Origin of the sequence: Streptomyces sp. NPDC127190, assembly GCF_042672505.1 — a bacterium.
In the GTDB taxonomy this organism is placed as follows: Bacteria; Actinomycetota; Actinomycetes; order Streptomycetales; family Streptomycetaceae; genus Streptomyces.
Genome location: NZ_JBHXVE010000034.1, coordinates 1 through 57671, shown reverse-complemented (window position 1 = coordinate 57671; position 57671 = coordinate 1). Strand labels below are relative to the sequence as shown.

Sequence of the window (57671 nt, the reverse complement as noted above, 5' to 3'; positions counted from 1 at the left end):
ATAGCCGACAGCCCATGCACGACGAGCGAACTCGCCACCCGGGCCGCAGCACCGCTGTCGACGGTCAGCCGACACGCCTCCATCCTCCGCGACGCCGGGCTCATCACCAGCCACCGCGACCGCAACACGGTGCTGCATACCATCACGCCTCTTGGCATCTCCCATTGCCAAGGGCACACCCTGGCCTGACCGGGGCGTGAAGGAGATACGGAGCTACCTGACACATAGTCGCTCCGTCATGCCATCCGACTTACCGTTGGGGACGTGTGTGGGGGTGGTCACAGTGAAGATTGGACTCTTCAAGCGCGCGAGGCCCAGAAGCAGCTACTGGGATCGGGGCGAGCGGCCACTCCGTCCCTGGAAGCGCCTGCTGATCGGCCTCGTGGCAGCAGGCGGAGTCGCGCTCTGTGCGCAGGCTATGGTGAAGCCGTACCAGCAGGAGTGGGCCTACCAGAAGGCGTCTGACTGTGAAGCCAGGCGTGATTCCGGTCAACAAGACCTCTGTATCGGTTGGGAGCGGGTGACCGTCGTCGGCCGTCGCACCGACGAGCGGTGCTCCGGAGGCGGCGTGGATGCCAACGGTCAACCGGAAACGCAATCCTGTCGGACTGACTACTACGTTGGTGTCCAACGCCCGTCTGGCGTTGAGTGGCTGGACACTACGGAAGGCATCTACGACTCCGCGCACTCGGGCGATAGCGCCACTCTTCGAACTTTCCAGGGAAGAGCGGTCGAGTTGAGTCTCAAGGGACACTCCTCGAACCCTTCACCGTTCCTTGAGAAGCTAATTCCACTCCTCATGGGCGCATGGGTCCTCCTCGGTGTTCTGGTGTGGACGGCCGCCAGCGGCATCCCATGGGCGCTCTTCGGATACGCCGTCAGTTCGGTACTGACTTCGCTCCCGGCGGCGGTGGCAATTTCCGCCGTACTGTTCGGTGGCCCCGTGGCCGCTGTCGTCGTCACGGTGCTGGTCGTTGCCGGTTTGCTGCTTACGCTGATGGTGGTCAAGCGCCGTCGGGCCGCCTGGTAACCGAGAACGGGCCCGAGGACAACGGGTCGATGCTGCGGGCGTTCGTGGAAGTCGACCGGGCCACCATGGGCCCCGAACCCCTCGCTGCCAAGCTGACCTCGTAGGAGCGCCTCCACTCGCAAAGGTCGCCGTCGGCACCGGCACCTCGGCTACCACCGTCAAAAACATGCTCAACAAGCATCACGAGGCATCGGTAGCCCTCGCCGAGGCGCTGGCACTGCTTCGGTGATCGGGGTCTCGGCGGGCCAGGTAGTCCTGCAGCTCCCGATGCCGGAACTGATAAGCCATCCCAGACACGCGGACGAGCCCGGCCCCGTAGGCCCAGTCGAGGAAGCGGCCGAGCCTCCAGGGCAGACGCCCGCGCGTGCAGATCAGCGTCGCACCGCCCGTGCCCATGCGCTACCGCACCCTGGGCGCTACGGGAGAATGGAGCCCCGCGCAACTGACCGACCAGGCCCCCGTCAACCAGCAGGGCGGGCGCCGGGCCCCGGCCGCGCTGCTCGCCCCTCTTCTCCATCTCCTTGACCTTCGCCTTCAGCAGGGCGCGGGCCTCCTCCGCGATGTCGTCGCGCAGCTGCAGCTTGAGCTCGCGGCGGGCGGTGACGACGACACCGGACAGGCGGCGGTCGATGGTGGAGGGAGCGGTGAGCTTCCCTGGCTCGCGTCCGGGCTTCGGGGGCCGGGCGGGCTGGTGCCAGCACCACTCCACGAACGCCACCAGGGTGCCGGTGCGGACGGCGGCCGGGGGCAGATCCTCCTCGGCGCAGAACCGGAGCCATGCATTCCAGTCGGCGGCGTAGCCGGTGCGGGTGCGCTCGGGGCGGTTGTTCTCGACGTGGGCGGTCGCCTCGTGGTCGAGCCGGGTGAGCCGGTCCTCGGTCGCCGGGTCGAACCGTGCGGGCGCCCGGGTGGCCGGCGGGCGCGGGGGGCCGCTCGTCGTGACTGAGAGGTCCGCAGTTGTCATCTCTCTCCCCGAGTACCCGTCACGCCCGTTTTTCCGTAGCAGAGTTTGTGTCGTATGGATCCCCGATACGGCTTATCGGGGATCCGTGAGTGGCCGGGGGCGTCACCGTGCCCTCGTACGGTTCGCGGCGGATGCGACAGGGGAGGCAGCAGGAGTCCGCCGGGCGGTCCGGCGGAGGAGGGGAGGCCACGGCGTGGCAGACATGACCACCTACGGGTACCAGGCGGAGCGCAACGCGGACCGGGCGGCCGGCCGGCAGGGAGACGAAGACAGGACCGACGCGATCGGGGAGGGCCTGGCGGCCGTCGCCTATGCCCTGCTGGAGGTCGCCGCGGCGATCCGCGAGAACACCGAGGCCCAGCAGTAGCCGCTCGGGCACCGCGTGCACGGCCAGGCGACGTGGCCGTGCACGCGGGTCAGCCTGCTGAGTCGGTCTGGCTGCCGGGCGCAAGCGTCCGCCGGCCGGGCCGGGAGGTCACGGGGTGGGCCCCGAGCACACCGCGGGCGCGCAGCTCGTCCAGGTCGGGCAGGCGGACGCCAATGGAAGCCGACCTCGTGGTCGCGAAGGCGCGGAGCACCCGGCCCGCCATCGCGGCCGACGTCGCCTTCCAGCCCCACTACACGCGCTTCACCGACCTCGCGACCACATGAGCCCGCCGCGGCCCACGTGCGGCGCAGCGGCCCGATCGCGTTGGCCAGGCTCGTCGGCCTGCTCCTGGAAGGCATCACCCATACCGCCCACGGTTACGACGGACGAGTGCCGTCGGTCGGCCTGCGGCGCGCCGTCGAGCAGGGTTGGAAGGTCCGCACCCCTCCATTCACTCTGCCCCGGGCAGAACTCGAAGCACTGTGCGACGGGACGGCTTGAGGCGAGCGGAGAGGCGATCTGGTTGGTGTACTCGGCTGGTGACAGGATGTGTTGGCGGGAGGGGATGGGGGAGTTTGTGCGCACGGACAGGCGACGGATTCAGACGGCGGTGCTCGGCGGGGCGGACTCGGATGAGCCGTTGATGTTGCCGATGGAAGCCATCGAGCTGGATGCATTCCGCCGTGTCCACGAGGACGACACCTTCTGGTGCGGGACTTTGCTCGGCGGCTGCGGCGGGCAGTTGACCACGAAGCTGTACACGGACCGGGCCTGTCATTTCGCCCATCACCCGGATCCGGACGGCCTGCCGCACGTGTGCGGTCGTCGCTCCCGCGGCGTGGACAGCGCGGACCACCTCTATGTGCGGTCGGCGGCCGCGGCCTGGCTCGCCGGCCGCGGGGAGCAGGCGACCTTCGAGTACACCCGCACCGAAGGGGCGCCGATCGGGTCCGTCGTGGATGTGCGCTGGCGGCATGGCGCTCTGCGGGTGCATCTGGACCACGCAGTGACGCCGGTGTGGGACGACGGTGCCGAGCCAGTCCTCGGGACGATGGTGCCGGTCGACCGCGACACACTGATCCGCCGCTGGTACGTGCACCGGATCCGCCTGAACAGCGTGGGCACCGCGCGCCACGTGCAGATCGGGACCGAGGCGTTCGCCCGGCCGATCGAATGGTTCGCTCTGGACGAGTGTGAGATGACGGAGCGCGGGTTGTCGACGCCGGCGGTTGCGAAGATCGTTCAGGCTCGCACCGCGCCGCGTCCATCGCTGTGGTCGCCCGGCAAGGCGAGGAAGGTGCCGGAGCCAGAGGCACGCGCCCAGGCCCTGCTGCGCCGACTGGTGTACGCACGTCGGATCGAGTCCGTTCCCGTGGTCAAGCAGGTGTGCACGGACATCGAGAATCTGACCAGTGTGGGCGAGAAGCTCCAGGAGCAGCTCGAGGCTGCCGTTCGCCACGCGAGGATCTGGCTGGTCGAGCAAGACGAGGGGCGCCGCAAGCTGTTCGCCAACCTGACCAGGGCGGTGGAGGAGCAGAAGCCTGGGCGGGTGCGCAGGCTTCTGCTGCGCGTCAATGCGAGGGCAGCTGAGGATCGTACGGACACCGAATCGGCCGTCTACGAGCGGGCGATCAGGTACTTCGAGAGCCTGGACGACCTCACGCGGGATGCGGTCGAAGCGGAAGCTGACACGGAGAAGGAAGCACGCAAGGCCGCGGGTCGCGTCCGCACCGCTCTCCAACGCCTTCGCGGCTACGACGCCTACACGTTTGATCTGCGCCCTCAGGTCGAGGAGCTTTTGGAGTCCGCGGCCTCGGCTGGAGACCTGCTGACCCGTGGCGAAGCGCGGCGTGTAGAGGTCTGGAAGAAGCGGGCGGCACGAGGACTGCAGGCGCAGTTTCACGTCGCGCGGCGGTACTGGATCCAGCGGAGCTGTCCGCGCTGCAACGCGGAGCAAGGCAAGGACTGCGTGCTGGTCGAGGGACCCAACAGCGGGAAGCCACGTAAGAACGGCCACAACGAGCGGCTACAGCTGATCCTGGACGAGCGGAAAGCCGCACAGAAGAAGGCCCGGCAAGAAGTCGAGGCTCCTGCCGGGCCGACGCAGCCGGCACCGGACACGCCCGAGCATGAAGCCAGCCCCACACGTCCGCTCGAGGAGCGGCCGCAGCAGTCCGGCCGGAAGGGCCGGGCGCGTGAGGCGAGGATGAACGCCGTGGCCCCCCGGCTGCACCACCAGGTGCCACGCGGCGACTGGTACCGGATGGGGTGCCCGCGATGCCACGCCGGCCCCGGCACGCTGTGCGAGAACGACGATCGCGTCGGCCCCAGCGCGAAGCGACAGCTTCCCCACGACGAACGCCTACACCGCGTCCTGCAGAGCGAGGACCGTATTGACGCCGACGAGGAGCAGAAGGGCGCCCCCGACGAACGCCAGCACCAGGCTCCGCCGCCTGCCCGGGCTGAACCCCGGCCTCCTCGGCAGCGCAGGAGGGAGCGGGAACCGCAGGAGACCGCGGGTTCGGCAGCGCGGACCTGGCACGCGACCGATGTCACCTGCCCGACGTGCCGGGCCCGCCCGAACTCCCCCTGCACGCCCCACGGCACGCACCAGGAGCGGGCGGAGTGGGCGAGGGAGTTCACCCGCAAACTGTGGGGCTGAGCCACCCGCCGCCACGGGGAACGCGGTGCTGGGCCGTTTCCAGTGGAAACGGCCCGTGCGACCGTCCGGCGCATGTACGTCTCCGGCCGCCGCCATCAAGGCCACCAGACACCAAACCAACAGGAAATCCATGAAGGAGGAGGCCATGGCTGAGCAGACGTCGGCCGAGGTGATGGAGGCGCTGCGGCGCGTGGCCGTGGAGGAGCAGGAGGCTGTGGGCCGGTACGCGGAGGAGATGGCTCGGCTGGCCGAAGAGGAGGAGTAGGACCGCCTCGGAGCCGGTCCAGCAGGCCCGTGCCTGGGGACCGGTCTGGTGCTTGCGCGGCATTGGGCGCTGGGAGGTGGGTCGTGTGGCCGTCTCGACCGAGGGGGCTTGGCCGAAAAGGGTGGCCCATCTCGACCGGCACGCTCGTGGGCATGGGAGAAGATCCATACAGAGGCGGGGGTCTGCGGTCCGGGGAGGGAAGCCGTGGCGAAGCAGCAGAAGAAGAGGCGGGGCGTGCGCATCCCGTGGGTGCGGGACAGCCGGGGGGAGCGGTTCGACCCGTCCGCTATCGATGTCCAGCCTCATCCGCCCTACGTGGTCCCGCTCTACTGCGACGGGTGCGGGAGCCGGGTCTCGGCCCGGCATGGAAACGCCGACGACCCCGACTCCCGCTCCTCCCACTACTTCAAGCTTGAAGACCACAAGGCGGACTGCACGTACGACCTCGTCCAGCGCGGCAAGCACCTGGTGGAGACGTCGAAGAGCACGGTGGTGCGCAAGCTTGGGCAGTGGCGTCTGCTCTGCCCACCCCTTCAGCACACCGGCGCCGGCACGCGCGCCCCGGGTCCACCTGGTCGCGCCCGGCCTGCCGCCCCGGGAGGCGGCGGGAAACCGGTCACCAGCGAGAAGTCCGGGCCGGCGATCGCGTCCGCGCGGCGGATCGTGCAGCTGCTGAACGACTTCGAGAACGACCCCGATGTCGTGGCCGAGTTCGCGGCCACCGCCCCTAACGGCCGGGGCAACATCCCCTGGGAAGCGTTCTGCTACTCGCGTACCACCGCCGACCAGCTCGCCCAGGCCTTGCTGAAGAAGAACGACGCCGCCCACGGGATCCCGCACGCCGTGTGGGGTCCGGCCAGCATGGTCGACGCGGTGGCTGGCAAGGCGGGGGAGAGCTACGTCGTGCAGTACGTCGCCCGCAACCCGGTCGACATCGACGGCCGACGCGTCAAACTCATCGTCGCGCTGCGCAGCACCAACCCCGAGTGGATCGGTGTCGGCACCCGGTCGGGGCAATGCCTGGGGTACGGGCACTGGCGCCTGTTCGGCCTTGAGCGGGCACGCGAGCGCGGCCGGATCGAGCTGCAGCTGTGGGTCAACGAGCCGTGGCAGGTCCAGCGGTGGGACCTCGACTTCAGCGTCGCGGGCATCACCCCCGCAGCCACTCCCGCACGCCGCGCGCTCCGCCCGGGCAGAGCAGGTCCGCCACCTCGCCGGCGTGCACCTGCGGCCGCGCCGACCACGCGTCGGGCCGATTCGCCTGCGCCGGCAGCCGACCCAGTACCCGGACCGCCTGAAATGGACGTGCAGGACGCGCACGCGGATTCACCCACGGCCGGCCCTCTGTCGATCGTGCCGCCTGCGGCTGATCCACCGGAGCAAGAAGTCGTGTCGGCCGCCAGTCCGCTGACGCCCACGGTGCCGGAACCGCAGGCACCCCTCGTGCCTCCGCCACCGGGCTACCCGCCCACCGTCCCCGGCGATGAGGCCCCACGGTCCGAGCAGCCCCCGCCGTTTCCGCCGCTGCCCCCGTTCCCGCCACCCGAGCCGGGTGAAGACGGGCGCCGCTCGGCGCTCGGCCGGTGGCTGCGCATGCTACGGCGTTCCGACCCCTCTTCCCGGTAGGGACGTCGCCGACACCGCTGGCGTTGGACTGGCTACGGCTATGGCCTCGGACGTGAAGGCGGCAGCCCGGACGCCCTGGCCGAAATACCTGCACGAGATCGTCTTCTCCAGCGGCACGGACACCGCTGGCGGAGGCCTCCCGGACGGGCAGGGGCCGGGTCCGCGGATCCGGCGTGGGTGGAGGGCAAGGACTGTCTGCGGTACGAGGAAGGACTTGCAGCGCATTCACCGAGGCTGACGCCGCTGCCGCTGCCCGGGCGGCAACCAGCCCCGAGGAACTTCATCGCCGCGCTCGATGCAGGCGCCGCCGGGCAAGAGTCGCGGAGTCACGACCGGCCAGCCCGGGTGGGCGAGGCCCGCGATGTCGCCGGCCTCGTGGGGAAGGCCGGCGACCAGGACCTGCACGGTTCCTACTGCTGCAGCGGCTGCCGATCTTCTGCCGTAGCACCTCGGCCCTGCTCACTCAGCAGGGCGGCAGATAGGGGTGTGTGGGCCTGGCAGAGAGCAGGAGCCGTTGGCCGACACACCCCTGCTGTATCCCATGTTCCACATCTATGGTCTGGTGCCACACAAGGCTGCCCGCCTGGTCGCCAGTTGAGGTGTAGACGAAGGTGAGGCTGCTTTATGCGATTAAGGGTCGTCGCGAGTGTGTTCGCCGCGAGTGTGGCGTTGGCCGCTACCAGCGCCCCTACAGCTCTGGCGGTTCCGCCGCCGAACCCGGCTCCGCCTGAGGTCACGGTGACGACGCAGGACTCGGACTCTGCCCATGTCACGACGTGCGACTTCTACGCCTCCAAGCCTCTCCACAGCGGCTCCCGGATGACCGGCACCGGGGGCATCAAGATCTGCTCGGGCGGTCCCGTGGCCTGTACCAGCGAGGTGGACCTGGAGTTCTACAACGACTTCTCGAACCTGTGGATGACGGCTGGGACCGCACGGCAGTCCAAGTGCGCGCCGCCGCTCCGGTCGTCGACCGCAGCAGCAACCTGTGTGAACCGCCCGGGCGACCCGAAGGTGGCCTGGCGCACCAGCACGGTAGGGACCTTGGTGAGTTCGGGCGGGTCCCACGGCTCGGGCACAGCGCACAGTGACGTCTTGTACGTGCCCTGCGCGTAGGGAAGCCTTGGAAGGCTGTGTCGGTCAGTTGGCACTCGGCCGCGGGTTTTCCACTCGCCGGAGAGAGGAATCGCTGTGACCTCGGATCCCGACACGCTATGGCGTCGCTGCTCTCATCTGGGTCGTGTCCTGCTGCCGCTCGTGGACCAAGAGCAAGGGCGGCAGGCTGACCGGCACGGGAACCTGCGGACCTGGGGCATCGACGCTGCGGTGGGCGAGCGGCTGATAGAGATCTTCGCAGCCCTGGCCGCCCATGCCGTCGCCATCGACGCCTCGGTGCCGGCCGCGCAGTTCGACGCCCTGCCTTTGAGGACGGTAGCTGACGCGGCGACCGGCAAACGGGACTTCGAACTGCTCGCTGGGCTCCCGGACAGGTTCGCCGATGTCCGCGACGAACAGGCCGTCCAGCTCTTCCGCCTGTCTGCCTATGAAGGCGGACAGGCCAGTCGTCGGCTCTTCCAGCTGAGCAGAGAAGTACGCCACGCGCTGATCGTTCTCGTCGAACGTCCGCTGTTCCCGTGTCCCACGTGTCGGGACGTCTTCCGCCGTGCAACCGAAGCCAATCTGCCTGAGTGATCACCTGGCAGGCCCGGCGGGTGCAGGTACCAAGCTCCTCGCCTCATTGGTGGCCGTCGGCCTTGCCCTCCCGTGGTGAGGCCGGGAGGGACGCGGTCGCGCCAGGCCTGGTTGAGCCAGGGCGGCGGCCCGATGATCGGGGATCACCGCTAGCGCGAGCTCGGCCGGCGTGCCTCCCCGACCCGGACCCTGGCAAGCAGCCAAGCCCGATTGAAGCCGCCCGGGCCCAGCGGCGCCGCCAGGCCGTAGCCACCGAAGCCGCTGCGCTTCGCCGAGCCCGGGCCAAACGCGCTCAGAGAGCCGGCTGCGAGACAGCAGTCGGGAAGCCGCCAGTAGCGCAGCGCACGGCGTGTACGTGCAGATCAGTCGCATTGTCAGTGGTGTCCTCTACGATCCGACTCAGTTCTGGTCCAGGCGAGTTGTGAGGGGGTGGGCGAGTGCAGCAGGAAGTTCTCCGGGCGTTCCAGTTCGCCTTGGATCCCACCCCCGTACAGGTGGAGGCGCTTACCCGGCATGCGGGTGCGGCGCGGTGGGCGTTCAACCATGCGCTCGGGGTGAAGGTGGCCGCGCACCAGCAGTGGCGGCGCGAGGTCCACGCGCTTGTGGACCAAGGGGTCCCGGAGGTGGAGGCCCGCAAGAAGGTGCGGGTTCCGGTGCCGTCGAAGCCGCAGATTCAGAAGCACCTGAACCAGATCAAGGGTGACTCCCGCACCGGCGGGCTGCCGGAGGGCGTGTACGGGCCGGAGCGGCCGTGCCCGTGGTGGCACGAGGTGAACACCTACGCGTTCCAGTCCGCGTTCATCGATGCCGACCGGGCGTGGAAGAACTGGATGGACTCCCTGCGCGGGGCTCGGGCCGGCCGCCGGGTGGGCTACCCGAAGTTCAAGAAGAAGGGCCGCACGAAGGAAGCGTTCCGGCTCCACCACGACGTGAAGCGGCCGGCGATCCGGCTGGAGAGCTACCGACGACTGCTGCTCCCGCGGATTGGCGCGGTGCGGCTGCACGAGTCCGCCAAGCACATGGGTCGCTTGATCCGCCGCGGTGATGCTGTGGTGCAGTCGGTGACCGTCTCCCGGGCCGGGCATCGTTGGTACGCCTCCGTGCTGTGCAAGGTCACCACCGAGCTGCCCGATCAGCCCACCCGCCGTCAGCGGCAGCACGGCCGCGTCGGCGTCGACCTCGGCGTCAAGCACCTGGCCGTCCTCTCCCAGCCTCTCGAACCCGACGCTCCCGCTACAGCCTTCGTCACCAATCCACGGCACGTCCGCAAGGCCGAACACCGGCTCGCCAAGGCGCAGCGGGCCTTCGCCCACACCCAGAAGGGCTCAGCGCGGCGTGACAAGGCCCGGCGCCGGGTGGCACGGCTGCACCACGAGGTCGCTGTGCGGCGCAGCACCGTCCTGCACGCGCTGACCAAGCAGCTCGCCACCCGCTTCGCCGAAGTTGCCATCGAAGACCTCAACGTCGCCGGGATGACCCGCACCGCCCGCGGCACCCTCGACAAGCCCGGCCGACGCGTCCGTCAGAAAGCCGGCCTGAACCGGGCCATCCTCGACGCCGCGCCCGGCGAGCTGCGCCGCCAGCTCACCTACAAGACCTGCTGGTACGGCTCCACCCTCGCGGTCCTGGACCGCTGGTTCCCGTCCAGCAAGACCTGCTCCGCCTGCGGGTGGCAAAACCCACGCCTCACGCTCGCGGACAGGACGTTCCACTGCACCAACTGCACCCTCACGATCGACCGGGACCTCAACGCCGCACGCAACATCGCGGCCCACGCTGTCCCCGTCGACAGGCCTGTCGCCCCTGGTAGAGGGGAGACACAAAACGCCCGCGGAGCCCCCATAAGACCCCCTGGCCCTCGGGCCGGGCGGCAGGAGGCGATGAAACGGGAAGACACCAGCCCACCCAGGCTGGTGCCACCTCAGCGGAGCAACCCGCTGACGCTCTCCACCCTCAACCACATCGGACACGAAACGGCAAAGCAGCCATAACACTGCAGGCCACGAAGTGTCCCAGCCACGTGTGGGGAGCGACCGCCGCCCTACCCGTACGTCGCGGTCACCGACCCGTCCCAGCCACACGTGTGGGGAGCGACCGGACCGCTGCCACGACCAGCTCGGCCTCGCCAGTCCCAGCCACGCGTGTGGGGAGTGACCGATCCAGCGGTGTTCGTCGGCTGACAGCCGGTGGTAGTTCACGCCCGGTGCCCGCCGTCGCGGTTGAGCGATGCGTCGTACCGGCTCGGCGAGCGCGGCGGCACGTTCGGCGTCGCGCTGGACAGCCAGGCGCCGGTCCTCGCAGTGCAGTTCGCGGTGCAGCCGCTGATCGGTCCGGGCGAGGTCCCGGCGGAAGACGGCGGTCTCCGTGAGCAGCTGCTGGGCGCAGGCGTCGTGGTTCTCCCACGACGCGTACCGCGGACGGCAGAGGAAGCGGTCCAGGATCACGAGCTGGCTCCACGCCTCCGCCGTCGCCACCGCCACGACCTCGATCCGGTGCCCTGCCCGCCGGTACGCGTGTGACGACATCCGGACCTCCTGCGGATCGGCGAGGGCGGACTCGACGCGCCACCGCCGAGGCGCGGGCTGAGAATCCAGATGAGATCGTCGTCTTCGCACCACACGCGGCCTGCATCATGATCTTCGACGCGGACGAGGACCGCGAGTACATACGCGACTTGATCACGCCGATCCCCGCAGCCGAAGTCGAGCTCGCCAACGAACTGCTCCAGCGGAGGAACGCTCTAATGCGCGACCACTCCAAGGAGTAGCTCGTAGCCATGATCCGCAGCATGTGGGGTATTCCGATCGCGGATCTCGTGCGCTCCACCAAGCAGGAGCTCGCCAACGATCTTGTGGACGGCGAGGACAGCCGCGAGCGCTACGAGGCGTACGGGCAGGTGGCGTTGACCAACGGCAGACCGGCGCGCGGCTCACGACCTCTTTGCGGAGGCGTCGGTTGCTTCGGCCACGACAGCGCGACACCATGGCCGGAAACCCGCGCGCGCTTCCGTGCCCAAGGGCCCTGCATCGGCGCACAGTAGCCTGAGAGGCTTCTACGCCCTCGCCCATTCCAGTCCGAGGTCGGCGAGCGCGGCAAGCTGATCGGCCGTGAGCTTGTCGCGCCGGGTCTTGGTGTTGGAGACCCATACGCCCAGCTTCACGGCCACCGGCTCCGTCTCGCCGTCGACCGTGATCTCTTCGCTGTGTCCGCGGGGCACCGGACGGTCGGCGCCCTCTCGCTCGACCCACTGTGTGAGGGCTGTCAGGCCGCGCTGGAATGCCTGCTGCGCTTTGCTCGGGCCCTTCGCTGTACGACCGGCCGCCGGGTCGGGAGCGGCCTTCTCCAGCGGCTTGATGCCCAACACGGTCAGCCGTTCCTGCTGTTCGGGCAGGAGCCTTGCCCAGACGGCCGGCTGCTTCTGCTGTTGGAGCCATTTGCCGATGTCGTCGCCGTCCATGAGCACGCCGGGTGCGATGTCGGGGAGGTGGCCGTCGGCGTCGACCAGGTCCGCGAGGACGCGGTAGTGCCGCTGCCAGTCCAGCGGCCACGGGCAGTCCCAGTCCGGATCGATCGCGGCCAGCTGCGCCGCGCGCTGCTGCGCCCGTTTCGGGTCTTTGCCGAGGCCGTTCTTCGCGCCCTTGCGGCGGAGGTTGGCCATGTGCTGCCCGATGGGCACCATCTCGTCGTCCTCGCCCCACACGGCGTCCTGCCGGGGTGCGAGGTGTCCGGTGGCCCGCCGGTAGGAGCGCAGTGCGGCGAGTTTGTTCTCCCAGGCTTCCTCGCCGGGCTCCCAGACCATCCCGGCTTCGGGTGCGTCGAGCAGTTCTTTGCGGTGGGGGTCGAGTTCGCCGGCGCGCAGGGTTTTGCGCTGCTGGTGGACCCACCGGCCCAGCGGAAACGCCTTCGTCGCCCCGACTTCGACCTCGGTGTCGTAGGGGACGGCGTACAGGCCGGTGATCTGGTTCTCCCGGCGCCAGCGCAGCAGCGCCTCGTAGCCCTCCAGCCACACCAGCGACTCGGGCCGGTACACCCGTGTCCGCAGGAACGCCGCGATCGTGGTCGCGTCGCGTGGGCTGGAGAAGTGCAGCAGCGCGGACTCGGCAGCGCCGTCGGTGTCGCCCTGGTCGTCGCCGTCTCCTTCGCTGCCGGCTCCGATGATCCGCCCGTCTTCGTCGCGCCGGAGGTGGACTTTGCGCTGGCCGTGGGTGAGGGCGCGGGTGGCGAGCTGTTCGACGAGGCGTTCCGAGTGCGAGCGCAGGCCTTGGAGGACGGCTACGAGGGGCCGGTACGAGGCGCTGGCGACCATGTCCTGCGGGTCCTCGCCGGGCTGGAGGAAGACGGGCACGATGATCCGCGCGACCTTGATGCTGCCGTCGCGGTTGGGCCGGAGCGCGCGGCCGATGTTCTGGACGATCTCGACCTGGGAGCCGCGGGTGTCGGCGAAGCAGATCGCCTCGACTCCGCGCTCGCCGGTGATGTCCACGCCTTCCCCGAGGACGCGCACCGAGGCGAGGAAGGCGCGGTGTACGCGCCGGTTGTTCGCGTCGATGCCGCCTGCGAACTGGCGCAGGACCTCGCGCCGCTCGGAGACGAGGTGGTCGCCGCACAGCCATGCCGACCACACGCGGTCCGAGGGTACGTGGCGGCCGGCCTCCAGCTCGTAGAACTCCGCGCCGATCGACGACGCGGGGAGCCGGTCCGCGGCGGCCAGGTCCTCGTCCGTAGCGTCGTTGACGTACAGCTCGGCAGCGGTCTTCGGGAGCTTCTCCGCGAACACGGCGGCCTCCTCCACCCGCTGGTGGAAGGTCATGATCGTACGCAGGTTGTACGCCGCCGCGTGCTCCAAAAGTGCGGTCTGCAGCAGCGCCATGCGTCGGCCCCGCAGCGCCTCGTCCGACTCCCCGTAGACGGGGAAGGGGTCGCGGATTTCCAGCACGTCGATCTCGAACCCGGCGAGGATGCCCCGTTCGATCGCCTCGGAGAGCCCGAGCTCGGCCAGCCATGGCCCGTAGGTGGCAGAGTCCCGGCCCATCGACGCGATCTCCAGCTCCCGGCCGCCCGCGCCCCTGCGCGGCTGCGGAGCTGCCAGAATGCGCGGAGTGGCGGTCAGGTACAGCCGGAAGTCCGCGGGGATCCGCTGGTTGTCGTGGATCGCGGCCCAGGGCCTGCCAAGATCACCTGCGGTCGAGTGGGCTTCGTCAATGATGGCGAGGTCGAAGCCTGCCATCTGCTGGCCGTAGAGGCGCTCTCCGCCCGCCAGCGCGGCTTCCAGCGGCCCGCGGACCTTCAGCTGGCCCTCCGGTGCGTCGATGTCCTCGCGGTCCACGAGGGAGGCGTACGTGGCGAACACGACGACCGGCCCCTTCCCGGCCCACAGCGCCAGCTGGATGGGGTTGGTGGTGGTGCGCACCCCCAGCTCGTTCAGAACCGGGTCGTTCTCCAGCGAGCACACCGCCACCATCGGCGTCCGGTGACCCACCAGCCGCCATGCCTGGGCGGTCTGCACGAGCAGGTCCAGAGTCGGCACCGTCACGAGGACCCGGCCGTCCGCGAACGACTCCAACGCACACGCGGCGGCCATGATCGTTTTGCCCGACCCGGTCGCGGACACGATCGTGGCCCGGGCACCCTGCGGGGGCACAGATGACCTTGCAGGAAACCCCACCCACTTACGGAAAGCCGCCTTCTGGTCAACCTGGTGTTCCTTGAGCTGAATACCCGGCATTTAGCAATCCTCCCGTAACCCGTTTACTGACCGCTTCGGGAAATCACCGGGACGGCGTGAAAGGCGGGACTGACACCGTACCGTCCTGGCGCATGACGACCCGCTCCGCGAGCTGCGCCAGGACCTGGCCCGGCATGAGCCCAACCTGATCGGCCACCGCCCGGATCAGCCGGCTGGGCACGGCAGACAGCCACAGCTCCGCCCGCAGCTCATCCGCCTCCTCCCGCCGCCGCGCCTCGAAGCCGGCCCGCGCTGCGAGAGCACCCTCACGCCACTCTTCGCGCTCCTGAGCCCACGCGTAGCCCTCGGCGTCCCGCTCCGGCTCATGCGCGCCCCAACCGGCACGGGCCATCAAGTCCCTGACTGTGATTTGTCGGGTTGGTGTCGGTGGTGGTGAGAGTCGGTCGCGTTGGTCCAGGGGTGGGTGTTACGGGGCTGGCCAGTGGGTGTTCGTGGGTGGGTGGGCCGCTCTGCCGCTCCTCCTGGTCCTCGCTGCTGCCGCCGCTCCCGTCGCCGCCCACGACGATTGGCTCGATATGCTTCATCGGTACCCGTAGGTGTCCTTCGGGTTCGTAGAACTGCTTGGCGGCCTCGTAGTTCAGCGCCCATTTGTCGGCCTGTGTCCGGCGCGGCTTGGGCTTCTCGTCCTCGGCTGCGGGCTCGATTCCGAGGACGTGGTCGCACATCCACTGCTGGACGCCTGTGAGGTTGTCCCAGCTGAGCCGGACCGAGCGCACCCATCGGCCGAGGTTCCTCGTCATGCTCGCTGCGGGTCTGTACGCCTCTGACATGGCTCGGGGCCTGCTGCTGGGCGAGCTGCTCCACCACCCGGGCGTCGTGTGCCCTGAGCGCCTCGAGCAGTTTCGCCAGCCCGCCCTACGCCCGGGAGGCGAGCATGTTGTCCACCGTCTCGCCCGGCCCGAGCAGGACCGGCACCACGAGGGATGCGACCTTGCCCTCGCCGGGCTGCATGCGCAGCGCGCGGCCGACAGCCTGGACGAGGGCGGGTATGGAACCGCGCACGTCGGCCAAGTAGACGGAGTAGGGCGCAACTACAGTGTGCTGCACGCTGGCGCCGAACTGATCGGTGGCGGGTAGTAAGGCGATGGCGGTCCCCCTCAACGTGCCTGAGGGGGACCGCCCTACTTGTGCATAAGGCCAGGTCAGCCGCGCATATCAGGGACGATTTTACCCGTGCTCACGCTGCTGATGAAGGCAGTCCAGGAGCTGCGCGGGAAGACCAGCGCCGGCCCCTGCTTGTCCTTGGAGTCACGGACTCCAATCTCGCTGACGAGGTAGGCGGCCTCGACGCAGTTGCCGGTGCCGTCGCTGCTGTACGAGGACTTGAACCATGCCTCTTCCGGGGCGATGTCGGTGGATGCCTTGGGCAGTCGGTGTGTGTTGATGGCTCCGCTACTTTCCGGTGAGTGCTTCCAGGAATTCGATGGTCTCCTCCAGGCCGAGGGCGGCCCCGACCATCGCGTTGAATCGGCGGGTGAACCGGTCGACTTCACGGGGCTTGTCCGACGTGGACACAGCCCCCCATGCATTGTCAGTCTGGACCCGAGACGGAAGTTCGCCGAGGTCCAGGATGGCGAAGTCGTTGGTGGCTCGGTAGCCGCGTTTGAAGGGCAGCACCTGGACCTGGACGTGGTCCTTCCGTGCCAGCTTGGCGATTTCGCTGTACTGCTCGCGCATCGTGTCCTCGTCCCCGACAGGGATGCGAAGGGCGGCCTCGCCGAGGATGACGCGAAGACGGACGTCCTCACGATCGAGAACCCTGCGCTTGCGCTCCATCCGAAGATCCACGTTGCGCTGTATGAACTCGCTGGTGGTGTCTTCGACGGGACGCTGGACCTCGAACAGGGCCCGCGCGTAGTTCTCCGTCTGCAAGAGGCCGTACACGACGGTCGGGTGGTAGGCCAGGATCTCCGTGGCCTCCGCTTCCAAGCCGACGTAGTGCGGCATCCCAGCCGGCATGAACGCGCGGTACTGGGTGAGCCAGTCGTCGCTCGGTGCCTCGCGGTTCAGCTCGACCAGTTGCTCGATCAGTTCTTCATCTTCGACGGCGTACCGCTTCAACAGCGTGCGGAGGTCCCCCACGTTGCGCCGGAAGTTCAGCTCGCCGTTCTCGATCCGAGCGAGGGATGCCTCGGACAGTGCTCGAAGACCCCGAACAGCAGCCTTGCGGGTCATGCCCCGTGCCCTGCCGTCCTCGATCGGCGGGCAGTTTTCGCGCAGCTGTCTGAGTTGGATGCCGAGCTCCAAGCGCCGCCCGGTTGCCCCTCGCCTTGCCGCCACCTGTGCACCACCCCCATGCGTCTGCGCTGGTTGAGTAGAACCCTGCGCAGAGTGTGGCATCCGCTGCGCGCTCACCGCAGCCCCCTGTGCAGGTTCCGGCATAGTCCATTTACGGCTCCGCTGAATTTTCAGCGGCGATCCAGTTGCTTCTCAATGCGTACTACCGCCACCGTAGTTGAGCCAACGCAAGCCGTGACAGGCAAGCGGATGAATCTCGCACCCCGTGCGCCCTCCGCTCCTGCCACGTCCCCCGCACCGGACGGCTCGGAGGTCGCGGAATGACACCTGTGTTCCAGGCGCAGCACGACGGCATCCGGGCGGCCCTCGAAGTGTCCATCGAGCGCCATCCGGGCCAAGACTCCCTCACCGGAGACCTCTCGGAGGCAGACGCCGCTTGGCCGAAGCGCCTTCGCCGCATCGTCCGCGCGAGCCTGACCTACTGGCGTCGGCCGGACCTGATCGAGACCGCGGAGCTGCTGCTTTCAGAGTTGGCGACCAATGCCCTCCGACATGGCCACGGTCATGACATCACGGTCCGTGTCTTCTTCCACGATGGCTGCTGCGTGATCGAGGTGAACGACGGCTCATCCGCCCGTCCAGCACTGCGCCGCGCCAGCCCGACCGACGAAGGAGGCCGCGGCCTCATTCTTGTCGACGCCTTGGCCGAGTCCTGGGGTGTCAGTGACGACGGCGCAACCACCTGGTGCACCCTCCCCCTGAACAAAGGATCCGAAGAGATGCAACCCGTCGCGGTGACCGCTCCGGTCCTGCGCGAGATCCCGCTGGATCTCCCTGCTGATCCCAGCGCCACGGGCTTAGCCCGCATTCAGGCCCGGACCCTGCTCACCGTGCTGAGCTGGCCCGGCAACCAGCACCTCGCGATCGACGTCCTGCACGTCCTCCTCGACAACGCGGTGCGGCACGCTCTCCCCGTCGCCAAGACCGTGCAGACCTTCGGGGTACGCCTCAGCGTCACTGAGGCACACGAACTGCTCGTCGACGTCACGGACCCCGTCCCCGCGTTCCCCAACTTCGACAAGGCCGTTGCCGGCGAAGTAGGCCGCGGCCTGTGGGAAGCCGTGCGCCAGGGTGCCGAACTCTCCTGGTTCGTGGTCGGTTCCGACTACGGCGCCAAGACCGTGCGCGCTGTCCTGCGCCCCGGGCGGGTGGACCGGTGACCGCCCCGGCTGCCGCGCCGACGACCGGCGCCGAAGTGATGCAGCAGTTGGTCGAGTCCGCGGGTGCGGCCCATCAGCCGGCCGCCGACATGGCCGACCTCGCCGAGGTGATCCGCACCCTCATCGGGGTCGAGGCCCGCCGCGACACCCGCGTACGGCTGGGCGGCAACCTCTTCGACGTCGTCATCACCAGCTCTGGCCTCCAGGCGCGCGGAGCCGTCGCCCTCATGGACGAGATCCAGGGCGGATGCGGCCCCGTGATCGAGGACCCCGAGAGCGGCTGGTTCTACTGGCTCGTCCCGCCCGGGTCCGCAGCCCAATGGCCGCACCACTCTCACGCCGTATGTCTCGGAACTCCCCACACGATCACGCTGCCCTCCCTGAACCGGACCGTGCCCCCAGGCCCCTACTGGTTCCGGCCGTCGGCAAGTGACCGGCTCGTACCGACGCAACCGCTTCGTGAGGCCCTGGCCCAGCTTCGGCCGGAGCCGACACCGCATGCCGCGCTCGCGGCCCAGCTTGGAATCACTCCCTGAGACGCCGTGCTCGCCGGCGCCTGCCCCCTGGGCGTCGGCGAGCACGGGCCACGGCCTGCTGCCGGGCTGGATACGAGTCCGGCAGCAGGTGACCCCTCGGAAAGAGCCACCACATGGCAAAGCTGCTCCTTGGCGCCCTTGCCCTCGTAGGCGTCGCTCTTATTGCACTCCGGCTGCGGCCGGCGCCCACGCCCTGCCCGATAGAGCGTTTGCAGGCGGAGGACAACCGGCGCTTCGTCGAGCTGTGCAGGAGGACGCCATGAGACTCCGGCCTGTCCCGCTCGAGGAGAATGACGAGCCACGCTGGCGGTGGTCAGGCCCGGAGCCCCGATTCCTCCCGACGGCCGACGCCAGACTCAGCGCCTTGCGTCGCAGCGTCTACGAGGACGCCCTCGCCGCCATCCGTGCCGGGCGGCCCGTGAAGGTATCGACGTACGTCTTCGCCACCCCCGGCGTGGACGTGGACGCCACCCACAGGCTCCTGGCCGAGCACGCCCGAGACCGGGGATGGGTCGTGCACCGTGAACGCTTCACCGACGAGCCGACGGCGGGTACGGCCCCTTCCCGGCCGCAGTTCCACCTCGCCTGTCGTCATGCCGGTTCCGGGTTCGTCGACGGCGTCCTGGCGGTCGGCCGTGAAGCTATGCCGAGCACCGACGAGGCATACGAGGCATACCTGCGCTGGCTGCACCGCCACTACAGCTTCATCGCTTTCCAGCAGCAGACCCTCGGGGGAGCACCGTGGACAGACCGATAGCGCCGTACGTGACGCCGTGGACGGGCGAGAGCACACCGCCTTCCACCGTGGCGGTCACCGCGTCCGGAGTGAAGTACGCCGACCCCGTGCAGGACGCCCTCGCCCGGGACCTGGACGGCACGCTCTGGGCGTTGTGCAGCGGCACGGCGACCGGCAGGCCGGAGTACGCGGCGGAACTTCACCCGGAGCGCCAGCGGACCGCGATGGACAGTCGCCTCTGCGCGGGTTGCAGCAAGCCGGCCGCACGCGACGACCGCGGAATGCTGTGGCTGCTCCCTTTCCTCGGCGACGCCGCGGCCGCGACGTGGGAAGGAGTGCGGTGTGCAATCCCACCCATGTGCGAGACCTGTGCCGAGACAACGCCGCGCCTGTGCCCGGTACTGCGCGCCGGACACGTGAAGCTCCGCGTCCGGGAGGCCCAGCCGGTCGGTGTACGCGGGACGCTCTACCCCCGCCCGGGCGAGCCAGGCGAACCCGACCCGAACGCCCTGGTCCTCTACGGCTCCTCCGACCTGCCATTCGCCATCGTCCGCCAGGCCGTGCGTGAACTCCGCCGCATCACTGTGGTCGCCTTCGCCGCGGCCCTCCCGTGATCGCCTGCCGCGCCGTCTGAACGACACGACGAGACCCCAAGAGACAGGAAGCCCGCGTGTTCATCGACATCCCGAGCGAACTCGAATCCGCTCTGATCGACCTTTGTCTCCCGCCGTGGGAACTGGAGGGTGCGTTCCTGGCGAAGTCCACCATGGAGGAGTACCGGGCCGAGCTGACGGCCACCCCTCGGTTCGAGGAGACCGCCGCGACACTACGCCGTGCGCTGACCGGGGAGGCCGGCGGATACGCCGTGCTGCGCCTGGGGAACCTCGCCAAGGCGCTGGGCACCGGCGAGCGGCTCCGGCGGCTGGTGACGGGCTTCGCCGCCGAGGTGGCGGTCCCCTTCTCACCCTTCCCGCGGTGGCCCATGTGGAAGGACATCGGGGTCAAGGTCGACAAGGACCCCGGCAAGTCCAGCGGCATCGGGTACAACGCCTTCCACATGGACCTGGTGAACGCGACCCGGCCCCCGGAGTACACCACGCTCCTGTGCGTCCGCCCCGATCCGCTCGGCGGCGGCCCCAGCATCCTCTCCGACGCCCACGCGGCGGTGGCGCGGCTGTCGGAGAACAGCCGTGCCCGGCTGTGCGAGACGGGCTACCACTACGGGACCTTCTTCGACCTGCACGGCGTCGGCGAGGAGTACACGCCGTTTCCGATCCTGGACGGCCCCGACCCGGGAGAGGGGTTCGTCCGGTTCACTGCCAAGATGCTGGAGCGGTCCCAGCTCGGCCAGGCGCACGCCGACGCCGCCAGGGAGCTCGCCGAGGAGCTCGTCCGGGGGCAGGTCTCCTTCATGCTCCAGCCCGGGGACTACCTCATCGTGAACCAGCGCCGCTTCCTGCACGGCAGGGAGGCGCTCCATAGCGGTCAGGAGACCGTTCCGGTCTCCGAGCGGCGGCTGCTCCTTCAGCTGTTCCTGCTGGCGAGGGCCGGCGACGGCTCGGCCGCGTAGTCGGCCGACGGCACCGGTGACCCGCCGACTCTCGCCCCCGGGTTCAGACTCCGAGGATGTGGCCCGGCCACGGAGCGGGACCCGGTCAGGCGTCCCCGGAAACGGTCGTGCACCGGGCCCTTCGGGCCCGGTCACGGATCTAGATGCGCGCGTTGCGCAGCGACTGCCACACGGCGCCGGCCAGCGCCCGTGTCGCCCGCGGGACCGACAGATGTTCGTGCTCGCGGTACAACGACCAGTTGTACTTGACCAAGGAGAGTTTGTTGGAGGACAGCGATCCCGCCTGGTGGGCCCTGTACACCGCCAGCGGCTCATCCAGGCCCCGGGCGTCAGCGCCGTCCCGCATGATCGACAGCCAGAGGGCGTAGTCCTGGCGCTTGCGCATCTCCGGCATCAGCCGCGTGCCCAGGACCTTGCGGTCGTACATGGCGGTGAGGGCGCCGATGTGGTCTCGGACCAGCATCGCGCGGTAGTCCACGTGCTCCCGCGCACCGATCACCCGCCCGTTCGGGATCCAGTCGGTGCTCTCGCCGGCGTAGTCGGCGTCCATCTTGTAGTACGAGGTGAACGTCAGCGGCGCATCGCCTTCCGCAGCGAAGGCGAGCTGCTTCTCGGTCTTCTCCGGAAGCCACATGTCGTCGCTGTCGAGAAAGGCGATGTAGTCCCCGCGGGCCCGCTGAATCGCCAGGTTGCGGGCCCGGCCGGCACCGCCCTGTTCGGGTGCCGACTTCGGCAGGACGCGCTCGTCCTGCTTGGCGAACTCGCGGAGCAGGTCCATGGAGCCATCGGAGGACTGGTCGTCGGTGACGAGCAGCTCCAGGTCGCTGTGGGTCTGCGTGAGCACCGATCGGACGGCTGCGCCGAGGGTGGCTGCCGAGTTGTACACGGGCATCACGACCGACACCAGGGGCACAGCGCTTCTCCTTGCCACATCGGGAACGACGGTCCATTCAAGCACCGCACAGAGTAGGAGCTGTCATGCACGTAGTTGTCGCTGGTCAGGGCTATGTGGGGCTTCCCCTGGCCGTACGCGCCGCCGAGGTGGGCCACCGTGTCGTCGGCTACGACGTGGACACGCACCGCGTCCAGCAGCTCGCCGCCGGCCAGTCCTACGTGAGGGACGTGGACTCCTCGCGGCTGCGCGCTGTGCTGGACTCCGGGGCCTACTCGGCGACCGCCGAGGCTACCGCGCTGGACGGCTTCGACATCGCGGTGATCACCGTGCCGACCCCTCTGCGGGACGGCGTGCCTGACCTGACCTACATCGAGTCCTGCGCCCGGACGCTGGGCGGGCACCTCCGCCCCGGTGCGACGGTGGTCCTGGAGTCCACGTCCTATCCCGGCACCACAGAGGAACTGCTGCTGCCGATCCTGGAGAAGGCATCGGGGCTCAAGGGCGGGATGGACTTCCTGGCCGGCTTCAGCCCGGAGCGGATCGGGAACAAGCGATGGTCGTTCGACACGCCGAAGCTGGTGTCCGGAATCGACGCCAGGTCACTCGACGTGATCAAGGGCTTCTACGACGGGATCTTTCAAACCACGGTCCCGGTGTCCGGGACGAAGGTCGCCGAGCTGGCCAAGCTGCTCGAAAACACCTTCCGCTTCGTCAACATCTCCATGATCAACGAGATGGCGATGCTGGCCGCTTCCCTCGGCGTGGACATCTGGGAGGCGATCGACGCCGCCGCGACCAAGCCCTTCGGATTCACGCGGTTCACCCCGGGGCCGGGAGTCGGCGGGCACTGCCTGCCCGTGGACCCGATGTTCCTCTCGTGGAAGGCCCAGCAGGAGCTTGGCATCCCCTTCCGGTTCGCAGAGCTCGCCGCCGACGTTAACCGGCACATGCCCGACTACGTCGTCCGGCGTCTCGTGGAAGCACTCAACCAGCGCGGCATGCCGGTCCGCGGATCTCGGATTCTGCTGCTCGGCCTGACCTACAAGTACAACGCCACCGACCTTCGCAATTCCCCCTCAGCGCGGGTCGCCGAACTTCTCATCGGCCTCGGCGCCCAGGTCCGCGGCGCCGAACCCAACACCCCGGACGGCGACGACACCAAGCTGAACGTGCCCCGGGTCGGGGCTACCCCGGACGAGGTAGCCGCCGCTGATGCCGTGGTTCTCCTCATGGACCACCCACAGTTCGACCTCCCGATGATCGAGAAGAACGCGCCCTACGTTCTCGACTGCCGCAACCGCCTTTCCGGGCCGAACGTCGAGACGCTTTAGCTTCTCGGAACCCGTCGGCCCCGCCGCCAACCCTCCGTCCCCGGGAGTTGTCTTGCGCGACGAATGGGAACACGCCCACACGGACTACACCGCGCCCGCGCAGCGCCGTATCCCTGCCTCGCTCGCCGAAAGTGAAAGTGACTGGCGCCACTACCTGGAGTGCGCAACCCCCAACGGCTGGCTGATACGGCACAACGCCATGACCGAAGCGCTCGTCAGCGGAAAGCCGATGTACCTGCTGCACACCACCAAGGACATCGACGCCATCCGTGCCAGCCGGGAGCTGCACGTCTCCACCGGGTGCCTGGTCGGGGCCCTGTACTGCTCACCCCTCGCCAGTCAGCGCGAGGGGCTGCGCCCCCACAACCTCGGCGCCTACCTGATGCGGACGAAGCCCTCCACCACACCGGTGGTCTTCGAGGTCGCCCCGGACGCCCCGATCCCGCCCAAGGGCGTGGACTACCTGCATCTCGGCGCCATCCACCTGCGCACCTACCTGCGCTACCAGAGCTTCCTCACCCCGGCCGAGAACGACCAGCTCGACCGCACCGTCCTGAGCGGGCTGCGCGCCGCCGCCCCGTTCCTCGACCTCGCCCTGCGCAACGCCGCCGGCCGTGCCACTCCGGCACCCAAGTTCATCGACCAGCTGTCCGACGCCGTCACCCACGTGCCGTTCCTCGGCTACCTCTACTTCGAGGTCCTGTCCGAATACCTGATGCTCCACTCCGCTACTGCGGAGACTAAGACCTGCGCCCAGGCCGGAGAGCTGAACAACTGGCTGTACAAACGACTCGCCTTCGCCGCCGTGGACGGCATGGCTCGGTTGTTCGACCTCGCTCGTTTCAATCCGCGCCATCACCGGCTCGTCCAGATCATCGGGGGCATGGAACCGACTCTCGGGCCGGGAGTCGCCGAGTACGTCCGGCGACGACTGTCCCATCTGGTCGCACTGACCGCCCTGCACCCGTCCCAGGACGTGGCATCGGTCACCTTCCAGGGCGCCGATCTGGGCACGCTCCAGAACGTCGCCCCTGGGCTGATCGGCCAGATGATCTTCCGTGAGATCCGGTACATGCCCCGCTACCGGCAGCTGTACCACTGCTTCGAGAAGGCCAAGGCTCTTGAGGCATGGGACTACTGGAACACCGAGGGAATCCCGACCCCCTTCAACGGGATCCTCCCCAAGGGGGAGATCGGTATCAGCCCCGTCTACCCCCGCGCGACAGTCCGGGCGTGGACAGCAGAGCAGGACAGCAAGGGCTACTTACATCCGGCCGAGGAGGTCAAGGCCGTCTTCACGCCGCACCTGGCGTCGTGGTGGGCGCCTCCCCGCCAACGCGGGACGCAGAACGCCACCGGTACTTCACGACTGGAGCCGGGTCCGGAAGCCCGCTCTCCGATTCCCACCTGACGGTCATCGGTGAATGGAGCTTTCCGCATGGCCACCAAGCCCCTGAGCATCCTGACCGGCATCAACCGCACCTCCGAGCCTTCGTCCGGGAGCATGATCCTCGTCAACGATCTCTACGGCGCGATGCCTGACATCCACACAACCTTCCTGGGCAGGGCACCGGTCGACCAGGCTTGGAAGGCCGCGTTTGATCAGATGGTCGTCCTCTCCACTACGAAGCGCCCGCACGGCCCCGAATTCGACCCGTACGTTGATGAGCTGACGCGTGAGGTCGGGGCGCTCATTGAGAAGATCCAGCCGGATGCCATTCACGCCCAGTACCTCGGGTTCGCTCTCAGCCTGGCCTTCGCCCGCACCGCCGGCCACATCCCGATCGTCGCCATCGCTCACGGCCCCGAGGTGATGGCTGCCGAGCGCAGCGCGTTGGAACGCCAGGCCATGCATGAAGTCGCTGTCGCAAGCGCCGCGATCGTCGCCCCGACCTCCGCCCTCGCCGACCGGATCGACCGCCTCACCGGACACCGATTCACCGATCGGCTCACCGTCATCCCGTGGGGAATCCCGCTGAGCGATGTCCGGCTACGCGATCAACCGCCTACCGGAGCCGGCCCGCTGTCTCTGGTGCACGCCGGCCGTCTGGACGACAACAAATCCACGGTCACCGCCGTCGAAGCCCTCGCCCTCACCGATCAGCCGCACCACTTGACCGTGATCGGCAAAGGTGCCCTGCGGGGGCATCTGGAACAGCGGACCGCCGAACTCGGACTCCTGGACCGGGTTCAGTTCGATCCCTTCCTTCCCCGCGCCGACCTGTGGCGCCGCCTGCCGACCTTCGACGCCTTCGTCTTCACGACTAAGGGTCTGGAAGCCTTCGGGCTCGTCCTCATCGAGGCCCAAGCCCACGGACTTCCGGTTGCCTACTCCGATCTTCCCGGTGTGCGGGACATCCTCGGGAGCGCCGGCGTTCCCTACACTCCTGGCGACCCGCGCTCGCTGGCGGTGGCCCTGGACAAGATGGGCCGGGACTGCCACCGACGCAGGGCCCTGACCAAGGCGGCTCTTGATAACGCGCGCCGATACGACATCACCACCACCGGAAGCCAGCTGCGCCAGCTGACGCTCCGCCTCACCACCAGCCACACGCTCAACTGACGGCGGGCTGAAGCAGCGGCGGAGGTGGGGCGGCCCGGGTTAGGTGGACGCAGCCCGTGCTGAACAACAGCACGGCGAGCGCGGCGAGGAGGGGCACGTATTCGTCCAGCGTGAGGCCGTGCCGGGCAGCATCCGGCCCGCCTCGCGGACGATCACCGGCACGGGTGATGTCCGGCGACGCACCGTGGCGCCCGAGCCGTCCTCGAGGTTGGGCGGGCAAGGAGAAACCTGATCCCGGGTGCGGAACTGGCAATAGTTCTGGTTTCGACGCTACTCGCCTACTCGACCCGAGTCGGGACGGCGCTGGGGAATCCGCACGCCCTGATCCCGAGGCCGAGGCCGCGACGGGCCTTCGGTCGGCGGTTCAGGGCTGGCGGGCTAACAGCCTGGTCCTGCCCCTCACTCCCGTCCGCGGTAATCAAGCCGAGGTCGCGGCGGAGCCGGGACAGGGCCTGGACGACGCTCTCCGTCGCCGCGGCGGCGGCCGGGCGAGCAGCTCGCAAGGCGAGCGCTGTGGTCTCCATCGCCTCGAGCGCGTCCTCGACAGCCGCCGCGTTCCAACTCCCTGGTAGAGCGGCGTCATGCAGCTCGCACGCGGCGTGGGCCGGGGCCTCGGCCAGGGGCAGAAAGTTCATGCCGAGTCGCTCCTCCCGCGGATTACCTGGTCTGGGCACTCATAGCGGGCTGCCGCGAATCAAACTGCGTGGCCGCGGGACTCAGGCTGCGGTCACGCAGCGGCCGGGCACTCCGGTCCCCGTCGCCTCATTAGCGTCCCTCGAGCGAAGCTGAGCTCCGGGTCCGCCTCACTCTAAGCTCCATGCGGTGGAGACGTTGCTGATCATCACGGCTGCCGCTCTGTGGGGCTGCACCACGGGCGTGCTCATACCCCGCCCCGCGTACCGGCTCTCCGTGTCCTTCGAGGAGCCCTGGGAGTCAACGTGCCCGGCAGGCCATCCGCTCACCGGCACCGGCAACGGATGGCTGGGACGTTCTCGCTGCGCCGCCGGGCATTCCTACGGGCCGAGCACACTCTCTGTCGCCTCCGTCACGGCCGTGGTCTGCGCCCTGCTCGCGGCCGTCACCGGGGCCCGACCCGAGCTGGTGGTCTGGCTGCTGCACACACCGGCCGCCGTGCTGCTCGCCACCGTCGACTTCACGGCGCACCGGCTCCCTGACGTGCTCACCCTGCCGCTCGCCGCGACCGTGCTCGTCCTGCTCGGCGTCGCCGCCGTGCTGCCCGGCGCCGACGGCAGCTGGACGTCCGCGCTGCTCGGCTCCCTCATCCTGGGCGCCGGCTACTTCGGACTCTTCCTGATCAGCAAGGGCTTCGGGTTCGGCGACGTCAAGCTCGCCCTCTTCCTCGGGGCCGTCCTGGGCTGGTACGGCTGGCCGATCATCCTGGTCGGAACCTTCGCCGGGTACCTGTTCGGCGCGCTGTACGGCGTAGGCCTGATGCTCATGGGCCGAGCCGGCCGCACGAGCAGGATCCCGTTCGGTCCGTTCCTGCTCGCCGGGACACTCGCTGGCGTACTCCTGGGCTCCCACAGCCCCTGACGCGGGGCCCCTGAAGGGACGCTGGATCGGGTGCTGTGTGGCGATGGGGCGCGTGGCGGGCGTCGTGCTGGCTAAGCGTTGTCCCCTAATTGATCACGGTCGTGCTTCCTGACCTGCCTGCTCAGATCAGCCGGTGATGGTGAGGTTGTGGAGGTGGGCGATGCCGAGCATGGCGTGGTGAACGCCGTTGCTTTTCAAACGGCAGTCGCGGAGGATCTTCAGCTCTTCATCCGGGCGAAGGCGTGCTCGATGCGGGCTCTGACCTTGCGGTGAGAGGCGTTGCTTTTCCCTTTCCAGCTCGGTAGTTCGGCCCGACCGGGGTCACGATAGTGAGGGATGATCAGGCCAGTGCCCCGGTAGCCGCCGTCAGCGATCACAGTGTTCCGGCCGATGGCGTCCTTCGCTCCGGATAGCTCCCATGCCTTGCAGTCGTTGCGGTTCCCCGGGACCGGCCGGCCGACGGCGACAACCAGGCGGGGGTCGGCATCGATGACGACCTGGTGGTTGGGGGAGTACCTGTAGTTCTTCGACTGCTCGGCGATCGTGTGGTCCCGGGTAGGGGCCAGGATGCCGTCGACGATTAGCACCGTGTCCTTCCGGAACCTCGTGAGAGGCCGCAGGGCGAGCAATGGCCCGAGGTAGGCGATATTTTGCCCGCTCCGGTCGGCAGCTCAATTACAACATCTGATGCGTCCGACTTCTTCTCGTGCCAGTCCCGAAGGACGTCCTGCTGGTGTCCCCATACGTATTCGGGACCGCGGTTCGTCAGGGCAAGAATCCGGTACAGGTCAACCGGGTCGTCCGGAATTGCTGCATCGGCGGACTTGAGCTTGAACGCCATTCACACTTCCTTCCCCTGCTGAGTCGACAGGAGGCTCAGCACCCATCCCCGGATCTCGGCCGCTCCAGTACGGCAGCAAGCCGCGTTTATGACGCCCCTTCAGTCAAGAGCCAGAGCCGGTTGGCTGAGCTTAGACCGGCTGGGCATACTGGTGGTGTGCGCTTCGCGTACAGCAAGCGCCCGCGGTGCTTCCTTGACCCTCACAACGAGGCTCTGAAGGACTTTGCCGCTATTGCCGACGCCCTCGGCATCCAGCGGCTCAACTCCACACGGAAGCGATGAAACGTATTCCGACGGAATATCGCGCACGACGCGTCCCTCCTCCCCGGGACAGGCGCCGTTCCGCTGTCCGCAGGCCGGCCCACGAACGCCGAGCAGCCCCTGCCGCGCACAGCCGCAACCGCCCCTCAAGGATCACTTTTCGCAGACGATCCGCCCCGAGCCGCCCCCAAAGGGCCCCAGCTCGGCGCAGCTCATGGGAGTGTGAGAACCGCTCAGTGATGAGGCTTTGACAGGGGAGTGGGACGTGGCTGCGGGGAACGGTGCGATGCCCCAGCTGACCCGAGCACATCGGGTCCTCATGGGCGTAGTCGTGGCAGGCGCGGTGATCATCGCTGGCATCGGCTTCGCCGGCTCATACTCGGCAGTCCGTGAACTGGCGGTGAAGAAGGGCTTCGGCACCTTCTCCTACGTCTTCCCGATCGGCATCGACGCCGGCATCTGTGTCCTGCTGGCCCTGGATCTGCTGCTGACCTGGATCCGAATCCCGTTCCCGCTGCTGCGGCAGACAGCCTGGCTCCTGACGGCCGCCACCATCGCCTTCAACGGGGCGACGGCCTGGCCCGACCCGCTCGGCGTAGGCATGCACGCCGTGATCCCGGTGTTGTTCGTCGTCGCGGTCGAGGCCGCCCGGCACGCGATCGGCCGGATCGCCGACATCACCGCGGACAAGCACATGGAAGGAGTCCGCCTCACCCGCTGGCTCCTCTCGCCGATCTCCACCTTCCTGCTCTGGCGCCGCATGAAGCTGTGGGAGCTCCGCTCCTACGACCAGGTCATCAAGCTCGAGCAGGAGCGCCTCGTCTACCAGGCCAGCCTCCGCTCCCGCTTCGGCCGCGCCTGGCGCCGCAAGGCTCCGGTGGAATCGCTGATGCCCCTCCGCCTGGCCCGCTACGGCGTGCCCCTGGCCAAGACGGCGCCGGCCGGGCTGGCCGCCGCCGGCATCAACGAGCCGCCGATTCAGTTCATCATCGAGCGGGCGCCGGAACCGGCGCAGCCGCAGAGCCCCGAACTCGAGGCCGCCATCGACCAGCAGAAGGAAACGGCGCAGGCAGAGGGGGCGGACACCCGGCCGTCGGCGCAGGTGCCAGCCGCGCGCCCAAAACAGCCGGATGACCTCCGAGACGACCGGAACGCCCAACTCGCCGACGCCTATGAGGACTGGGTGACCGCCTTCGGCTTCGAGCCCACCAGCGCGCAGTTCGCTCTGTGGCTCCGAGACCAATACGGCATTGCCACCCCGGCGAGCGGGCCCCTGCCCACTGAGCAACTCGAACCCCTGCTGGGGTCCCTCAAGCAGCGCCACACGCCCTCAGCGGAGAACGGAACCGCATCCCAAGCCCCGCAGGACACCGATGACGGATTGGCGGACTACTTCTACAACGCCTGGCTGTCGTACGCCCAGGAGCACCGGGACTACCCCGATGCCGCCGCCCTCGCCACATACCTCCACGAGCGGGACCGGATCACCGGCGGCAACGGCCAGCCCATCACGGGTGCAGACCTGGAAGGCTTCGTCGCGGCCTTCCGGCAGCGCGAGTTCGCCGAGACGGAGCCGTCAGCCGGCGAGGTAGCCACCCTGCCCGCCGCACGAGTGCCTTCTGGCGATCCACTCCCGGACGAGGAGTCCGAAGAGTCGCCGGCCGGCGTAGGCGCGCACCCCGCCAGGGAGCATCGCCGGCCCCGAGTGAGCGCGACTATTGATGACCCGCCGGGCGAGGACGATACGCCTGGGGAGCCGGCCGCGCTCACCACAGTCGACCGCTACTACCTCGCCTGGATGGAGTACCAGACCGAGCACGGTGAGGAGCCCAAGGCCGAGCAGCTCTCCGCCTACCTTGCAGAGAGGAAGGGCATGACTGGCCGTGGTGGAAAGCCGGTCAGCCCGTCCACTCTGCGCCGCTACCTCCTGCCGTTCAGGGTCTACCACCTGTGGGCGGAACAGCGGGTGCGCAACGAATCCCCGTCGCTCGATGCCATTGCGCAGCAGTGCGCAGCCCGCGGCATCACTGCGCAACACAACAAGCCCCTCACCACCGACTACATTGCCGAGCAAGCCGTCGACTTCGAGCGGCGCTGGCAGGCACTGACCCGCCACCACGCCCAGCCACAGCAGTGAGAAGCTGCGCCCGGCTTGACGCTGTACAACCAGTGAGCCTTTTCAGAGTGGCCACCGATCGGGTGACGCCGGTGAGGTCGAGGTGAGGGCCGCAACGCACAAAGCTCCCGTGCCGTTGGGGGAGGTGTTCGAAGTCTCAACCCATCGGCACAGGAGCCCTGTTGGTTCCCTATCCTGCCGCACTTGACCTCCCGCATGCCCTCGTCGAGTGGGTCACGATGCTCATCGTCACCCGTGAGGGTGACCGACGGTGCAAACTCCCGCCGTACCAGCGGGCGCTCATCGCTCTGGTGTACCTGCGCCGCCACGACACCCTCACCCGGCTCGCCTCCGGCTTCGGGATCTCCGTCGGCACCGCCCACGCGTACGTCACCGCCGTGACCGCCCTGCTCGCCGAACGGGCCCCGGGCCTGCTCAAGACTCTCCGCGAGCACGATCCGGAGTTCGTCCTGCTGGACGGGACCCTCGCCGAGTGCGACCGCGTCGGCGACAGCCGGGCCGACTACTCGGCCAAGCACCGCCGCCACGGCGTGAACGTCCAGGTCGTCACCGATCCCGCCGGTGAGGTCCTGTGGATCTCGCCCGCGCTACCGGGGCGCACCCACGACCTGACCGCAGCCCGCACCCACCGCATCATCCGGATCTGCGAACGCCAGGGCGTCCCCATCCTCGCCGACCGCGCCTACCAAGGCGCCGGCCCCTGGGTCACCACCGGACTCAAACGGCCACCGGGAGGTGAACTCACCCTCACCCAGCGCGCCGTCAATCGGGCCCTGGCCGCGGCGAGAGCACCAGTCGAACGCGGCATGGCACGGCTGAAGTCCTGGCAGATCTTCCGCAGGTCCCGGATCAGCCCCAACCGCATGACCGTCATCACCAAAGCTGTCCTCACCCTGGAGAGACAACGCTGAAAACGCTCAGTGATCCAGTCAGTACCGACGGCTGCGCAAGCGAGAGAATCCGCAGGTCACCCTTGCATTGTGCAGGCGGGACCTCCATGGCACAGCCAGTGCGCGCCGCGCGCACTGCGGATCCGGAAGCCGAGACAGGAGGTTTCATGCGCGCCCTACGTATCACCCCGGACACGACCGTCAGGGAACTCGGCTTGCCCGAACCTGGTGCGCAATCCGCGATCCGGGATCACATCGGAACGAGCGGTGCAGTCGGTCAAGGCGTGTACCACTGGCAGGCCCTGCTGCACATCCACGGTGACGGACGCGTGATCGGACTCGCGCAGAACATCACCGCATGGGCCCTGGCGAGCGCCTGGCGAAGCATCGCCCTGTACCCGATCCACGGGCCGGTCGTCGTCACCGGACGCGCCGAGGACGGGGCAGTGGCTGCCACGCCGCTCGGGATGTCGGCCCCAGCCAGTAGTGCCCACCGCGTCGTCCCGGTCATCCACGCCTACGGCGCCTTGCGCACCGCCGTGCCCGAGCCGTTGAGGAGCTCGTTGATGAGCTGAGTGGTCTCCATCTCCAGTGAGCAGTCCAGCGACCGGTTGACCTGCTGCACGCGGGTAATCGCGGTGTGCAGCCCCGAGCGGTTCCCGCGCGCAGCCTCAAGACGCATCCAGTCCCGGTACAGAAGTTCTGCAGTCTCATCTACATCGAGACCGCTCGAGACGGCCTGCCGCGCGGCGCTCAGATCGTGGTGGGGGCCGGCGGGGATGCGGTAGGTGGCCACGGTGTGCGCGACGTCGATAATCCGCGTGATCATTTCCTGTGCGTGGGGCTCGGCCCACGGCAGCGGTCGGCCGCCGAAGGGCTTGCCCCGCACCAGGCTCAGTGCCTTCTCCAAGTCGGGCAGGCCGGACGGGCCCATCGGCAGTGCGCGTTCTACGAGCTGGAGGAATCGCGTCCAGTCACAGCGCACGCCGGGACCGAGCCGGTACGGATCATCGCCCGCCTTGCGGCGCGGCACGTACAGGTTGCCGTTCGAGTCGCTGCCCAGGGAGCTGCGCAGGCCCTGCATCCGTGCGTTGAGGGTACTCGTCGACCACGGGCTGACCGGATCCATGTCGGCACACAGAACATCGGCACTCCGCCCAGGGCGGAAATACAGCAAGGCGGCCAGTTGCGCCATGCGTGGGCCGTGTCCGCTGCTGTCCACGCCCGTCACCTCGACCGGCCCCAGGACCCGGATCTCCGGGGCGTGCAGGTCGTGCGCCTTGCATGCTTCCGTCGCGGGTACCGTTGGCTCCTCGAGGGCGGTGGCCGGGACGTCGGCCTCCGCGGCCTGCGCCGTGTCGGCAAAGTCCTCGCCAGCCCGGGACTCCGGGGCCGAAGGCACCGCTTGCTCGGTGTCCGGGTCGGCTTCGCCGTCGGCCTCCACCGACGACGTGGTGGGGGAGAGAAGACGGAGCCCGGACGGATCGGTGCTGGCGGCGAGCAGAGCCGGGAACACATCGCCGCTCACATCCGCTGCCGCGGCCAGCGCCGGCATCGCTCGGTGGGGAGCGACGGACTCGTCAGGCGGCGCCTGCTCCGGCTGCTGCACGCCCTCCAGCTCCTCTGGTACGTCCTGCCAGGGCCCCTCAGCTGGGTGGGGCGGCTGCCCGGACACCTTCAACGCGGTGGTGATCTGCTGGTAGGCGGCGTGCTCCAGACGCTGCACTGTGATGTCGGTGCCCACGTAGTCGAGGGTCTGCGGCTCGCTGAGAGAGGCGTTGAGGATTTCCGCCTCCGGGAAGCGTGCGGCCGCCGTGCTGGCCGGGGCGATCAGCGTGACGGGCACCGCTCCCGCGCGGTCGATGACGTCGGCGAACTGCCAGGCCGTGTCCTTGTCCAGTGAGGACGCGCACAGCAGCACGTACGGCTGATGCTGGGTCTCGGGCATCTGGTGCGCTTCCAGCAGGCGTTCGCTCAGATCACGCAGCGCATGCGTGGCCTGCCGCATGTGGGCGATCCGCGCGGTGGGCAGCAGCTGTGGCAGGTCCTCGCCGAACCCCACGGTGACGACCTCGACACCGGCCGCCCAAGGACTCATTCCGAGTTCCAGCGCCAGCGAGGTGCACACCTCGGTGATGTGGACCGGGTTGCCGTCCAGCAGCAGCGCGGGGAGAGCGCCGAGGTTGACCAGCAGCAGGTCGCCGGCCTTGGTGCTGCCGATCGTGACCAGCCCCGGATACGGTGCCGGCACCTCGCGGGCGGCTTCGTCGTCCAGGAGGGCGGCGTCGGCGGGCAGAAGCCACCAGCCGCTTTGTCCGGCAGTGAAGGGTGCCACCGGCTCCTGGGCGAGGTCCTCGGGCAGCACCTGAACCGCTCGGGTCCCGATCCGGGCGGCCCGCAGGGACGGCAGCACCGGCTCGTCCTGCTGCTGAGCTGCGTGGTGGGCCAGCGTCCGCAGGGCCACGTCCAAGCGGGCAGCGCCTGCGGGTTCAGCGGCCGCTGCCAGCTGGGCCTCTGCTGTGGAGGTTTCCGACGCGATGGCGATCTTCTCGCCGGGCTTGCGGCGGCGGCGCTGCAGCGTCATGCGCAGGGTGAGGGCGCCGGTGACGGCGGCGGCCAGCAGTGCGCCAGCGCCGAGCACGATGCGCAGGTTCAGCGGACTGCTGCTGACCGGAACCGTCGCGGGGGCGGCCGTAGAGCCGGACGCTTCCGATGACGGCGCTGACGCTGACGGAGGGGCGGCAGAGGGCGAGGCGCTCGTGCTGGACTGGGGTGCCGTGGACGCTGAAGCGGGCGGAGACGACTGCTCCTGCCCCGGCTGCTCGGCAGGGCGACTTGCCGGTGCGCTGGGCGCTGACGACTCGGGTGCCGGCACTGCGGTCTGGCTGGGCGCGGGTGGTAGTGAGCCGTCGCCGTCGCCGGGCTGCACCTTGCTATCGGGATTCTGGGTGGCCGGGGGAGGGGCCTCGTGGCCGCCCGACTCCGTGCCATGCCCGCGGTCTTGGGCCGGTTGATGGGGCCGGGCCTCGGGCACCGTGATCTGCTGTCCCGCGTAGATGACGTTGGGGTCGGTGATCTCGGGCAGGCCGTGCGGCTGCGGCTTGCCCTTGCTGGCCTCGAACAATCGCGGCCAGGCGTCGCCGTCGCCGAGCTCCTTTTCTGCGATCTTCGACAAGTAGTCGCCCGGGTGGACCGTGACGACGTGCCCAGCCTTCTCGCCGGCCGCGGGCGTGGCGTCACCCAACTGTGTACGGACGCCTCCTACGGGTGCGGCGGTCTCAGGCATCTGTAGCTGCCAGCCGGGCTGCAGAAAGCTGTTCGCGCGGAAAACCGTGCCGTCGACCATGGTCCGGCCCTCGTTGAGGTCGGAGATCTCCCGCCACCGCTCGCCGTCCCCCAACTCTTTCTCCGCGATGCCCCACAGGCTCTCTGCGGGCCGCGTCTCGCGCACCGTGTATGTCGCGCGGGAGGTTGGCGCGCTCGCCGCGGGCGTGGGAGCCCGCTCGGCCTCGGCGGTCTGTCGGCTGTGAGATTGCCCGGGGATGTGGGTGGCGGTGCTGGCGGCCGGGGAGGCCTGGGCGGTGGAGGCCAGCGCCGAGCTGGTGGGCAGCAGCACCAGAATGCTGCCGATCAGCAGGGCCGCGGCTCGTTGTGAGGCACCCAGCCCGCGCGGGGCGTGCCAGGTACGGCCCCTCATCTGCGCGATGAGCTCGCGGACGGCGCAGAAAGTGAATTGGGCCCACCCGATCCATCCCACGCCGACGAGCAACAGCAGGAACACGCTGCCGGTGTCCTGCCGGTCCAGCAGGTGCATGACGTCGTCGTGGGTGGCTGCCCAGATGACCGGGGTGGCCCAGGCCAGCAGCAGCGGCAGCCCGACGACCGTCACCGCCAGGACGAGCAGACTCAGCACGGCCTTGGTGACCCGTGCCAGGGTGCGGCCGGCGGTTGCGGCGGGGGAAGGGGTGGTGCGCATCAGTTTCCTTCGTCGGGTGCCGTGACGCCATGCAGGAGGGTGGCCTTGCCGTGGCCGGTCACCGACAGAGAGCCGATCCCGACCACCGACAAGAACTTCGTGTCGTAGCTGCCGGTGACCGTGACGGTCAGCGTCTTTCCGTCGCCGGACACGCTGACCGTGCCGGTGGCCCCGGCGGAGCGCAAGTAGGACTGGGCTGCGGCGGCTGCGGCCTGCGGATCCACATCGATCGCCTTCCCGTTGATCGCGTCGGCGGGATCGATGGCCTGCCCGCCTGCCCGGGCGGCTTCGCCGGCGATGTAGTCCGCACGTTCCGTGGCACGCATCTTGCTGCCGCCATCGACGGCGACCCCGATGATCCCGATCAGCGCGATGACGCACACAGCGACGAACACGGTGACGCCTCCCCGGTCGTCCATGCCCGGTCGCCGGAACATCTCACGGAAGATCATCCATCCCCCCGCTGCCTGTACTGGTCCACCACCGAGGTCGCCGTCGACGTCAGCGTCTTGGCCCCGGGCACGCCGGGAAGCAGAAGGTCGGACAGATTCACCGTGCAGGTCACGGTCACGGTGACTGTGCCGACCTGCCCCACCGGCACGCTCAGACCGCCGGTGTTGATGTGGACGGACGTCGACGCGCACTTGATGCCCTGGTCGCTGAGGGACTCGGCAGCCGCTGACTGGGCGGCACTCTGGGCGGCTGCCGCTGTGCGGTGGATGGACGCCTCCCGCGCGGCGTCCTCAGCCGCAGAGTCGATCTTCGAGCCGGAAGTGACGATCCGGCCGCCGGCGATCGCCAGACACAGAAACATGATCAACGCTGGGAGGACGATCGCGGCCTCGATCGCGGCACTGCCCTCATCGCTGCGCAGCCTGCGCGCCAGGCGGGCCCTGCAACGCATGTGAATCACTCCCCTGGGACGGTCCAGCGCTCCACGGGGCCGGACGCCGACTGCGTGACGTGCAGGCCCGACAGACCCGGGATCATCGACAGGGCTGTGCCGGACACCTGCACTCGCACACGCTGACCGTTGCTGCTGGCGGAGACGCTGTAGCTCCGCAGGCTGTCACCCGCGGTGCGGCCCAGGACGCTGCGGGCTTGGGCCGCCCCGTCGGCCGGGCTCGACTGGTAGGCCCGGGCGGCGCTTACGCCCTCGCGGGCTGCGGTCAGGGCGATCTGCCGGGCGTAGTACCACAGGGAGGCCTGGATGACGGCGACCGTGGCGAGCAGCACGAACGGGAAGATGATCGCCATCTGGATGCTGGTGTCGCCGCGGTCGTCGCGCCATCTTCGCCCCTGCCACCAGTCCTTCAGCCGCTCGGGACGACTCATCACAGACCGGCGAGCTTGCCGTTGTACTTGCCGATCACGACAGCGATGGTCCCGGCGATCAGGACGGCACCGGTGACGGCGGCCACCCAGATGATGACGGTTGTGGTGGAGATGTCGCCACGGTCGGGTCGGCGGGCAGCCTCCTGAAGGCCGTCCTGCACGCGCGTGGTCAGACGCAGGACGGCACGGTTGGCGCCTGCCCAGGCACGTGCTGCCCGGCGGCCACGACCCGGCCTGCGGGACGCGGTGTTCGGGTGGGTGATTGCCTGGAGCACAGCACGGCGGGCGCGGGTTGCAGTGTGCTTCATGGTGCTTACCTCTCTCAAGCGTTGAACGAGTCGGGATGCTTAAACGGTGAGCATGCGGATCACGGCGGGGAAGGCCATCAGCAGCATCACCAAGACGGCCAGGAGGGCTCCCGGCGCGGTCATCTTTTCGCTGGCCGCGTTCGCCTCGGAGGCCTGGTCGGCCAGCAGTTCGGCGTTGAGTGCCGCAGTGCGGGCCCGCAGCGCCTTGTAGACGGCGGCACCGTCAGTGGCCGAGCCGCGCATGATGTCGGCGACGTCGTCCAGGACGGGCAGGTCGTACTGGGCGGACAGGTCCGCGAGCGCCTCGTAGGGCGGGATCTTCTCCAGCCGGGCCCGGCGCAATGCGCCCTGCAGATACAGGAAGGGCCAGCCCTCGCCGACGGAGGCGGCCTTCTCCAGCGCTTCGGCGGGGCCCGCGTCGGCGGCCCGCTTCAGCGCGACCAGGTCGAGGTAGGCGGACAGGGCGTGCGCGAACTCCTCCCGCGCTCGCTTGGCCTGGTCTCGCACGGCCAGATCGGGCGTGATGAACAGCAGGGCTGCGACGAGGAGTCCGACGCCGGCGGGCACGTAGAACGGCAGGCCCACGCCGGCGATGACCCACGGAATAGTCGCGATGACCGGGCAGAGCAGACCCAGCGCAGCGAGCGCGGTCTTCTTGAGCATGAACTGGCCCGGCCCCTGGCCGAGCAGGGCCAGGTTCGTGGTGGGCACCCTCACGCCGGGAAGCCGCTCAAGGCGGGCCAACAGCCACCGGCCCCACACCTCCTCGCGGTCCAGCTCCGGCTCCGGAATCGTCAACATGCCGGGCGCACTCCGCTGGAGAGCAGGCCCCAGCGCCGGCTGGGGCGGCAGCAGTTCCCGGATCAGCAGCGCGACACCGGCACCGACCGTGCCACCAGACACGACAACGGGAAGCAGGTTCACGGCGCGGCCCCCTCCGGCTCGCGGGCGGCGACCGGCACGTCCGGCTCCGACACGGCCGTAGGCAGCCGGACGGTGCTGGTCGGGTCGGTGACCAGGAAACGGGGAATCCGGCGGAAGGAGCCCAACTGGCGCATCAAGGCGAGCACTCCGACAAACCCCGCCGTCAGGAACGCGAGGACGAGCTGGCCCAGCAGCGTGGAGTACGGCTCCGTGTACGACGGCACCAAGAACCCCGCCACCACCACGCCCACGGTGATGATGGTCATCCACCGCACGGTAGTGCGGGGCTTGGCCCGGTCCGCCTCGATGGCGCGCTTCTTGGCGACCTCCTCGCGGACAGTGCCCGACAGATCCTCCAGCGCCTGCGCCAGGCCCGGACCACGGTCGTTGACCGACAGGATGAGCGCCGCGACCACCTTGTCCGCGGTGACATCGTCCAGTTCATCGGCGAACGAGCGCAGCGCCAACTCCGGCCGCCACCCCAGGCGCAGCCGGTCGGACAGATTGATGATCTGCGGCGCGAGTTCGTCCGGCGCGCCCTGACGGCTGGTCATCATGGCCTGCTCAAGACCCATGCCCAGCCGCAGCAGACCTGCCAGCCGCTGCGTCCACTCACTCAAGGCCTCCAGCTGCCCGATGCGCTCCTGCGCCATCTGCGCCGGGGTGATCAGCCAGGGGACACCGATGACGGCCGAGCCCAGCAGCGCACCGCCGACGAAGTTCCCCGACACCAGCCACACCGCTACGAACACCACGACAGCCGCGACCAAGAGGGTCCGCCGCCGCAGGCGGGCGTCCTCGCTCTGGTTCTTCCCACCGCGCATGGCCGCCTTGAAACGCACGTGCAGCGGGGCCCGGCGCGGGGCTGTGGTGCCCACGACACCGGCGACGACACCGATCAGCCCGCCCACCACGGCCATCCCGCACAGCAGCCCGAACAGCAGCGTCATCGGCTTACCCCCACCCTCAGAGGCAGCGGCGCCGGCCAGGCCCCATACGGCTGCTGCAGCAGCGACGAGTCGAAACCGACGCGGCGCAGGTCGTCGATGCAGCCCGGGTCCATTCTCGGCACCGCCCGCAGATCACCGAACTCGCGGCCGGGGGAGAAGATCTCGTTGGTGGCGGGCCGGCCGTTCTCGCCGATCCCGGTCAGTTCCAGGACGTGGGAGACGTACCGGTGGCGGCGGCCGCCGATCTGCGTCTCGTCCGTCATATCGACGTAGACGATGAAGTCCAGGCCGTTGGCAGTCTGCCGGTAGGCGAGCTGTTCGGACAGATTCTCCTGGGCGAGCGCGTACAGCTCGGCGATCCGGTCGAAGATGATGTCCGGCCGCCGCGCGTGAATGGTGCACAGGTTGCCACCGGAGCCGTTGGTCAGCGCCTGCATCATCGCGACGACCTCGGGGCCGCGGACCTCGCCGACCACGATCCGCTCCAGCGACATCCGCAGCGCCGGATGCATCAGATCCAGCAGCGTGACCTCGCCGGCGCTGCGCCCGGTGACGTCCTTCTCCCCGTTGGACTCACGGCCGACAAGGGACACAACCTGCTTGTGGTAGCCGTTGGCGTGGCAGAACAGCTCGTCCTCGGTCTGGATGGTCGCGAACCGGCACTCCGGGTCGAACTCCTTGAGCATGGCCCGCAGCAGCGTGGTCTTCCCGGCCTTCTGCTTCCCCGCGATCATGATGTTCTTCTCGGCGCGCACGCACGCCCCGAGGAACTCGCGCAGGATCGGGTCGATGGTGCCCAGACGGACCAGGTCGTCGAGGTCGGCGTGGGAGACCCGGTGCCGGCGGATGACCGCATACGTCATCGGCCCGAGTCCGGTGATGGCTTGCAGACGGGAGCCGTCCTGCAGTGACAGGGCAAGGGTGGGGTTCGCGGTGGAGATGGTGCGCTCGCTTTGGCCGGAGCCCCGGGCCAGCTCCCGCAGCAACTCGAGCAGTTCCTCCTCGGAGTCCGCGATCGGGCCGACCCGGCGGCGTTCGCCGTCACCGTAGTCGAGCCATACCTCGTTGGGGCCCTGGATGATGATGTCCTCGACCCGTTCGTCGTCCAGGTACGGCTGGAGCCGGCCAGCTCTGAACAGCAGGTCGTACACGGCGCGCCGCAGCGCTTCGTCTTCCTGCGGCGTCATCGCCTGGGCGTCCGACCACAGAGCGACCGCCTCGGCGATCCAGTTCAGGCAGCGCTGCTCCTCGCTGGCCCCGTCCATGTCGGGCTTGGCCTTGAGCAGTTCCTCGCGCTGCTTGGCGACCTGGGACGCGATCTCCCGGGCCACTCGGTAGTCGACGGTGATCTGCGGAACGGCCGTGCCGAGTACCTGCGGACTCGAGGCGGCACCGGCAGGCCGCGACGCGACGCTGGCCTGCTGCGCCCACTCCTGGGGCGGCGGAGCCACTGTGGGGTCAGGGTGTAGGGGCCTAGCGTGCATGGGTCACCTCCCCGCCTGCTGCACGCAGGCGTGGATCGAGACGGGCCCGGCGCATGGCGGCCCGCTGAGCAAGCAGCGCACTGCCCGTTCGGGCGGCCTTCATCAGCGGCGACTTGGTGAAGTGGCGGGGCTGTTCGGCACCGTCGGACAGCACCCGGGCATCCTTCGGCGCGTACGGCAGGGTGGCGATCACCGGCACCTGCAGAACGCGCTGTACTTCACCTGCGGGATACGGGCCTTCGTTGACCATCAGCACGCTCACGTCGCCGACCCGCTCTTGAAGGGCACGTACCCGGCCCTCTGCGGCCTGCAGACAGCGCAGGGTGTTGCGGACCACCACGCACACGGCGTCGGCTTGCTCTGCCAGCACTCCGGAGGGCCCGTAGGCGCCGCGACGACCGAGGTCGATGAGGACGTCGTGGCCGCTCTCCGCTTCGATGCCACGGAACATCTGCGCGAGGATCTTCCAAACCTGGCCCAGGCTTGCTGCCTGTGCGGGGTCGGTGATGCCGGGCAGCAGCAGCCGGTTGCGCGGGGATTCGGTTTTGCCGTCGTCGCTGCTGAGGTCGATCAGCTGCCGCCAGAACGCGTCGCTGAACTCGCCCTTGCGGGCAGCGACCGAGAGGTTGCGCAGCCCGTACCGGTCGCCGAGCGTGCCTTGTAGCAGGCCGTGCAGCACGGCTCCGCCGTCCGGATCGCACTCGGCCAAGATCATCCGCCGTCCCGCCTCCAGCGGCCACGACAGCAGCAGAGCCAGCGCGCTCGTGGTCACGCCGGGCGCGCCGCTGCAGCCTGCGAGCGCGATCACAGCCATCAGTTACCGTCCGGGGCAGCAAGGACCAGGTGCAGGGCGCCGGCCGCCTCCCACGCGGCGGCAGTTGGGCCGTCGGTAGCAGAGGTGGCGACGTCAACGACCACGATGCCCGTACCGGGGGCGGCGCCGGACGCCTTCACCACCCGGCCGTTGATGGTCTGCGGAGCAGCGTCGGACGTCTTGCCGGTATCTGCCGTGCCCTCGGCAGGGACGTGCACCAGCTGGACCTTCTGGCCCGGGACCAGCGCGGTGGCGGGAATCTGCTTGGGCTCCAGGCCGACAGGCACCAGCTGCTCGCCGGCTTTGACGAGGTTGTCCTTCGTCACCTGTGAGGGGGTGAGGAGGGAGCCGGGCTTGAGTTCCACGGCTGCCCGCTTGCCCACCACTGACTTCAGGTCGTCGGCGCGCACCGCCTTGACGGCCGGGTCCAGGGCGATGGACGCCTTGCCGAGGTCGTCCTCGGTGAGGACCTGGCCGACCTGGACGTCCCGGACCACGGTCACGACATCCGTGCGGTTGCCGACCTGGAGCAGCAGGACGGCAACACCAGCGCCGCCGGCGGCAATCAGCGCCAACGACAGGGCGATGATCCCCGGGCGTCGCCTGCGGGCCGACACTCGGGGCGGCGCCACCGGTGTCGCCACGTGTCCCTGCTGGGGGAGGCCGTTCGGGGTTGTGCTTACTCGTTCTTCGGTCTTGCTCAACGTTTTTGTCCTTCCGGCGGCGTTACCTGACGACCTGGACTTCGCCGACCGCCACCTGCACGTTGGTCTGCCGGACCTCGGTGAGCTGGCCGGCCTGTCCGCCGCCCTGCCAGTTGATCGTCCACGTCGAGGTCGCGGTCACAGGGAACTTGCCGTTCTGGGCACCGGCCGAGGTCTTGGCGTAGACGTGTCCGCAGGTAGGCGACTGGGCCATGCCGTCGGACGACGTGTAGGGGGTGCCTGGCCCATTGCACGTAACGGAAGCACCGTCGCCCATCGTCCACACGATCTTCGATACCTTCGCCGTCGCAGTGACGGTGATGCCGCCTGCTGTGGCTGAGGCGGTGTTCGGGCCGTACGTCGTGGGGCTCTCCTTGACCCACATCCACATCGGGACACCCACGGTGTACTTCCCGGCCGCGCGCGGGCTGGCGATGTCCGGGCCCAGCAACGTCATGGAGTCGACCGCACGCTGAGCCAGCTTCCGAGGATCGACCTGGGGCACAGGAGGCTGACCTGCTGGGACGACGACGAAGCCGTCCGGGTTGTTTTGACCGCCGTCTGTGCACCCGTAGAAGTACAGGTCGTTCTTCTTCGGGTCGGCGCCCTTCCAGCCTGGCCATTCGGCCGGCGGCTTCGGATCGACCTTGGTGTACTTGCAGTCCGTCTTGCTGCCGCCACTGTCGCTGCCGTCTTGCGAGCCGCCTGCCTGCCCGCTGCTGCCCCCGGTTTCGTCCCCCACGTTCACGTTGACGCAGAACTTGATGACCTGGCACTTTCCGGCACCAACGTGGGGGTCATCGTGGGCGTGCGCGACACCCGCCGAGGCCAGGGCGAGGGCACCGGTGAGTGCGGCCAGGCGCCGAGCTAGCAGGGCTGATCTTGAGCGGTCAACTTCGTGACCATCCACTTCGTCCCCCACTTTTCAAGCGTTGCGGTGCTGACGTATTTGATGAGCCGCGTCGTGGGCAGCGGGACCTTCTTCTTCGAGGCCTTGTCGATCAGCGTCCAGTGCGTCGTGTCGATGCAGTCCGTCACCGTGGCCGTCGGAATCTTGGTGCTGGTCACCTTGACGACCTTCGGATGGATCAGCGGCTTGCCGACGGTTACCTGTCCAGCCTTCCGCATGACCTCAAGGTCGTGCTCGATATCGAACAGGGCCCTCAAGGTGGTGTTCTTCTTCAGGTCGGTGCCCGCCGAGGATGCCTTGCTGTAGGCCTTGGTCTGTGCATCCCAGGAGCTGGTGTACGCCGCGAGAACAGCGGCGTCGACGGCGTCGACAGTGGAACTGGGTGCTGGCGAGACAGCCGTAGAGGTAGAGCTGGGCTTGGACGACGTGTCCGCATCGTTGCCGCTACACCCAGCCAGCACCAGCAAACTTCCGGTGAGGAGCAGCGCGGTTGCGTGCTTCCGGGTGCGAACAGGGTCGTACTCGCGCCCCGCTGAGCGCTGCTGTGTAGCTTTCACGTTGCCTCCCCGTACGACGCGGTGCGGTCGACCGCAACCCTCGGCCTCCGACGTGCGGTGGGCCAGAACCGCGGCCTGGTCCAACTGCGGTGATGCGTTTGCGTGATCGCAAGATTACGCATATGACAGCCAACTTCCCAGCTCGATACGTCAGTTCACTCGTACAACTCGGGACGTACCCGGTCACTTTCGGAACGAAAGTCGATCTGTAGTTCTGTGTCTTCGCTCGTCGCGCCAGCACACCTCGGGACGTGATCGCCGGACCGAGCGGACCACTGCTGTGGGTGAGAACGAGATCTCCACGCGCCGGTTCTTCCCGCGGCGGGCCCGGTGGCGTCCCAGGCCAGACCACTGGATGCCTTCCGCCGGGGCGCGTCATGCAAGTGAGTTGCGGGGTCAAAGCTCAGCCCACGAACGAGGCTCGTCGCCGGCCAGCGGCACCTACACCTCAGAGGTGGGGCTGTACTTGTCCAGGAGCGATCGGGCCACAGCAGTACATGTAGCTGGTTGGTCGTCGCCATGCGGTGTTGGGCGAGCGTGGCCAGGAGCTGATGCTTGAGGGGCTCGACGGGGCTGGGCGTGAAGCCCCCCGCGGCATGCTCGGCGGTCGGGGCGGTGATCAGTTCCATTCGTTCTCCTTCGACAGGCGGACCGCGGCGGCGTCGGCAGGGGCGTGCGCGGCGAGGAAAGCGGCAACCCGGCCGAGCTGCTGGGCGGCGCGGTCCGTGAGCGTCTCCAGCGGGAGCGCCTGGGCGTTGGCCTGGGCGGCTCTCTCCAGTGCACGGGCCTGCTGAGGGCGGGCCTGGGCGGCGAAGACGTCGTCGAGATGGGGCCCGCGCAGCCGGACAGGCCCGACGCGGCGGCCATGCACGTTCATGGAGACGTAGTGCTCGAAGCGCTCCATGGTGGCGACCCGGTCCGGGCTGGGGTCATCGCCCCACTCGGCGGTGATCGGTGCGATCGCGGACTTCGACCCCGCGGTGGTGGCCAGCGTGGACGCGTTCTGCACCAGGGACAGACGCACCGGTTGGGGAAGGCGGGACACCAGCTGGGTCATGCCATGGACGTGGCACTTGTACTTACGCAAGTCCTCGAACATCGAGGCGATCGTCTCCGGGGCCGCACCAGTCAGGGTGATCAGCTCGTCGAAGTACGGGCGGAACGGCACCCGCTTCTCCTCCGGAGTATCACGCCGTGAACGCGCGGCCCGCAGCAGATCGCGGGCGAGCAGCGCGGTCAGCAGGCGGTCGGTGGGCCCGTTGCCACCTGGGCACACCCACACGATCATCCGGGAGTCCATCGCCGCGCGGATGTTGTAGACGCCAGCCGGCTGGCCGAGGAAGGCACGGGTGACCGGGTTGGCGGCCAGGCGGGCGATCGGGTTGAGGACGACGGCGAACGCGTCGGGCGGAAGAGTGGGGAACACCGACTGCCACCACGCGCGGGTCTCCTCGTCCAGTCGGTCCGCCACCGCAGCGAGCGCTGCCCTGCGGAGGCCGGCGTCGGTGAGCAGAGCCCGCACGTGGAAGATCGTGGCCTGGTCCTCAGGCCGGCCGGCCTGGCAGGCCGCCTCGTTGATGGCGACCAGCACGGTGAGCGCGGCGGTGAGGATGGTCAGTGCCCGCGGAGCGGTCGCATCGTCCCACGCCAGTGCCGCGGCGTAGGCGTCGGCGATCGCCTCGACGACCTCGTGCGCCGCCTGCCCGTGATGCATTCCGAGCGGATTCCACGAACTCACCCGCGGATTCGCACCCAGCCCGTTGAGGTCGACCAGCGCGACCCTCGGCATCAAGTCGTCATGAGCCAAGAACGGCAGGGCCCGCGGCCAGGAGTCGCGGTGCGGGTCGACGAAGACCAGCCCGCCGCCGGCGTGGGCCCAGCCGATCGCCTGCGCCAGGGCGCGCTCCGTCTTGCCGCCGCCCGCCTTGCCGACTCCCACCTCGAACAGAGTCTCCTCGGCGTAGGTCGCGACCAGCCGCTCGCGGCCGTCCGGGCCCCGGTAGATGCCCTGCAGCAGCAACTGAGGATCTCCGAAGGCGAAGGTCGGCAGGTCACCGGCGAGCACCGGCAGACGACAGTGCACGGTGGGGGGTTTGAGCAGGCCCGTCAGCTCCTCCAGCCTGACCCAGTTCGCTCGCGGCGGCTGGCAGTGCCCCAGCTCCCAGCGCCGCTCGAAGCCTTTCCGGGTGGGCCAGTGGTCGGCTCCGATCCGCCACGGCCCCAGCCGCCAGCCACGCATCGCCCACCTCGAGCGGCCACCGAACACGTCCAAGGCGGCCTGCAGTTGGGCGAGCCGGGCCTGGGCGCGGCCCTCGGTGTTCGAGGCACACATCACCAGCAGCTGCACGCGCACCAGGTGCTCGTCCTCAGCGAGCTTGCCCAGCGCCTCGGCCGGCTCGACCCGCCGCGGCACCGGCGGCATCACCAGCCGCCGCCCGGCACCGGTAGCGGGCTTGTCCGAGAGCAGCTGCTGCAGCTGCCAGCCCAGGGAATCCTCGATACCAGAGGCGTCCTGCCGCAACCAGCGCGCAGCCCGCTGGGCCTCCCGGCGTTCCGACCGGCGCGCGGCACCCATCAGCTGCAGGCGGCGCGCCCGAAGCGCCCACTTGGGGGCTCGCTGGATGTCGAGCCGGATCTCGGCGAGGTCACCGAGCTCGGCGCGAAGGTCGGCAACGGCATCGACCAGAGGCTGCAGCGGATCAGGCTTGAGCGGCACCTCACGCAGCGGAGCGATTAGCTTGCCCCGAAGAATGAACTCCGCCCGCACGGTGTGCGCCCGCGGCTTGTCGACGATCGGCCGCGCCCGGTTGACGGTCACGTCCGGACCGAACGGCGTGATCGACAGCAACCTCTCACCACCTGCCGGGCCCTCGATCCGGTAGCGCAGCGGCGCACTGCCGTCTGCGCGCAGCCGGATCTGCACCGCCTTCGACCGGCGGGGCGCCCACCAGGGCATGGCCGTGGACGCACGTGCGAGCTGGACACCGCGCCGGAAGATCTCCTCCAGACTCGGGTCGAAATGCCGGGTGGAGATGAGCTCCAATGCCATCCGCTGCGCCGAAGCCTTGGCCGCGAGCCTGCGTACCACCCACTCGCCCACCCCACAGCACACGGTGATGGTCAGCGCGAGCACGTACCAGTGGTCATAGAGCCAGTCGGCGGCGTCAACCAGGCCGGTGACCAGGCTGAGTACCTGACCAGCTGCCGAATCATCGGCACGGTCCGTCAGGTGCGGGGCTGAGGAGTCCACGTCGCTGCTCCCCTCTTCGAAGTCGTTCGGTTGAAGTGCCAGTCGCTGATGCGGAGGTCGGTGAAGGTGCCGCCCCGGTCCGTGCCGGCCCACACCAGATGGACCACCGCCTTGTCCGGGCTGCCGTCCCGGCGGGCGATCGCAGCCTGGATGCGGAAACGCGCAGTGGCGAACGCCGGAGCCACCGCCGGGTGTGAGGCGGGGAACACCGTGGGCCACTTCGCGCGGCCGACGCCTGTGGCGTCCGCGCGCAGCAGCGAGCGGCCGCCAGCGAGCAACTCCCGTTCGTCGTCTACGGGAAGGTCGGCGGGCCAGGACTTTTCAAGGGAGCGCTGGATGGCCCGGTCGCCAGCCGGTCCCTCGCCGTGGGGCGGAAGCGCAGGCTCGGGGGCCGACGGCGTCGACAACGCGGATGTAGTTGATGCCGGGGAAGGCGGCCTGGGGTCGGTCGGCTGCCTGGCGGGGGGCATGGCAGCCGTTGACGGATCCGTGGCTGCGGGGGCGGCCGATGCCGTTGCCGGGGCCGGCGGCTGGCCGTGCGGCACGCCCAGCAGGGCGACGCCACCGATGGCGGCGAGGATGACGGTGCTCAGCGCCAGCAGCCGCGGAGAGCGCGGGGGCGTGGTCACAGCAGACGCGCTCCCCCCGCATAGCCGGACATGGCGTTCACTGAGTCCAGCCGGACGACGGTGCCGGGGCGGGCGGCATTGATCATTTGACCGCCACCGGTGTAAATGCCGACGTGATAGATCGTGGAATCGCGTCCGGGGGCATAGGCATAGAAGACGAGGTCGCCCGGTTTGAGGGCGCCCGTGCCGAGGCTGGCCGGGATCCGCCGGCCACGACCGGCCTGAGCGGCCGCGGTGCGCGGCAGGCTGATGCCAACCCTGGCATACGCGTAGGTTGTGAGCCCCGAGCAGTCGAAGCCCTTGACGCTCGCACCGCTCTTGCCGCTGGGGGAGCAGCAGATCCCGTACGACGGGCCGCTCGCGTTGCCACCGCCCCATGAGTACGGCACACCCTGCTGAGAGCGCGCGGCCTCGATGACGGTGCGAACCTTCCCGGACACGCTCTTCAGATCGGGGCCCTTGGCGGCCGCCGTGTACTGGTCGATCCACCCCAGCACGTTCGCCACGTACTCCTCGGAGTGGTTGTACTGCAGGATCGCGGCCTTCAGCTGCGATCGATTCCTCAGGTCACGGCCGCCTCCGCAGAGGTAGACCGCGGCGCCGAGGGCGGCGTCGTCAGCGTTGTGCGGGTCGGCGATCTTGTCGCCGTTGCCGTCTTTGCCGACTCCCTCCCAGGTGGAGGGCAGGAACTGGAAGGGGCCGACGGCACGCTCCCCGTTCGCGGTGCCGTCCCACTTGCCGCCGTCCGTGTCGGGGACGACCGTGGTGTTGCCGCCCTGGCCGGAGCCGTCGAGGAGCACCCCGTAGATCTTCGGACGGATGTCGCCGTTGTCGGCGATGTTCCTGCCGATGGCGTGGTTGGACTCGACCTTGGCGACCCCGGCGAGGATCGGCCAGCGCATGCCCTGGCACTTCGGCGCGTACTTTCCGACCTGCTGCACCGCCTGTTTGTAAGCGGTCAGCATCCGAGCGGGGATGTCGGCGGCGCTGCCGCCTTCGGCGATTCCGCCGTCGTCTGGCTCCTGTGCGCCTGCCTTCAGCGCGACGTACGCGCTGATCGCGTTGCCGACCGGTGCGGCACAGCACACGGCAGCGAACATCAGCAGACCCACCATGCACCCCCACCGCCTCACGCGACGTCCCGGCGGCTTCACTCGTCCTCACCGTCCTCGTCGCGCCGCTGGGCCCGCTCCCGGCGCAGGCGTTCGGCCTCCGGCGCGGTCCTGCGCATCAGCTCCTGCATCCGGGCCCGTGCCTCCTCACGCGCTCGGTCGCGGGCGCTCCTGCCTCCGGGGAGAACGGGGCCGCCCAGATCGGCACGAGACCGCGGCGCAGGGCCTTCCCGGCGCGAAAGCGGTGCCGGTGCTGGCGTTGCCGACGGACCGCCCGCCGGCGGGGCCGGCCGCGCCGGGGCAGAGGCCGGACGCCCCGAAGGACGACCGGACGGCGCAGGCGTTGCCGGGCGGGGAGCAGCAGCCGGAGTGGCTGCGGTCGGCAGGCGGCGGCCGGCGAACGGGCCGGGGCCGCCGCGGTCGTCGGTGTGCTCCCGCATGACGCGGGAGACATGCCGCCCTGCGTCGGCCCAGGCACGGCCGTCCTCGCGCACGGTGTTGCCCCACACGCGCACCTGCTGGCGGGCATCCTGGGAGTAGCGCGAGGCCCCCGACCGAGCACGGCGCACATTGGCCGGCAGGCCGACCGTCGCCCCGTACGCCGCCCGGCCGCCGCGGTGCAGGATGCGGTAACCGCGGAAGCGCACCAGCCGGTTGTGGGCCCGGGTCGACAGCAGCGTGCGATCGGTGTTCTGGTCGTGCAGCACCTGGCCGGTGCTGCGGTCGACGACCTGCCCCTGCTCGTTGCGATACCGATCGGGCGGCCCAGAGGGGCGACGCGGCCCTGTGCCGCCAGGACCACCGTCCCCGCCGTCCGACGGGCCGCCCGCCCCCAGGTCCCCGTCGGCGGTGGGCTTGCGCCACTTGGCCAACTGCTCCCTGTCCGGACGGCGCCCGATCAGCAGCCAGTGCGCGCCCAGCCCGCCGAGCCGGGCGCCCAGCCCGCCCGCGGCCGCGGCCGCAGTGAGCGGGGCCAGACCGCGGCTGGCCTCAGCGGCGGCATCGGCGAGGATCCCGCCGGTGTCCAGCGGCATGCCTGCACCGTCGACCAGAGACGTGAGCGCGCCCATCAGCCGCTGACGGGTACCGAGCACCCCGAACCTGCCGCCACCCGCGCCGGTGAAGGCGCGCAGCCCTGCGCCGTATCCGCCCATCGTGGCGGGGGAGTTCATGGCGAGTGCGGCGCCGAGCTCGGAGGTGTCGCCGGGCATGTGGGTGCCGCCGACCTTGGCGTAGCGCATGCGCATGGCCATCCGCCGACCGAAGGAGGTGATGGATGTCAGGAGCCTGCGGTGCCCAGCGGCTCCGGCGATGGCGAGGACATCAATCAGCAGGATCCGCTCCACCATCAGGTCGGGCCCGTTCGTGATGGTGGCGTCGACTGCGATCCCGAAGAACGGGATGAACGCGCAGATTGCGACCACGGCCAGAACCGCGATGCCCCACAGGGACAGCCACTTCCACACGCTCTGACGTGCGGGACCGGGCAACATCCCGGCGACGAAGGTGACGCCACCCGCAGCCGCGGCCGCCACGCAGACGCCCTGGGTACCCAGGAGCACGATCGCGCTGGAGAGCAGCATGCCGCAGATGAACAGCGCCGCGATGAGCAGCAAGGCGGCACCGCCGACCCGCCACCAGGTCGGCTTCTCCGCGTACGCGGCACAGGACTTTCCGACCGGGCCGGCTCTCTTCATATCCTCGAGAAAGGCGGCGAAGGCCTGGTCCTCGTCGGTGATGACCGCGTTCCGGGCGTTCAGCAGGTCGTCGCCCGATGTCAGGGACGGCAGGTTGTCCCTGACGGGCAGACCTTGGTCCCTTTCGCAGTACTTCTTCGCATCACCGTGGATCAGGCTGCAGGTGTCCTCGGCCTTCTTCCTCTGCTCACAGGTGGACCGCATGGGCGGCGTGAGCGAGTCGCAGTCGCCGTTCGCAATGTCGCGGTCGGCGCTGTACCAGCCAGTGATCCACCTCAGGTGGACCGCGTAGGCCTTGGCATCGGAAGGCTTGGACGGATCGAGGATGCGCCCGTATTCCAGCAGCATGAACGGCTTGACGACCAGTGCGTTGGTGATCGAGTCCTGTAGGGGGCGTGCTACGTCCTCGGCGGTGACCGGTTTTTCACTCGCCCGCTGTTCGCACTTGATCTCCGCGCTGCCGGCCATGCCGTCGCAGGGGCTCTTGCTGCCGACCTTCCCGCCCCAGTTGTACGAGTTGACCGACTGCTGGGCCACGCCAGCAGCCACCTGCTGCGCCTGACCGAGCGGGCCCTCCTGGGCGAGCAGGTAGTCGGGACGGACGAACGCGGACGCCGCGAACGCCGCGATGAGCAGCGTCAGAAAGATCTCGCCCAGACCGCGGCCGACACGACCCCGCACAATCATGAAACCGGCAAAGACGAACGCCCAGGCCAGCAGCAGGCCCTTCAACCCCAGAGTGTCGACGACTATGCGGTTGTAGGTGTCGGCGGCCTGCTGGGCCGGACGGGTCAGAATCTTCAGCAGTGGGAACCGTAGGGCCGTCTCGACGGACCATCCGGCCAGTCCGACCAGCAGTCGGATCAGTGTGAACAGTCCCGACAGGGCGAATGCCAGGGCCTGGGACTTGAAGGCGATGATGGAGCCGCCCTCCGCGTCCAGCTCGTATGAGTTGATCGGCACCCCCTCGGAGGAGGTGATGTTCAGCGGAGCGAGCAGGTCGCCGGTCTCGCTGTTGCTGCTCGCCGCGTACACCACCTGGGTGTTGACCAACAGGAACACCCCGGTGAGCAGCACCACGAATCCGGCTGAGCGCAGGGTGCCGCGGTCTGGACGAAACATCGTCAGCCCCGCCTCCGCCCGGCCACGCACCGGCGCCGCCAGACCACGAGCGCAGCCACGCCGGCTCCGGTCGGCACCAGCCGCCAGGTCGCGCCTGCATGGTGAGGTCCTGCCACGGAAGCGGTATAGCCGCGCTCGCAGTACGCCTTGGCGCGGCCCACGATGGGCGCGCATCGGTGACCGGCATGGGAGTCGGCGGCGAAGGCTTGCCCGGTGTGCGGCCACCACCCTTCGGGTACGCCGACCTGCAAGGCCAGCACCAGGACGCCGGCGGCCACGGTGATCACGGTGAGGATGCTTGAAGCTGCGGCGATGCGCCGGGAGCGGTCCCAAGAGGAAAGGGTCATCGGCTGTATTCCTTCGGACGGGCATCAGCGGCCTGGCCTGCGATGGGCGCAGACGTGGTCTGCGAGTCCGGGCTCGTGCGTCCTCCCGGTGTGGTGGTGATGGACGAGGCGATGCGCGGGATGCGGGGGATGACGGCTTTGACACGGCCGGTGTTCTGCCGCGGGCAGGTCAGCAGGAACTCCCCCTCCCGGCCCTTGTGCCCGACCGGAGACAGGCCGGTGGTTACCAGCCGCACCAGCTCTTCGTTGTTCGGGTCGAGCCCGATGAACTCCAGACCGCGGCGGGCTCGCTCACGGTCGGCAGTGCGGGAAAGGGCCCGGTAGGCCATCAGCCCGCGGTCCGGGCCGAGTTCCAGAGCGTCATGGGATGCGCCCAGCAGGCCGGCGCCGTGCTTACGACCGTCGTGAAGGATCTCGTGGACCAGGGCCGTGCCCTCGGCCGAGCTGGTGAGCCAGTACAGCTCGTCCAGCACCACCGCGGTGAACCGCTCGGGATCCTCGAACGCGGTCTGCCGGGCGATCGCGGCGATCAGGTAGAGCACCGCGCGGCCGATCAGTGCCTCCAGCGGCTGCTGGTGCAGGACCTCGGGCTTGTCGAACGCTGCCTTCGGCGGCAGCTTCAGACCGGTCGTGGTGATCACGATCATGTCGGACGTGCTGGAAGCGTCCAGCCGCACCGGCGGCAGGCCCGGGTCGAAGACCATCCGGGCCAGGGTGTTGGTGGCGACGACGCGGATGAGGCCGGCGAGGGTGGCGGCCGCGTCCTGCCGCTTGCCCGTTTCACCGATGGCCATCTCCTCGAGGACCTCCAGGACGCGGTGCATGGAGGGGGCGTTGTCGAGGGCGGCCTGCCCGACAGCGTGGTGGAGGACTTCGCCGCTCGTGCTCATCGGGCCGATGCCGAGTTGCAGGGTGAGGTAGGACAGGGCGTAGTGCCGTCCCTCGGGCCCGGCGAACATCCGAAGTGGGTCGATGGACACCTCGGCCTGGGCGGCGTCGATGATCTGGACACGGCCTTTCGCGGCGGTGCGGGCGAAGGTGGCCCATTCGCGTACAGGGGTGCGGTCGATGCAGATCGCGCAGCCGCCGCGCGCCCACACCGCTTCCGCGATCAGCTTCTGCAGCACGCTCTTGCCCGCGCCCAGATCCCCCACGATTCCCATGGATGCCGAGGCGTCGACCTTGGGTGCATCAGCCACGTTGATCATCACGGGCCGGGTAGTGCCGCAGTCCAGGTCGATGCCGAGGAACATTCCGTTCGGGTCGCCGACTTCGGCCGCGGTGAAGGCACCGGACAGCGCCCAGTCCTCGCTGATCTGGTGCTGGGTGAACTCGCGTACGATGCCGGGCCGTACCGTGCCAGGCAGGCCCAGGGTGAACAGGGCCTCCTGCAGACCGGCCGGGCGTACGGCGCGGTAGTCGGCACCCGCCAGCAGTGCGGCCAGCGCCCGCGCTCTCGCGTCGCAGACGGCGGCGGTCGGTCCCCACACCGTCAGCACAGTCACCGACTGCACCTCGACCTCCACGGATGTGCGGGACAGGCGGGCGTCCAGCTCGCCCAGGTCCCGGGCGGCCTCAGTGAGCGAGGCGGGCATGCCGGTCGGACGGGCGTCGTACTGGTCGGCCTGGTCGATCAACTCCGTCTTCTTGCGGCGCACCTGGTCGCGGGCCTTCTCCGCGGGCACGAGGGTGAGGTCGACGGTGTAGTCGACGGGAAAGTCGAGCGTTTCCAGCTGGGCGAACAGATCAGCGGCGTCCTGGCTGACGGCAGGCGGGCACTCGGCCAGCGCCAGCTGCGCCTGGTAGCCCACTCCTGCGTCGGACTCGATCTGCAGCCAGCGCCGGCCGAGCGGCGAGCCGGTATTCGCTCGCCACCAGGCCGTGCGGCCCGACCGTGTGATGCTGCCCGCGCCCTTGAGCTCGTCGACATCGTCGAGGTCGGGATCGATGCCGCCTTCCTGGAGGCGGACCTGGCCCAGGTCGGCGTAGCTGGGGGAGCGCAGCACACCGTCCTGGAGCTGCCCGCCATACAGCTCGCTGGTCTCGGCCTCGGTCAGCAGCGGCTCCGCCAGGCCGCGGTGGAGAGCGTGCTGGATCATCCACACGATTTCCGCCGGGCGGGCCGGGCGGAAGGCGATCCCGCCCGCGAGCGCGGCCTCCACCCTGGAGGCCTGCTCGCGGTAGGCGCTCACCTCGCGCCGTGCCACCGGTGCCGGGCGCATGCCCAGCATCGGCGCAATCTCGGCCCACGCCGCACCGAGTGTGGCCGACACCTGCATGCCGCCTGCCTCGGGCTGCAGAGGCACGGCCAGCCACAGGGTGCGGCGGTGCATCTCCTGGTCGTCCAAAAGTTCCAGGGTGGCCTCGACGTTCTCCACCCACGGGTGCCGGCCCGCACCGGGTGCGTGCTCGGCCGGCTCGAGGCCCTCGATCATCTTGAGGGCGATCTCGCCCGGGTCGATCTGTGCGCACAGACCGAACAGCCGCGGTGCCCCGGACAGCGAACGCACCAGATGTGTGATCTTGGCGAGCTGTTCGTCGCGGACTGCCGTCGGCACGTACGTGCCCTGGACGGTCTCCTCACGCTGTCCCTGCGCGTCGGGGCCGGGGTGCAGGCGGTATACGGCCCACACGCTGCCGTGCGTCGACCACACCAGGTGCCCGGCGATGTGACGGATCGGAACCCTCATCGCGCACCCCCGTGCTGAGCGAGCGCGAGGAGCTGCTGCACACCCGAGACCGGATCCTCGGCCACGGCAGCAGCGACCGGCTGTGGGCGGCCGGGCAGGGACGAGCGGGCTGGGGCCGGATTCGGTTGCGGCGCCCGGGCTGGACGTCGCTGAACCGCGCGCGATGGAGCGGCCTGCGCAGCGAGGCCGGGCGTGTGGGCGTCCTCGATGGTGAAGCCGCCGAGCAGGGGGTGGGCAGCGCGATCGCGGGCGGCCCGGCCACCGATCCGCCCTCCCCGGGGCTGCCAGAGAAGCAGGACCCAGCCCAAAGCGGCCTGCAGCGGCGCACGGCCGCGGATCTTCGGCCGGCGTACCGCCCAGATGGCCAGCACCCACGCCAGGATGGGCAGCGGGAAGATCCACGACCACCAGCTGATCGTCTTGATCAGCAGGAAGCCGCCGCCGACGGCGAGAGCGATCTGCGCGGGCGTGTAGGGGCCGAGGGGGACCTTCCAGTCGGCTACCTTGCCCAGCACCCAGGGGTGGCGACGGGCTGCGGTGTAGAAGCGGCCCATCCGCGCCGCGTCTGCCGCGCTCACAGCCGGCCTCCGACGCCCGGGGAGTGGTCACGGGAGGAGGGGAGTTCGGACTGGACGATGCCGGGGACGGCGGGTGCGCCCTTGGCCGGGTTCTTCACCTCATCCACGAACATGTTCGCGAGACTGTCCCGGGAGTTGTACAGGCCGAGCGCGATGATCATCAGCAGCAAGGCGCCGATCCCGGCCTTGAGGCTGAACTTCTGAACCATGATGACGACGACCAGGCAGATCAGACCCGCCTGCAGCCCCTTGGTGGCCCAGTCCTTGAACATGTTGATCCACGAGGTGCCGAGGTCGTCCAGCTGCCCGGCGAGCATGAAGCTGTGCACCGTGTTCACCGCGCACCCCCCTCGTGGGCAGTCCCGGACTGAAGCGCCGCGACTTCCCACCGGCCAGAGCGGGCCTTGAGCGTGAGCTCGTAGGCCAGCGGCCACCGGCCGGCGGCGTCCCGGGCTTCCACCGAGGCCAGGACGTGCACCGCCATGCCGTCGGCCGGTACCTTCTCGGCGGCCGCGGCCTCCTCGGTGGCCGATACCTGCTGGACGGTGACCGCCGTGTACGGGGCGGGGGAGACCCGCGCCAACGTCACTCCGGGCGCGAGGTAGCGGTCGACCTCTCCGGCACCCGTCAGGTAGGCGGCGAGGAACTCCCCGACGGCGGAGGACAGACCCCCCTCGGGGACCGTCACGCCGTAACGCGACTTCGGCACCGAGGCGCGGGCCGGACCCGCCACCACGCCGGGCGCACCGGTCACCGTGAACGAGACACCCGCGCCGTCGGCGACCACCGGCACCGCGTAGTACCGCACCGAGCCGTCGGCGTACTGCGCAGCCACCGTCACCGACCACGCATCGCCACCGCGCTGCGCAGTGCGCACCGCCGTCACGGACTGCGGCGCCGGGTGCGCATCGGAGGCGAGGTTGGGCAGGTCGACGCCCGGCGCCATCGACTGCGCAAGCCGCGCCTGCGCACTCGTCTCGTCGCCGGCGCTGCTGTGCAACCAGGCGTTGAGGAACAGCTGCGCATAGCCGCTCGGATCGGCGGTGGCCGCGGCGGTGCGCACCGCCGCGGTCTTGTTCGGCGTAGCCGCCTGGACCGTGGTCGGGGTGGAGGCGACGGCGACGTACAGGGCGATGGGGCCGGCGGCGATGGCGGTCAGCACTGCTACCCGCGACAGGCGTACCCGGCGCCGCATCGACTCCAGTTGGGCGCCTGCCGCCATCGGAGTAGCTGCCTCGCTGTCCGAGGCCTGCTTGCCAGGGGACATGGTCAAACTCCCAGGTCAGAACCGGATGTTGCAGACCTTGAGAAAACCCGCCGGCCCCGACCCGACCACCGACCACCAGACCCCGACCAAAGTCACGATGGGGATACGAAGTCCGTGGTCGGGGTCATGGTCGGTCCGACCACAGGCCCAACCATGGCTGGCCGTAAGCGGACGACGGGACATCGCGACCCGCACGGTCGTCGGACCAGGCGACCGTGGATGCCCACGTGAAGCTCGCCCTACCCCCCCCGGTGATGCGCAGACGGCAGCTCCCAGGACCCTGTCAGGCGCCTGCGCAGTGCCCCATCCGGGATCTGCGCAGCGGAAGCACAGGAACCACGGGATCGATTGCGCAGCCTGACCACGCATGCGACTGCGCAGGATCCTCGGCCGGTTGCGCAGGGCCGGATGCGCACGGCCCGTGGGCCGCTGCGCAGTGATCCTCCGCCAACTTGAAATCACAGGTCAAAGGGCTGGCATGACCGGCTCTCGGAGTGCTCACGCTGGCCGTGGGTGACTGTCTGCGCGGTAGATCATCTGTCAGCGATTGGCTTCGAGGTCTGTCAGGAAGAGCATGGAGTCTCGGAGGCGGTCGACGGGCGAAGTGCCCATGGCGCCGACAGGTTCCGGCCGAAGACAGCCGAGCGGCGTCGATCAACCCAGCGATGCGGTTGCCGCACGCAGCTCTTCCAGGGCTGCCAGTGCATGCGGCGCGAGCCCTTCTGTGTCATCACGATCGCTTTCGGACCACTGGGCGTAGCCTCGCTTGAACGCGAGGACGCCCAGCTCGCCCGCGAGTTGCGCAGTCGCTTCGGGGACGCCGCGGGCGATGAGCGCGGCTGTCATGGCTGCCGCGAGACCGACGCTCTTGAGGGCATCGCGCTCTTGTAGTTCGGTGCTGGCTGCCACGGCTGCTTTGAGGCGGGGGCCGAGTTCGCGGTTCGCTGGTCCCATGGCGCTCGATGCGCGCTCGAGACCGGCTGCTACCGCCTGGAGCGGGCCGGCACTCGCAGGGGCCTCGCTGATGCCGTCGGCGAGCAGCCTGCTGAGCGTTTCCTGGCCGGCGACCAGCAGCTCGCGCTTGTCGGAGAAGTGCCGGAAGAAGGTGCTCTTGGTGACGCCGGCGCGCTCGGCGATCTGCGTCACCGTGGTGGCGTCGTACCCCTGCTCGGTGAACAGGTCGACGGCCGCGACGACGAGTCGCTGGGCCGCTCCCGGTTGCCATCTAGCCATGAGACCAGGATAGGTGATGGGACACCTGTCCCATCACCGTGTAGGGTCAGTGATGGGACAAGAGTCCCATCACTTTCAGGGAGAGCTCATGCATGTCTTCGTCACGGGCGGTACCGGCACCATCGGCTCCGCCGTCGTCGCCGAACTACTCGGCAACGGCCACACCGTTCTCGCACTGGCTCGCTCGGACGGCTCCGCGCAGGCTCTCGAGACAGCCGGTGCCAAGGCGCTGCGAGGGGAACTGGCGGACCTCGACCTCCTGCGGTCCGGCGCAGCGCAGTGCGACGGCGTGATCAGTCTGGCATTCGGGCGCGACTACGGCAGTCCGGACGCTCTCGCGCAGGCCATCGCCGAGGAGAGCGCCGCTCTCACCGTGCTGGGGCAGGAACTGATCGGAAGCGACCGCCCGATCGTCACGGTCTCCGGCACGCCCTGGGTGCCGGGACGTGCCTCTGTCGAGGCCGATCCGCTGCCGACCGACGGACCGGTGGGCGGTCGGGGCCGTTCGGTCAACGCGCTGCTGGACCTCGCCTCGCGCGGTGTGCGCAGCACGGCCGTCCGCATGTGTCCAGGTACTCCTCTGAGTGCACCGCCGAGTACGAAGTTGTGTGCACCACAGCTCAGGCCACGTCGGTGTCCCGCTCGATGGCCTGGAGGCGG

At 69.3% G+C, this 57671-nt stretch carries 52 protein-coding genes and 2 pseudogenes (1 of these 54 running past the window's edge); 23 read left to right on the top strand and 31 right to left on the bottom strand.

Annotation, left to right across the window (positions count from 1 at the left end; all coding sequences use genetic code 11):
• The 9 genes from ACFVIU_RS34560 to ACFVIU_RS34520 form a co-directional block, all read left to right on the top strand.
• Nucleotides 1-189: the 3' portion of a winged helix-turn-helix domain-containing protein gene (locus tag ACFVIU_RS34560; RefSeq protein WP_385847435.1), read on the top strand. It extends 207 nt beyond the left edge of the window; 189 of the gene's 396 nt are visible here — the last part of the coding sequence; its start codon lies off the left edge, out of view; it ends in the stop codon at nucleotides 187-189.
• 94 nt (nucleotides 190-283) lie between these two features.
• Nucleotides 284-1030 carry a hypothetical protein gene (locus tag ACFVIU_RS34555; protein ID WP_385847434.1) on the top strand — a complete coding sequence of 249 codons (747 nt, stop codon included), beginning with the start codon at nucleotides 284-286 and terminating at the stop codon, nucleotides 1028-1030.
• A gap of 364 nt (nucleotides 1031-1394) precedes the next feature.
• On the top strand, nucleotides 1395-1976 hold the full coding sequence (locus ACFVIU_RS34550; protein ID WP_385847432.1) for a hypothetical protein: 582 nt from the start codon (nucleotides 1395-1397) through the stop codon (nucleotides 1974-1976).
• A 211-nt stretch (nucleotides 1977-2187) separates the two neighbouring features.
• Nucleotides 2188-2361: a hypothetical protein gene (locus ACFVIU_RS34545; RefSeq protein ID WP_385847431.1), complete on the top strand. Its 174-nt coding sequence runs from the start codon at nucleotides 2188-2190 to the stop codon at nucleotides 2359-2361.
• 652 nt (nucleotides 2362-3013) lie between these two features.
• Complete coding sequence (locus ACFVIU_RS34540) at nucleotides 3014-5023, top strand: hypothetical protein (RefSeq protein ID WP_385847430.1); 2010 nt, start codon at nucleotides 3014-3016, stop codon at nucleotides 5021-5023.
• Between the two features lie 469 nt (nucleotides 5024-5492).
• Nucleotides 5493-6914: a hypothetical protein gene (locus ACFVIU_RS34535; protein WP_385847429.1), complete on the top strand. Its 1422-nt coding sequence runs from the start codon at nucleotides 5493-5495 to the stop codon at nucleotides 6912-6914.
• Nucleotides 6915-7652: 738 nt separating this feature from the next.
• Nucleotides 7653-8030 (top strand): hypothetical protein, encoded by a 378-nt coding sequence (locus ACFVIU_RS34530; RefSeq protein ID WP_385847427.1) that lies wholly within the window; start codon nucleotides 7653-7655, stop codon nucleotides 8028-8030.
• A 75-nt stretch (nucleotides 8031-8105) separates the two neighbouring features.
• Nucleotides 8106-8606, top strand: coding sequence for a hypothetical protein (locus tag ACFVIU_RS34525; protein WP_385847426.1), 501 nt, complete (start codon nucleotides 8106-8108; stop codon nucleotides 8604-8606).
• A 437-nt stretch (nucleotides 8607-9043) separates the two neighbouring features.
• On the top strand, nucleotides 9044-10597 hold the full coding sequence (locus ACFVIU_RS34520; protein ID WP_385847424.1) for an RNA-guided endonuclease TnpB family protein: 1554 nt from the start codon (nucleotides 9044-9046) through the stop codon (nucleotides 10595-10597).
• A 411-nt stretch (nucleotides 10598-11008) separates the two neighbouring features.
• Here the strand turns inward: ACFVIU_RS34520 and ACFVIU_RS34515 are convergent.
• Nucleotides 11009-11131: pseudogene (locus ACFVIU_RS34515) on the bottom strand (zeta toxin family protein); the annotation flags it as partial.
• Between the two features lie 251 nt (nucleotides 11132-11382).
• Between ACFVIU_RS34515 and ACFVIU_RS34510 the strand changes: the two are divergent.
• Nucleotides 11383-11646: a hypothetical protein gene (locus ACFVIU_RS34510; protein ID WP_385847423.1), complete on the top strand. Its 264-nt coding sequence runs from the start codon at nucleotides 11383-11385 to the stop codon at nucleotides 11644-11646.
• Nucleotides 11647-11658: 12 nt separating this feature from the next.
• Here ACFVIU_RS34510 and ACFVIU_RS34505 read toward each other — a convergent pair whose 3' ends face one another.
• From ACFVIU_RS34505 to ACFVIU_RS34485, 5 genes are all read right to left on the bottom strand, one after another.
• Nucleotides 11659-14331, bottom strand: a complete 2673-nt coding sequence (locus tag ACFVIU_RS34505; RefSeq protein WP_385847422.1) for a Helicase associated domain protein — start codon at nucleotides 14329-14331, stop codon at nucleotides 11659-11661.
• Nucleotides 14332-14374: 43 nt separating this feature from the next.
• Nucleotides 14375-14683: a hypothetical protein gene (locus ACFVIU_RS34500; protein ID WP_385847452.1), complete on the bottom strand. Its 309-nt coding sequence runs from the start codon at nucleotides 14681-14683 to the stop codon at nucleotides 14375-14377.
• A 524-nt stretch (nucleotides 14684-15207) separates the two neighbouring features.
• Nucleotides 15208-15363 carry a hypothetical protein gene (locus ACFVIU_RS34495; protein WP_385847420.1) on the bottom strand — a complete coding sequence of 52 codons (156 nt, stop codon included), beginning with the start codon at nucleotides 15361-15363 and terminating at the stop codon, nucleotides 15208-15210.
• A gap of 131 nt (nucleotides 15364-15494) precedes the next feature.
• On the bottom strand, nucleotides 15495-15845 hold the full coding sequence (locus ACFVIU_RS34490; protein ID WP_385847419.1) for a DUF397 domain-containing protein: 351 nt from the start codon (nucleotides 15843-15845) through the stop codon (nucleotides 15495-15497).
• Nucleotides 15745-16599: a helix-turn-helix domain-containing protein gene (locus ACFVIU_RS34485; RefSeq protein WP_385847418.1), complete on the bottom strand. Its 855-nt coding sequence runs from the start codon at nucleotides 16597-16599 to the stop codon at nucleotides 15745-15747. The genes ACFVIU_RS34490 and ACFVIU_RS34485 overlap by 101 nt, the downstream gene beginning before the upstream one ends.
• Nucleotides 16600-16910: 311 nt before the next feature.
• Between ACFVIU_RS34485 and ACFVIU_RS34480 the strand changes: the two genes are divergently transcribed.
• From ACFVIU_RS34480 to ACFVIU_RS34460, 5 genes are all read left to right on the top strand, one after another.
• Nucleotides 16911-17810: an ATP-binding protein gene (locus ACFVIU_RS34480; protein WP_385847416.1), complete on the top strand. Its 900-nt coding sequence runs from the start codon at nucleotides 16911-16913 to the stop codon at nucleotides 17808-17810.
• Nucleotides 17807-18346: a hypothetical protein gene (locus ACFVIU_RS34475; RefSeq protein ID WP_385847415.1), complete on the top strand. Its 540-nt coding sequence runs from the start codon at nucleotides 17807-17809 to the stop codon at nucleotides 18344-18346. The genes ACFVIU_RS34480 and ACFVIU_RS34475 overlap by 4 nt, the downstream gene beginning before the upstream one ends.
• Before the next feature lie 364 nt (nucleotides 18347-18710).
• Nucleotides 18711-19103 (top strand): hypothetical protein, encoded by a 393-nt coding sequence (locus tag ACFVIU_RS34470; RefSeq protein ID WP_385847414.1) that lies wholly within the window; start codon nucleotides 18711-18713, stop codon nucleotides 19101-19103.
• The gene (locus tag ACFVIU_RS34465) at nucleotides 19088-19696 is read left to right on the top strand and encodes a hypothetical protein (RefSeq protein WP_385847412.1); all 609 of its coding nucleotides are present in this window, start codon (nucleotides 19088-19090) and stop codon (nucleotides 19694-19696) included. The genes ACFVIU_RS34470 and ACFVIU_RS34465 overlap by 16 nt, the downstream gene beginning before the upstream one ends.
• Before the next feature lie 56 nt (nucleotides 19697-19752).
• On the top strand, nucleotides 19753-20652 hold the full coding sequence (locus ACFVIU_RS34460) for a TauD/TfdA family dioxygenase (protein WP_385847411.1): 900 nt from the start codon (nucleotides 19753-19755) through the stop codon (nucleotides 20650-20652).
• A 139-nt stretch (nucleotides 20653-20791) separates the two neighbouring features.
• Here the strand turns inward: ACFVIU_RS34460 and ACFVIU_RS34455 are convergent, their stop codons facing one another.
• A complete protein-coding gene (locus tag ACFVIU_RS34455; RefSeq protein ID WP_385847410.1) occupies nucleotides 20792-21565 on the bottom strand; it encodes a glycosyltransferase family 2 protein in 774 nt (257 codons plus the stop codon).
• A gap of 65 nt (nucleotides 21566-21630) precedes the next feature.
• Here ACFVIU_RS34455 and ACFVIU_RS34450 point away from each other — a divergent pair, with 65 nt between their 5' ends.
• From ACFVIU_RS34450 to ACFVIU_RS34440, 3 genes are read left to right on the top strand one after another with little or no spacing between them, the layout of a single operon-like run.
• Nucleotides 21631-22878, top strand: a complete 1248-nt coding sequence (locus ACFVIU_RS34450) for a nucleotide sugar dehydrogenase (protein ID WP_385847409.1) — start codon at nucleotides 21631-21633, stop codon at nucleotides 22876-22878.
• Between the two features lie 52 nt (nucleotides 22879-22930).
• Complete coding sequence (locus ACFVIU_RS34445) at nucleotides 22931-24289, top strand: hypothetical protein (protein WP_385847408.1); 1359 nt, start codon at nucleotides 22931-22933, stop codon at nucleotides 24287-24289.
• Between the two features lie 27 nt (nucleotides 24290-24316).
• Nucleotides 24317-25441 (top strand): glycosyltransferase family 4 protein, encoded by a 1125-nt coding sequence (locus ACFVIU_RS34440; protein WP_385847407.1) that lies wholly within the window; start codon nucleotides 24317-24319, stop codon nucleotides 25439-25441.
• Nucleotides 25442-25719: 278 nt separating this feature from the next.
• Here the strand turns inward: ACFVIU_RS34440 and ACFVIU_RS34435 are convergent, their stop codons facing one another.
• Nucleotides 25720-26076: a hypothetical protein gene (locus ACFVIU_RS34435; RefSeq protein WP_385847406.1), complete on the bottom strand. Its 357-nt coding sequence runs from the start codon at nucleotides 26074-26076 to the stop codon at nucleotides 25720-25722.
• A gap of 187 nt (nucleotides 26077-26263) precedes the next feature.
• Between ACFVIU_RS34435 and ACFVIU_RS34430 the strand changes: the two genes are divergently transcribed.
• Nucleotides 26264-26995, top strand: coding sequence for a prepilin peptidase (locus ACFVIU_RS34430; protein WP_385847405.1), 732 nt, complete (start codon nucleotides 26264-26266; stop codon nucleotides 26993-26995).
• Nucleotides 26996-27121: 126 nt separating this feature from the next.
• Here the strand turns inward: ACFVIU_RS34430 and ACFVIU_RS34425 are convergent.
• A pseudogene (locus ACFVIU_RS34425) lies at nucleotides 27122-27642 on the bottom strand (transposase); the annotation flags it as partial.
• A 741-nt stretch (nucleotides 27643-28383) separates the two neighbouring features.
• On the opposite strand from ACFVIU_RS34425, the gene ACFVIU_RS34420 reads away from it, so the two are divergent.
• From ACFVIU_RS34420 to ACFVIU_RS34410, 3 genes are all read left to right on the top strand, one after another.
• Complete coding sequence (locus ACFVIU_RS34420; RefSeq protein ID WP_385847404.1) at nucleotides 28384-30234, top strand: DUF2637 domain-containing protein; 1851 nt, start codon at nucleotides 28384-28386, stop codon at nucleotides 30232-30234.
• A gap of 161 nt (nucleotides 30235-30395) precedes the next feature.
• A complete protein-coding gene (locus ACFVIU_RS34415) occupies nucleotides 30396-31145 on the top strand; it encodes a transposase family protein (RefSeq protein ID WP_385847403.1) in 750 nt (249 codons plus the stop codon).
• An 86-nt stretch (nucleotides 31146-31231) separates the two neighbouring features.
• Entirely contained in the window at nucleotides 31232-31699 is a 468-nt protein-coding gene (locus ACFVIU_RS34410) for a hypothetical protein (RefSeq protein ID WP_385847402.1), read from the top strand.
• On the opposite strand, the gene ACFVIU_RS34405 is transcribed toward ACFVIU_RS34410, so the two are convergent.
• From ACFVIU_RS34405 to ACFVIU_RS34300, 22 genes are all read right to left on the bottom strand, one after another.
• Nucleotides 31642-35100 carry a hypothetical protein gene (locus tag ACFVIU_RS34405; RefSeq protein ID WP_385847400.1) on the bottom strand — a complete coding sequence of 1153 codons (3459 nt, stop codon included), beginning with the start codon at nucleotides 35098-35100 and terminating at the stop codon, nucleotides 31642-31644. The genes ACFVIU_RS34410 and ACFVIU_RS34405 overlap by 58 nt on opposite strands.
• Entirely contained in the window at nucleotides 35100-35552 is a 453-nt protein-coding gene (locus tag ACFVIU_RS34400) for a TadE/TadG family type IV pilus assembly protein (RefSeq protein ID WP_385847399.1), read from the bottom strand. Before ACFVIU_RS34400 ends, ACFVIU_RS34405 begins: the two co-directional genes overlap by 1 nt.
• Nucleotides 35549-36004, bottom strand: a complete 456-nt coding sequence (locus ACFVIU_RS34395; RefSeq protein WP_385847451.1) for a TadE family protein — start codon at nucleotides 36002-36004, stop codon at nucleotides 35549-35551. Before ACFVIU_RS34395 ends, ACFVIU_RS34400 begins: the two co-directional genes overlap by 4 nt.
• A 5-nt stretch (nucleotides 36005-36009) precedes the next feature.
• The gene (locus ACFVIU_RS34390; RefSeq protein WP_385847398.1) at nucleotides 36010-36435 is read right to left on the bottom strand and encodes a TadE/TadG family type IV pilus assembly protein; all 426 of its coding nucleotides are present in this window, start codon (nucleotides 36433-36435) and stop codon (nucleotides 36010-36012) included.
• The gene (locus ACFVIU_RS34385) at nucleotides 36435-36743 is read right to left on the bottom strand and encodes a hypothetical protein (protein ID WP_385847397.1); all 309 of its coding nucleotides are present in this window, start codon (nucleotides 36741-36743) and stop codon (nucleotides 36435-36437) included. The genes ACFVIU_RS34390 and ACFVIU_RS34385 overlap by 1 nt, the downstream gene beginning before the upstream one ends.
• 39 nt (nucleotides 36744-36782) lie before the next feature.
• A complete protein-coding gene (locus ACFVIU_RS34380; RefSeq protein WP_385847396.1) occupies nucleotides 36783-37667 on the bottom strand; it encodes a type II secretion system F family protein in 885 nt (294 codons plus the stop codon).
• Nucleotides 37664-38617 carry a type II secretion system F family protein gene (locus ACFVIU_RS34375; RefSeq protein WP_385847395.1) on the bottom strand — a complete coding sequence of 318 codons (954 nt, stop codon included), beginning with the start codon at nucleotides 38615-38617 and terminating at the stop codon, nucleotides 37664-37666. The genes ACFVIU_RS34380 and ACFVIU_RS34375 overlap by 4 nt, the downstream gene beginning before the upstream one ends.
• Nucleotides 38614-40101, bottom strand: coding sequence for a CpaF family protein (locus ACFVIU_RS34370; protein ID WP_385847394.1), 1488 nt, complete (start codon nucleotides 40099-40101; stop codon nucleotides 38614-38616). Before ACFVIU_RS34370 ends, ACFVIU_RS34375 begins: the two co-directional genes overlap by 4 nt.
• Entirely contained in the window at nucleotides 40091-40915 is an 825-nt protein-coding gene (locus ACFVIU_RS34365; protein ID WP_385847393.1) for a hypothetical protein, read from the bottom strand. The genes ACFVIU_RS34370 and ACFVIU_RS34365 overlap by 11 nt, the downstream gene beginning before the upstream one ends.
• The gene (locus ACFVIU_RS34360; RefSeq protein WP_385847392.1) at nucleotides 40915-41619 is read right to left on the bottom strand and encodes an SAF domain-containing protein; all 705 of its coding nucleotides are present in this window, start codon (nucleotides 41617-41619) and stop codon (nucleotides 40915-40917) included. Before ACFVIU_RS34360 ends, ACFVIU_RS34365 begins: the two co-directional genes overlap by 1 nt.
• Nucleotides 41620-41641: 22 nt before the next feature.
• The gene (locus ACFVIU_RS34355; RefSeq protein ID WP_385847391.1) at nucleotides 41642-42541 is read right to left on the bottom strand and encodes an ATP/GTP-binding protein; all 900 of its coding nucleotides are present in this window, start codon (nucleotides 42539-42541) and stop codon (nucleotides 41642-41644) included.
• Nucleotides 42487-43086: a hypothetical protein gene (locus ACFVIU_RS34350; RefSeq protein WP_385847390.1), complete on the bottom strand. Its 600-nt coding sequence runs from the start codon at nucleotides 43084-43086 to the stop codon at nucleotides 42487-42489. Before ACFVIU_RS34350 ends, ACFVIU_RS34355 begins: the two co-directional genes overlap by 55 nt.
• A 619-nt stretch (nucleotides 43087-43705) precedes the next feature.
• Nucleotides 43706-46336, bottom strand: a complete 2631-nt coding sequence (locus tag ACFVIU_RS34345; RefSeq protein ID WP_385847389.1) for an ATP/GTP-binding protein — start codon at nucleotides 46334-46336, stop codon at nucleotides 43706-43708.
• Nucleotides 46312-46614 (bottom strand): hypothetical protein, encoded by a 303-nt coding sequence (locus ACFVIU_RS34340; protein WP_385847388.1) that lies wholly within the window; start codon nucleotides 46612-46614, stop codon nucleotides 46312-46314. The genes ACFVIU_RS34345 and ACFVIU_RS34340 overlap by 25 nt, the downstream gene beginning before the upstream one ends.
• A gap of 347 nt (nucleotides 46615-46961) precedes the next feature.
• On the bottom strand, nucleotides 46962-48080 hold the full coding sequence (locus ACFVIU_RS34335; RefSeq protein ID WP_385847387.1) for an NlpC/P60 family protein: 1119 nt from the start codon (nucleotides 48078-48080) through the stop codon (nucleotides 46962-46964).
• A 35-nt stretch (nucleotides 48081-48115) separates the two neighbouring features.
• On the bottom strand, nucleotides 48116-50896 hold the full coding sequence (locus tag ACFVIU_RS34330; RefSeq protein ID WP_385847386.1) for a hypothetical protein: 2781 nt from the start codon (nucleotides 50894-50896) through the stop codon (nucleotides 48116-48118).
• 2 nt (nucleotides 50897-50898) lie between these two features.
• A complete protein-coding gene (locus tag ACFVIU_RS34325) occupies nucleotides 50899-51243 on the bottom strand; it encodes a hypothetical protein (protein WP_385847385.1) in 345 nt (114 codons plus the stop codon).
• On the bottom strand, nucleotides 51240-53933 hold the full coding sequence (locus ACFVIU_RS34320) for an ATP-binding protein (RefSeq protein WP_385847384.1): 2694 nt from the start codon (nucleotides 53931-53933) through the stop codon (nucleotides 51240-51242). The genes ACFVIU_RS34325 and ACFVIU_RS34320 overlap by 4 nt, the downstream gene beginning before the upstream one ends.
• A complete protein-coding gene (locus tag ACFVIU_RS34315; RefSeq protein WP_385847383.1) occupies nucleotides 53930-54511 on the bottom strand; it encodes a hypothetical protein in 582 nt (193 codons plus the stop codon). The genes ACFVIU_RS34320 and ACFVIU_RS34315 overlap by 4 nt, the downstream gene beginning before the upstream one ends.
• Nucleotides 54508-54849, bottom strand: a complete 342-nt coding sequence (locus ACFVIU_RS34310) for a hypothetical protein (protein ID WP_385847382.1) — start codon at nucleotides 54847-54849, stop codon at nucleotides 54508-54510. Before ACFVIU_RS34310 ends, ACFVIU_RS34315 begins: the two co-directional genes overlap by 4 nt.
• Nucleotides 54846-55778: a conjugal transfer protein gene (locus ACFVIU_RS34305; RefSeq protein ID WP_385847381.1), complete on the bottom strand. Its 933-nt coding sequence runs from the start codon at nucleotides 55776-55778 to the stop codon at nucleotides 54846-54848. Before ACFVIU_RS34305 ends, ACFVIU_RS34310 begins: the two co-directional genes overlap by 4 nt.
• 654 nt (nucleotides 55779-56432) lie before the next feature.
• On the bottom strand, nucleotides 56433-57011 hold the full coding sequence (locus ACFVIU_RS34300) for a TetR/AcrR family transcriptional regulator (protein WP_385847380.1): 579 nt from the start codon (nucleotides 57009-57011) through the stop codon (nucleotides 56433-56435).
• An 88-nt stretch (nucleotides 57012-57099) separates the two neighbouring features.
• On the opposite strand from ACFVIU_RS34300, the gene ACFVIU_RS34295 reads away from it, so the two are divergent.
• Nucleotides 57100-57671: NAD(P)H-binding protein (locus ACFVIU_RS34295; protein ID WP_385847379.1), on the top strand; the 572-nt coding region annotated here is incomplete at its 3' end.

Excerpts from the sequence above, each read along its gene's own strand:
- ACFVIU_RS34540 (WP_385847430.1), top strand. The coding sequence starts at position 3,014 with ATGGAAGCCATCGAGCTGGATGCATTCCGCCGTGTCCACGAGGACGAC.
- ACFVIU_RS34510 (WP_385847423.1), top strand. The coding sequence starts at position 11,383 with ATGATCCGCAGCATGTGGGGTATTCCGATCGCGGATCTCGTGCGCTCC.
- ACFVIU_RS34450 (WP_385847409.1), top strand. The coding sequence starts at position 21,631 with ATGCACGTAGTTGTCGCTGGTCAGGGCTATGTGGGGCTTCCCCTGGCC.
- ACFVIU_RS34325 (WP_385847385.1), bottom strand. The coding sequence starts at position 51,243 with ATGACCCTTTCCTCTTGGGACCGCTCCCGGCGCATCGCCGCAGCTTCA.
- ACFVIU_RS34500 (WP_385847452.1), bottom strand. The coding sequence starts at position 14,683 with ATGGCCCGTGCCGGTTGGGGCGCGCATGAGCCGGAGCGGGACGCCGAG.
- ACFVIU_RS34305 (WP_385847381.1), bottom strand. The coding sequence starts at position 55,778 with ATGTCCCCTGGCAAGCAGGCCTCGGACAGCGAGGCAGCTACTCCGATG.
- ACFVIU_RS34370 (WP_385847394.1), bottom strand. The coding sequence starts at position 40,101 with ATGCACGCTAGGCCCCTACACCCTGACCCCACAGTGGCTCCGCCGCCC.
- ACFVIU_RS34385 (WP_385847397.1), bottom strand. The coding sequence starts at position 36,743 with ATGAAGCACACTGCAACCCGCGCCCGCCGTGCTGTGCTCCAGGCAATC.
- ACFVIU_RS34330 (WP_385847386.1), bottom strand. The coding sequence starts at position 50,896 with ATGTTTCGTCCAGACCGCGGCACCCTGCGCTCAGCCGGATTCGTGGTG.
- ACFVIU_RS34365 (WP_385847393.1), bottom strand. The coding sequence starts at position 40,915 with ATGGCTGTGATCGCGCTCGCAGGCTGCAGCGGCGCGCCCGGCGTGACC.
- ACFVIU_RS34400 (WP_385847399.1), bottom strand. The coding sequence starts at position 35,552 with ATGATCTTCCGTGAGATGTTCCGGCGACCGGGCATGGACGACCGGGGA.
- ACFVIU_RS34390 (WP_385847398.1), bottom strand. The coding sequence starts at position 36,435 with ATGAGTCGTCCCGAGCGGCTGAAGGACTGGTGGCAGGGGCGAAGATGG.
- ACFVIU_RS34410 (WP_385847402.1), top strand. The coding sequence starts at position 31,232 with ATGGCACAGCCAGTGCGCGCCGCGCGCACTGCGGATCCGGAAGCCGAG.
- ACFVIU_RS34375 (WP_385847395.1), bottom strand. The coding sequence starts at position 38,617 with ATGACGCTGCTGTTCGGGCTGCTGTGCGGGATGGCCGTGGTGGGCGGG.
- ACFVIU_RS34300 (WP_385847380.1), bottom strand. The coding sequence starts at position 57,011 with ATGGCTAGATGGCAACCGGGAGCGGCCCAGCGACTCGTCGTCGCGGCC.
- ACFVIU_RS34395 (WP_385847451.1), bottom strand. The coding sequence starts at position 36,004 with ATGCGTTGCAGGGCCCGCCTGGCGCGCAGGCTGCGCAGCGATGAGGGC.
- ACFVIU_RS34505 (WP_385847422.1), bottom strand. The coding sequence starts at position 14,331 with ATGCCGGGTATTCAGCTCAAGGAACACCAGGTTGACCAGAAGGCGGCT.
- ACFVIU_RS34435 (WP_385847406.1), bottom strand. The coding sequence starts at position 26,076 with ATGAACTTTCTGCCCCTGGCCGAGGCCCCGGCCCACGCCGCGTGCGAG.
- ACFVIU_RS34420 (WP_385847404.1), top strand. The coding sequence starts at position 28,384 with ATGCCCCAGCTGACCCGAGCACATCGGGTCCTCATGGGCGTAGTCGTG.
- ACFVIU_RS34335 (WP_385847387.1), bottom strand. The coding sequence starts at position 48,080 with ATGGTGGGTCTGCTGATGTTCGCTGCCGTGTGCTGTGCCGCACCGGTC.
- ACFVIU_RS34320 (WP_385847384.1), bottom strand. The coding sequence starts at position 53,933 with ATGAGGGTTCCGATCCGTCACATCGCCGGGCACCTGGTGTGGTCGACG.
- ACFVIU_RS34405 (WP_385847400.1), bottom strand. The coding sequence starts at position 35,100 with ATGCGCACCACCCCTTCCCCCGCCGCAACCGCCGGCCGCACCCTGGCA.
- ACFVIU_RS34480 (WP_385847416.1), top strand. The coding sequence starts at position 16,911 with ATGACACCTGTGTTCCAGGCGCAGCACGACGGCATCCGGGCGGCCCTC.
- ACFVIU_RS34440 (WP_385847407.1), top strand. The coding sequence starts at position 24,317 with ATGGCCACCAAGCCCCTGAGCATCCTGACCGGCATCAACCGCACCTCC.